The organism is Numidum massiliense (assembly GCF_001375555.1).
GTDB lineage: Bacteria > Bacillota > Bacilli > Thermoactinomycetales > Novibacillaceae > Numidum > Numidum massiliense.
Window position 1 is genome coordinate 1,727,722 of the sequence record NZ_CTDZ01000009.1, and the last position, 57,671, is coordinate 1,785,392.

57 protein-coding genes and 1 other RNA gene (2 of these 58 only partly in view) are annotated in these 57,671 nt (G+C 52.5%); 5 read left to right on the plus strand and 53 right to left on the minus strand.

Going from position 1 to position 57,671, the window contains the following annotated elements; all coding sequences use genetic code 11:
- Window positions 1–326 carry the 5' end (the start) of an L-lactate MFS transporter gene (locus BN1247_RS08540; protein ID WP_231633208.1) on the minus strand. The gene continues 967 nt to the left of window position 1, outside the view, so the window shows 326 of its 1,293 coding nt (coding positions 1–326); its start codon is at window positions 324–326; its stop codon lies beyond the left edge, outside the window.
- A gap of 421 nt (window positions 327–747) precedes the next feature.
- Between BN1247_RS08540 and BN1247_RS08545 the strand changes: the two genes are divergently transcribed.
- The gene (locus BN1247_RS08545) at window positions 748–1,569 is read left to right on the plus strand and encodes a formate/nitrite transporter family protein (protein WP_054950006.1); all 822 of its coding nucleotides are present in this window, start codon (window positions 748–750) and stop codon (window positions 1,567–1,569) included.
- Window positions 1,570–1,580: 11 nt separating this feature from the next.
- Here the strand turns inward: BN1247_RS08545 and mobA are convergent, their stop codons facing one another.
- The 33 genes from mobA to BN1247_RS08700 form a co-directional block, all read right to left on the minus strand.
- Window positions 1,581–2,318 carry a molybdenum cofactor guanylyltransferase gene (gene mobA, locus BN1247_RS08550; RefSeq protein ID WP_054950007.1) on the minus strand — a complete coding sequence of 246 codons (738 nt, stop codon included), beginning with the start codon at window positions 2,316–2,318 and terminating at the stop codon, window positions 1,581–1,583.
- 79 nt (window positions 2,319–2,397) lie between these two features.
- Window positions 2,398–2,806, minus strand: an RNA gene (gene rnpB, locus BN1247_RS16960) — RNase P RNA component class A.
- 189 nt (window positions 2,807–2,995) lie between these two features.
- Window positions 2,996–4,105, minus strand: coding sequence for a Nif3-like dinuclear metal center hexameric protein (locus BN1247_RS08555; protein ID WP_054950008.1), 1,110 nt, complete (start codon window positions 4,103–4,105; stop codon window positions 2,996–2,998).
- Complete coding sequence (locus tag BN1247_RS08560) at window positions 4,045–4,959, minus strand: tRNA (adenine(22)-N(1))-methyltransferase (protein WP_082415861.1); 915 nt, start codon at window positions 4,957–4,959, stop codon at window positions 4,045–4,047. The genes BN1247_RS08555 and BN1247_RS08560 overlap by 61 nt, the downstream gene beginning before the upstream one ends.
- A gap of 89 nt (window positions 4,960–5,048) precedes the next feature.
- Complete coding sequence (locus tag BN1247_RS08565; protein WP_054950010.1) at window positions 5,049–6,593, minus strand: M1 family metallopeptidase; 1,545 nt, start codon at window positions 6,591–6,593, stop codon at window positions 5,049–5,051.
- Between the two features lie 306 nt (window positions 6,594–6,899).
- Complete coding sequence (gene rpoD, locus BN1247_RS08570) at window positions 6,900–8,015, minus strand: RNA polymerase sigma factor RpoD (protein ID WP_054950011.1); 1,116 nt, start codon at window positions 8,013–8,015, stop codon at window positions 6,900–6,902.
- Entirely contained in the window at window positions 8,016–9,851 is a 1,836-nt protein-coding gene (dnaG, locus tag BN1247_RS08575) for a DNA primase (RefSeq protein WP_054950012.1), read from the minus strand.
- Window positions 9,852–10,084: 233 nt separating this feature from the next.
- Window positions 10,085–10,912, minus strand: coding sequence for a pyruvate, water dikinase regulatory protein (locus tag BN1247_RS08580; protein WP_054950013.1), 828 nt, complete (start codon window positions 10,910–10,912; stop codon window positions 10,085–10,087).
- Window positions 10,909–11,559 (minus strand): transcriptional regulator CcpN, encoded by a 651-nt coding sequence (locus tag BN1247_RS08585; protein WP_147675210.1) that lies wholly within the window; start codon window positions 11,557–11,559, stop codon window positions 10,909–10,911. Before BN1247_RS08585 ends, BN1247_RS08580 begins: the two co-directional genes overlap by 4 nt.
- 115 nt (window positions 11,560–11,674) lie before the next feature.
- A complete protein-coding gene (gene glyS, locus BN1247_RS08590; RefSeq protein WP_054950014.1) occupies window positions 11,675–13,765 on the minus strand; it encodes a glycine--tRNA ligase subunit beta in 2,091 nt (696 codons plus the stop codon).
- Window positions 13,758–14,642 carry a glycine--tRNA ligase subunit alpha gene (glyQ, locus tag BN1247_RS08595; RefSeq protein ID WP_054950015.1) on the minus strand — a complete coding sequence of 295 codons (885 nt, stop codon included), beginning with the start codon at window positions 14,640–14,642 and terminating at the stop codon, window positions 13,758–13,760. The genes glyS and glyQ overlap by 8 nt, the downstream gene beginning before the upstream one ends.
- A gap of 555 nt (window positions 14,643–15,197) precedes the next feature.
- Entirely contained in the window at window positions 15,198–16,547 is a 1,350-nt protein-coding gene (locus BN1247_RS08600) for an ISLre2 family transposase (RefSeq protein WP_187119684.1), read from the minus strand.
- A gap of 179 nt (window positions 16,548–16,726) precedes the next feature.
- Window positions 16,727–16,978, minus strand: a complete 252-nt coding sequence (locus tag BN1247_RS08605; protein ID WP_054950016.1) for a hypothetical protein — start codon at window positions 16,976–16,978, stop codon at window positions 16,727–16,729.
- A gap of 54 nt (window positions 16,979–17,032) precedes the next feature.
- The gene (locus tag BN1247_RS08610) at window positions 17,033–18,427 is read right to left on the minus strand and encodes an L-cystine transporter (RefSeq protein ID WP_054950017.1); all 1,395 of its coding nucleotides are present in this window, start codon (window positions 18,425–18,427) and stop codon (window positions 17,033–17,035) included.
- A 161-nt stretch (window positions 18,428–18,588) separates the two neighbouring features.
- Complete coding sequence (recO, locus tag BN1247_RS08615; protein ID WP_054950018.1) at window positions 18,589–19,338, minus strand: DNA repair protein RecO; 750 nt, start codon at window positions 19,336–19,338, stop codon at window positions 18,589–18,591.
- 212 nt (window positions 19,339–19,550) lie between these two features.
- Window positions 19,551–19,697 carry a YqzL family protein gene (locus BN1247_RS17440; RefSeq protein WP_147675295.1) on the minus strand — a complete coding sequence of 49 codons (147 nt, stop codon included), beginning with the start codon at window positions 19,695–19,697 and terminating at the stop codon, window positions 19,551–19,553.
- A 105-nt stretch (window positions 19,698–19,802) separates the two neighbouring features.
- Window positions 19,803–20,711, minus strand: coding sequence for a GTPase Era (era, locus tag BN1247_RS08620; RefSeq protein ID WP_054950019.1), 909 nt, complete (start codon window positions 20,709–20,711; stop codon window positions 19,803–19,805).
- Window positions 20,698–21,096 (minus strand): cytidine deaminase, encoded by a 399-nt coding sequence (locus tag BN1247_RS08625; protein ID WP_054950020.1) that lies wholly within the window; start codon window positions 21,094–21,096, stop codon window positions 20,698–20,700. The genes era and BN1247_RS08625 overlap by 14 nt, the downstream gene beginning before the upstream one ends.
- 88 nt (window positions 21,097–21,184) lie before the next feature.
- On the minus strand, window positions 21,185–21,928 hold the full coding sequence (locus BN1247_RS08630; protein ID WP_054950021.1) for a DUF502 domain-containing protein: 744 nt from the start codon (window positions 21,926–21,928) through the stop codon (window positions 21,185–21,187).
- Between the two features lie 11 nt (window positions 21,929–21,939).
- Window positions 21,940–22,647 carry a diacylglycerol kinase gene (locus tag BN1247_RS08635; RefSeq protein WP_054950022.1) on the minus strand — a complete coding sequence of 236 codons (708 nt, stop codon included), beginning with the start codon at window positions 22,645–22,647 and terminating at the stop codon, window positions 21,940–21,942.
- An 18-nt stretch (window positions 22,648–22,665) separates the two neighbouring features.
- The gene (gene ybeY, locus BN1247_RS08640) at window positions 22,666–23,130 is read right to left on the minus strand and encodes an rRNA maturation RNase YbeY (RefSeq protein WP_054950023.1); all 465 of its coding nucleotides are present in this window, start codon (window positions 23,128–23,130) and stop codon (window positions 22,666–22,668) included.
- Complete coding sequence (locus BN1247_RS08645) at window positions 23,130–25,265, minus strand: HD family phosphohydrolase (protein WP_054950024.1); 2,136 nt, start codon at window positions 25,263–25,265, stop codon at window positions 23,130–23,132. The genes ybeY and BN1247_RS08645 overlap by 1 nt, the downstream gene beginning before the upstream one ends.
- Before the next feature lie 13 nt (window positions 25,266–25,278).
- Window positions 25,279–26,238 carry a PhoH family protein gene (locus BN1247_RS08650; RefSeq protein WP_054950025.1) on the minus strand — a complete coding sequence of 320 codons (960 nt, stop codon included), beginning with the start codon at window positions 26,236–26,238 and terminating at the stop codon, window positions 25,279–25,281.
- Window positions 26,235–27,470: a sporulation protein YqfD gene (gene yqfD, locus BN1247_RS08655; RefSeq protein WP_054950026.1), complete on the minus strand. Its 1,236-nt coding sequence runs from the start codon at window positions 27,468–27,470 to the stop codon at window positions 26,235–26,237. The genes BN1247_RS08650 and yqfD overlap by 4 nt, the downstream gene beginning before the upstream one ends.
- A gap of 63 nt (window positions 27,471–27,533) precedes the next feature.
- Window positions 27,534–27,815, minus strand: coding sequence for a sporulation protein YqfC (gene yqfC / locus BN1247_RS08660; protein WP_054951578.1), 282 nt, complete (start codon window positions 27,813–27,815; stop codon window positions 27,534–27,536).
- Window positions 27,816–27,924: 109 nt separating this feature from the next.
- Window positions 27,925–28,113, minus strand: coding sequence for an alpha/beta-type small acid-soluble spore protein (locus tag BN1247_RS08665; protein WP_054950027.1), 189 nt, complete (start codon window positions 28,111–28,113; stop codon window positions 27,925–27,927).
- An 84-nt stretch (window positions 28,114–28,197) separates the two neighbouring features.
- Window positions 28,198–29,025, minus strand: a complete 828-nt coding sequence (locus BN1247_RS08670; protein WP_054950028.1) for a hypothetical protein — start codon at window positions 29,023–29,025, stop codon at window positions 28,198–28,200.
- 19 nt (window positions 29,026–29,044) lie between these two features.
- Complete coding sequence (gene floA / locus BN1247_RS08675) at window positions 29,045–30,034, minus strand: flotillin-like protein FloA (RefSeq protein WP_054950029.1); 990 nt, start codon at window positions 30,032–30,034, stop codon at window positions 29,045–29,047.
- Window positions 30,035–30,058: 24 nt separating this feature from the next.
- The gene (locus tag BN1247_RS08680; protein ID WP_054950030.1) at window positions 30,059–31,390 is read right to left on the minus strand and encodes an NfeD family protein; all 1,332 of its coding nucleotides are present in this window, start codon (window positions 31,388–31,390) and stop codon (window positions 30,059–30,061) included.
- Window positions 31,391–31,560: 170 nt separating this feature from the next.
- Window positions 31,561–32,004, minus strand: a complete 444-nt coding sequence (locus BN1247_RS08685; RefSeq protein ID WP_054950031.1) for a GatB/YqeY domain-containing protein — start codon at window positions 32,002–32,004, stop codon at window positions 31,561–31,563.
- 13 nt (window positions 32,005–32,017) lie between these two features.
- Window positions 32,018–32,191 carry a 30S ribosomal protein S21 gene (rpsU, locus tag BN1247_RS08690; protein ID WP_054950032.1) on the minus strand — a complete coding sequence of 58 codons (174 nt, stop codon included), beginning with the start codon at window positions 32,189–32,191 and terminating at the stop codon, window positions 32,018–32,020.
- Between the two features lie 127 nt (window positions 32,192–32,318).
- Complete coding sequence (locus tag BN1247_RS08695) at window positions 32,319–32,663, minus strand: histidine triad nucleotide-binding protein (RefSeq protein ID WP_054950033.1); 345 nt, start codon at window positions 32,661–32,663, stop codon at window positions 32,319–32,321.
- A 113-nt stretch (window positions 32,664–32,776) separates the two neighbouring features.
- Complete coding sequence (locus tag BN1247_RS08700; RefSeq protein WP_054950034.1) at window positions 32,777–33,847, minus strand: CotH kinase family protein; 1,071 nt, start codon at window positions 33,845–33,847, stop codon at window positions 32,777–32,779.
- A gap of 162 nt (window positions 33,848–34,009) precedes the next feature.
- Here BN1247_RS08700 and BN1247_RS08705 point away from each other — a divergent pair, with 162 nt between their 5' ends.
- Both BN1247_RS08705 and BN1247_RS08710 read left to right on the plus strand, forming a co-directional pair.
- Window positions 34,010–34,495 carry a hypothetical protein gene (locus tag BN1247_RS08705; protein WP_054950035.1) on the plus strand — a complete coding sequence of 162 codons (486 nt, stop codon included), beginning with the start codon at window positions 34,010–34,012 and terminating at the stop codon, window positions 34,493–34,495.
- A 98-nt stretch (window positions 34,496–34,593) separates the two neighbouring features.
- Window positions 34,594–35,517: a Na/Pi cotransporter family protein gene (locus BN1247_RS08710; RefSeq protein ID WP_054950036.1), complete on the plus strand. Its 924-nt coding sequence runs from the start codon at window positions 34,594–34,596 to the stop codon at window positions 35,515–35,517.
- 124 nt (window positions 35,518–35,641) lie between these two features.
- Here BN1247_RS08710 and deoC read toward each other — a convergent pair whose 3' ends face one another.
- From deoC to gpr, 16 genes are all read right to left on the minus strand, one after another.
- Window positions 35,642–36,334 carry a deoxyribose-phosphate aldolase gene (gene deoC, locus BN1247_RS08715; protein WP_054950037.1) on the minus strand — a complete coding sequence of 231 codons (693 nt, stop codon included), beginning with the start codon at window positions 36,332–36,334 and terminating at the stop codon, window positions 35,642–35,644.
- Between the two features lie 129 nt (window positions 36,335–36,463).
- Window positions 36,464–36,907 carry an NUDIX hydrolase gene (locus BN1247_RS08720; protein ID WP_054950038.1) on the minus strand — a complete coding sequence of 148 codons (444 nt, stop codon included), beginning with the start codon at window positions 36,905–36,907 and terminating at the stop codon, window positions 36,464–36,466.
- 69 nt (window positions 36,908–36,976) lie between these two features.
- Window positions 36,977–38,446: a sodium/pantothenate symporter gene (gene panF / locus BN1247_RS08725; protein ID WP_054950039.1), complete on the minus strand. Its 1,470-nt coding sequence runs from the start codon at window positions 38,444–38,446 to the stop codon at window positions 36,977–36,979.
- Window positions 38,443–38,742 carry a YhdT family protein gene (locus BN1247_RS08730; protein WP_054950040.1) on the minus strand — a complete coding sequence of 100 codons (300 nt, stop codon included), beginning with the start codon at window positions 38,740–38,742 and terminating at the stop codon, window positions 38,443–38,445. The genes panF and BN1247_RS08730 overlap by 4 nt, the downstream gene beginning before the upstream one ends.
- A gap of 252 nt (window positions 38,743–38,994) precedes the next feature.
- Window positions 38,995–40,329, minus strand: coding sequence for a tRNA (N(6)-L-threonylcarbamoyladenosine(37)-C(2))-methylthiotransferase MtaB (gene mtaB / locus BN1247_RS08735; protein ID WP_054950041.1), 1,335 nt, complete (start codon window positions 40,327–40,329; stop codon window positions 38,995–38,997).
- 176 nt (window positions 40,330–40,505) lie between these two features.
- Window positions 40,506–41,447 (minus strand): 50S ribosomal protein L11 methyltransferase, encoded by a 942-nt coding sequence (gene prmA / locus BN1247_RS08740; RefSeq protein WP_054950042.1) that lies wholly within the window; start codon window positions 41,445–41,447, stop codon window positions 40,506–40,508.
- 182 nt (window positions 41,448–41,629) lie between these two features.
- Window positions 41,630–42,757 (minus strand): molecular chaperone DnaJ, encoded by a 1,128-nt coding sequence (dnaJ, locus tag BN1247_RS08745; RefSeq protein WP_054950043.1) that lies wholly within the window; start codon window positions 42,755–42,757, stop codon window positions 41,630–41,632.
- A 4-nt stretch (window positions 42,758–42,761) separates the two neighbouring features.
- A complete protein-coding gene (locus BN1247_RS08750; protein WP_157360858.1) occupies window positions 42,762–42,902 on the minus strand; it encodes a hypothetical protein in 141 nt (46 codons plus the stop codon).
- Window positions 42,903–43,052: 150 nt separating this feature from the next.
- On the minus strand, window positions 43,053–44,909 hold the full coding sequence (gene dnaK / locus BN1247_RS08755; protein WP_054950045.1) for a molecular chaperone DnaK: 1,857 nt from the start codon (window positions 44,907–44,909) through the stop codon (window positions 43,053–43,055).
- 95 nt (window positions 44,910–45,004) lie between these two features.
- Window positions 45,005–45,748: a nucleotide exchange factor GrpE gene (gene grpE / locus BN1247_RS08760; protein WP_231633210.1), complete on the minus strand. Its 744-nt coding sequence runs from the start codon at window positions 45,746–45,748 to the stop codon at window positions 45,005–45,007.
- A 238-nt stretch (window positions 45,749–45,986) separates the two neighbouring features.
- Window positions 45,987–47,018, minus strand: a complete 1,032-nt coding sequence (gene hrcA, locus BN1247_RS08765; protein ID WP_054950046.1) for a heat-inducible transcriptional repressor HrcA — start codon at window positions 47,016–47,018, stop codon at window positions 45,987–45,989.
- Between the two features lie 81 nt (window positions 47,019–47,099).
- A complete protein-coding gene (hemW, locus tag BN1247_RS08770) occupies window positions 47,100–48,245 on the minus strand; it encodes a radical SAM family heme chaperone HemW (protein ID WP_054950047.1) in 1,146 nt (381 codons plus the stop codon).
- A 95-nt stretch (window positions 48,246–48,340) separates the two neighbouring features.
- Window positions 48,341–50,149 carry a translation elongation factor 4 gene (lepA, locus tag BN1247_RS08775; RefSeq protein WP_054950048.1) on the minus strand — a complete coding sequence of 603 codons (1,809 nt, stop codon included), beginning with the start codon at window positions 50,147–50,149 and terminating at the stop codon, window positions 48,341–48,343.
- Between the two features lie 321 nt (window positions 50,150–50,470).
- Entirely contained in the window at window positions 50,471–50,929 is a 459-nt protein-coding gene (locus BN1247_RS08780; RefSeq protein ID WP_054950049.1) for a hypothetical protein, read from the minus strand.
- A gap of 244 nt (window positions 50,930–51,173) precedes the next feature.
- Window positions 51,174–52,340, minus strand: coding sequence for a stage II sporulation protein P (gene spoIIP, locus BN1247_RS08785; protein ID WP_054950050.1), 1,167 nt, complete (start codon window positions 52,338–52,340; stop codon window positions 51,174–51,176).
- A 211-nt stretch (window positions 52,341–52,551) separates the two neighbouring features.
- On the minus strand, window positions 52,552–53,688 hold the full coding sequence (gene gpr / locus BN1247_RS08790; protein ID WP_054950051.1) for a GPR endopeptidase: 1,137 nt from the start codon (window positions 53,686–53,688) through the stop codon (window positions 52,552–52,554).
- 396 nt (window positions 53,689–54,084) lie between these two features.
- On the opposite strand from gpr, the gene rpsT reads away from it, so the two are divergent.
- Window positions 54,085–54,348, plus strand: coding sequence for a 30S ribosomal protein S20 (gene rpsT, locus BN1247_RS08795; protein ID WP_054950052.1), 264 nt, complete (start codon window positions 54,085–54,087; stop codon window positions 54,346–54,348).
- Window positions 54,349–54,480: 132 nt separating this feature from the next.
- Here rpsT and trpS read toward each other — a convergent pair whose 3' ends face one another.
- Window positions 54,481–55,470: a tryptophan--tRNA ligase gene (gene trpS, locus BN1247_RS08800; RefSeq protein ID WP_054950053.1), complete on the minus strand. Its 990-nt coding sequence runs from the start codon at window positions 55,468–55,470 to the stop codon at window positions 54,481–54,483.
- Window positions 55,471–55,719: 249 nt separating this feature from the next.
- Between trpS and BN1247_RS17965 the strand changes: the two genes are divergently transcribed.
- On the plus strand, window positions 55,720–55,860 hold the full coding sequence (locus BN1247_RS17965; protein WP_187119754.1) for a hypothetical protein: 141 nt from the start codon (window positions 55,720–55,722) through the stop codon (window positions 55,858–55,860).
- Window positions 55,861–55,976: 116 nt separating this feature from the next.
- Here the strand turns inward: BN1247_RS17965 and holA are convergent, their stop codons facing one another.
- Both holA and BN1247_RS08810 read right to left on the minus strand, forming a co-directional pair.
- The gene (gene holA, locus BN1247_RS08805) at window positions 55,977–57,008 is read right to left on the minus strand and encodes a DNA polymerase III subunit delta (protein ID WP_074011306.1); all 1,032 of its coding nucleotides are present in this window, start codon (window positions 57,006–57,008) and stop codon (window positions 55,977–55,979) included.
- 159 nt (window positions 57,009–57,167) lie between these two features.
- Window positions 57,168–57,671: the 3' end of a DNA internalization-related competence protein ComEC/Rec2 gene (locus BN1247_RS08810; protein ID WP_074011100.1), read on the minus strand. 2,217 nt of this gene lie beyond the right edge of the window; 504 of the gene's 2,721 nt are visible here — the last part of the coding sequence; its start codon lies beyond the right edge, outside the window — the gene reads right to left on this strand; it ends in the stop codon at window positions 57,168–57,170.

A 57,671-nucleotide genomic window follows, 5' to 3' on the forward strand; every position in this document is an offset into this window, starting at 1 on the left:
CCGAAGAAAAATAAAAAAAGAACGTATGAACCGCTAAGGACGGCAAATCCCGAGCCGATCGTCCCGACGCCGAAAAAAGTAGCCGCGATGAGTGCCGACTTGCGTGGCCCGTGCTTTTCGACAAACCGACCTAAGAAAGCAGCCGATGTCCCCAACATAAAAATAGCGATCGTAAAGGCAAGTGAGACGTCCGTCGTCTTCCAGCCAAACTTCTCAGATAGTGGTAATTGATACACACTGTAGGCGTATACAGATCCGATCGATAAATGGATCGCCACGGCTGACAAGGCGATGAGCCAGCGGTTTTTTTGTTTTCCCTTTTGCAACGTTTTCATCCCTTCTGTTAACAGATCTTACCGTTATACATCCATAAAAATACCTTGTCTCACTTGTATGCTCATATGCTCATACGATTAAGTGGACTTACATTATGATAATAACCGTACAATTTTGTGTCAAGTTTTTTAACTACGTCCGATTATTCCTATTAGTCTTTCCGCTGTGTTTCCCTATTGGTTTTAATTAAATTATACTAAATTATTTACATATACACAGGTTTGATATGACGCTTCATACACACTTAAGGCGGTTAATTTAAGGGATATGTTTGCCCTCCCATCAAATCTTACAAAGGAGTTAACATGTGAAATTTATGTTAATGTAAGCGATATTTTTATATATAGATCGACTTCCAGCGTTATAATGTGCTCTGTAACAACACTTAAATCGTTGAAGGGGTTTGGTTGAATGTTGTGTTTAAAACCGCAGCAAATTGCCCGTACGACAGCGGAAACAGGGGTGAAAAAAGCGCAAAATCCGCTGTCGACCGCTTTTATCCTCGGTTTTTTGGCAGGCGCTTTTATCGCCTTCGGATACTTACTATACATACGGGTGACTGCTTCAATACCCGAACAGTGGGGAAGTTTTTCTTCTTTTCTCGGTGCCTCTCTGTTTCCGATCGGACTAATTCTCGTTCTGCTGGCAGGTGGCGAACTGCTCACGGGTAACATGATGGCAGTGCCACTCGCTCAGATGACGGGAAAAGTTTCTTTGAAAGACGTTCTAAAAAATATCGTGTTGATTACGGTGAGCAATTTTTGTGGGGCGATATTTGTCGCCTATTGTTTTGGGCACATCGTCGGTTTAACCGAGACGGGGCCGTTCTTAACGAAAACAATCGCGATTGCCGAACAGAAGCTTAGCGACAGCTTTTTGCAAGCTTTTATATCTGGGATTGGTTGTAACTGGTTAGTGGCGCTGGCGGTTTGGCTCTCGTACGGCGCAAAAGATTTCGGCGGGAAAATCTTAGCCATCTGGTTCCCGACGATGGCTTTCGTCGCCATCGGATTTCAGCACGTCGTAGCGAACATGTTTGTCATTCCTGCAGCTATTTTTGCCGATCATTTTACGTGGATTGACTATTTGTCCAACTTTGTGCCCGTCTGGCTCGGCAATCTCGTTGGAGGGTCTCTCTTCGTCGCCGCTGCGTACCGCTTCGCCTATTTGCCGCGCGTAACGCAAACGAGCGAACAGTACACACGCCCGATCAGTGATCATAAAGCATCTTAATTTTGTCTGTTTCACCTATAACGCGTGCCATGCGACAACTGTTCTGCGAGGAGCTTAGCGGCGTCGTACTGCTCAGGCGTGTTAATGTTCGTCACGAAACGCGGGCCGACGTCGTACTCGTAGAAGAACGTTTCGTCTGCGGCTTTCCAGTTCAGCTGGGACAACAAGTCTTTGACGCGGCGTTTCCCACCATGGAGCAACTGAGCGACGATTTCCGCGGCGCTTCGCCCGTAAACGCCGTGCAGTGGATGCCTTTTTCCATCGATCAACGGTATGACTGCGTCGTAGTTCTCACGCACTTTCACTTCCTGCATCGCTTGTGCGGCTACCGCGGAAATAAAGGGCATATCACAGGCGACGACCCACACATCCCTGTGGCGTGCAAACGAAAAAGCGGCGTGTATTCCACTGAGTGGCCCTTTGCTAGGGATGATGTCGCTAACCGTCCGCACGCCGTCGTCTTCCGCGATTAGCGGGGCAAAAACGTGTGGGTAGACGGTGACGATTAGCACCTCGCGGCATATGGTGCGCATTTCGCGAAGTTGGCGTTCGAGCAAAGTATCTTTGCCGAACGGCAACAACGCTTTCACTTGGCCATTCATGCGCCGATTTTGTCCCCCCGCTAAAATGACGCCTGTCATCCCTGCCTGTTTGACAGCCTGCACCGCATCATTAGTATGTGACGAAGTTTCCGCACCTTCCGTATCTAAATCCCGATCATCTACATCCCGATCGATCAAACCGCCCATCGCCACACCACTCCTCTTTTATGAAAAAAAGACCCCTTAGGGTCTTTTTTCGACCCATCAGGGTCGTTTCTGCCGCAAAACGGGAAGTAAACAATAAGCCGAGTTCTGTACTCCTAGCGGTACGCGCGCACGCGGCACGTGCTCCCGCCGTCGGAGCAGTAATCATCTGTCTAGGCCGTACATTGCTGCACGGCTCGAGCGACCAAACCCGGAATCACTGCGGGCAACAGCTACGACTTAACGTCGTCGATTCCCTATCAGGTCTTGCTCCAAGTGGGGTTTACCTAGCCAGCATGTCTCCATGCTGCTGGTGCGCTCTTACCGCACCGTTGCACCCTTACTCACTAAAAGAGTGAGCGGTTTGTTTCTGTGGCACTATCCTTAGAGTCGCCTCCACCGGCCGTTAACCGGCACCCTGCCCTATGGAGCTCGGACTTTCCTCCCGTGGCGCCTTGCGGTCTGCCACCGGCGATTACTTAGTTTACTTCCCACCCATTCACTTTCCGATCCGTTCCGTTTGTTCGTTCAGATCCGTTCGCAACCGTCACCCGTGGTTTGCTTCACACACATGTCATCTGTTTACGTGCGACTGACGCGCAATCAAACAGCATTAATGAGTATACCACGGGCACGCGGTTCACACAAGGGGATTATAGCTGGAAAACGCGGCATGTTCTTCACACGTAGCGAAATGGGTTCGTGTCGATCTTTGACAGCGATACGACGGTATCTGTCTTTGCTAGCGCCTCTGCTAACCGATCCCGCATCGGGGCGAGGACGAGGTGCTCGACATGGTGCCCGGGGTCAATGAGAGCGATCCCTTCCGCCAACGCGTCGTGGGCAGTATGGTAATCGATATCCCCCGTAATGTATACGTCTGCCCGTTCGCGAACCGCATCGGCTAAATACTTCGTCCCCATGCCACCCAACAGCGCCACGCGCCGCACCGTACGCGTAGGGTTGCCGACGACGCGCAACGCCTCTAAGCCGTACGCTTCTTTAACACGCGCAGAAAAATCTTTTAGTGTTTCCGCTTTTTCTAGCCGACCGATGCGTCCAAGCCCGAACGTTTTCCCCTTTAGCTCTAACGGGTATAAATCGTAAGCGACTTCTTCATACGGATGGGCTGCGAGCATCGCAGCGACGACTGCCCGTTCATTTTCCGCTGTCACGACCGTTTCAAGCCGTATTTCTGCCACGCGCTCGAGGCGGCTAGTAGAACCGATAAACGGCTCAGCGCCTTCTTCCGGTTGAAACGTCCCTGTTCCGGGTACGTTAAACGTACAGTGACTATATTTGCCGATCCATCCAGCGCCCGCTGCTCCGAGCGCTTGTAGCACTTCTTCGTGGTGCGTTTCCGGTACGAAGACGACGAGTTTTTTTAACGGCTGTAAGTAGACAGGTGACAGCACGCGTGTTTGCTGCAGGGATAACCGCGCTGCGAGCACATCGTTCACTCCGTCCGGGGCGACGTCCCAGTTCGTGTGGGCGACATAGACTGCAATATCGTGCTTGATCAGTTTTTCGTACACCCGCCCGTTGCGCGAATCGATACTAAGCGTCTTTAGCGGGCGAAAGATGACGGCATGGTGGGCGATAATGAGATCGATGTGGTTGCGGATCGCCTCCTCGACGACTTCCATCGTCACATCGAGCGCTAACATCACCTTTTTTACTTCTTTTTTTAACGTGCCGACTTGTAAGCCGATGCGGTCGCCTTCGACTGCTAAGTGCGGTGGGACGTATGTATCGAAGATACGTACAATGTTTTCTCCTTGGGCAAACATGTCATCATCTCCTCCCAATCGGTCATTTGTGCTTTAATTTGCACCTGTTTGCGGCGCGCCTCTCCGTGCGCTGTGCCCGCCAACTGCTGTAAAATACGCTTGAACTTTGCCATGTCTACTTCTAATTTCGGCCGTAAGAGCGGGTGACGTTCGGACCACAACAGTGGGCCGATTTCTGTCAGCAGTTCCTCCACATGTGCTTCCCCAAAACACCGTAACCGCTCACTACAATTGCCGTTCTCGCGCTGCATCCCACCACTGCTCGCTATCTGTAGCTTTGTGAACGCCTCGCGGTACGGTTGCCGCGCGTCGCCGTGCTCCGCAACTAAGATGTCGTAATAGTGTCCGTTTTCGTACACGAGCGCTTCGCATATGAGCTGCCACCGATGCGCAAGCAGCCACTTACGCACCGCCTTGACCGCGACATTCGGTTGTAACACAAGTCGCTTTGTACGTGATAACACCGCCTGCCCGTTTTGTAAAATGTCGCATATAAGCGGACCGCCCATCCCGGCGATGACGACGGTCGCAACTTCCCCAGGCACGAGCGCCGTTAACCCGTCTCCGAGGCGCAGCTCGATCTTAGCGGACAGCCCACTCGCTGCGACGCGCTCCCGGGCAACGTCGTACGGGCCGCGGCTCACTTCGACGGCGACCGCGCGCGGCACATACCCAGAGGCAAGTAAATGACGCGGTAACAAAGCGTGGTCGGTCCCGATATCAGCTACGGCTTCCCCCCGTAAGACAAACTCGGCAATTTGCATCAGCCGCTCAGACTTCAACAACGTCAACGTCTCAACTTCCTTTTTCCTCGCTAGCTCGTAGCCTACTTCTTCGTTAGCTTCTCTGTTCATGGCGAGCTAGGTTTCGATTACTGTACTTATATTATAACGGAACTCGCGCTTAAGTTAACTACGGAAATGCGCGGGGCGACTGGGTGAAGTTAGAGCGTCTTCTTTTTCGACTTCGGCTCGTCTTTGAAGTACAGCCATTTATCGAAGAACGGTTGTAAATCTTTGTTGCTCACTTCGGAGGCCGTGCGGATGAAGTCAGCAGTCGTAGCTTCCTTGTCTTTATAGCGCGTAAAATACTCCCGCATCACCGCGATGACCTTCTGTTCGCCAATCTCGTCGACGAGCGCCCACATCATCGCTGTTGGACGCGCATAGACCATTAAGCCGTACAACTGTTCCGGATAATCGTACACTTTTTGCACCACTGTGAGCCCACTCTGCTTATTGATGCGCTCACTACCTGCAGCCGCTTGCGCATACATCTCCCGTTCGTCTTTTCCTTCCACTTTCCGCATGTACAACGACTCGGAAAACGACGTTAACCCTTCGTCTAACCACGGTTCTTTTACTTGGTCGTTGCCAACCATGCCATACCACCACTGGTGAGCCAACTCGTGCGCGACCACGTTCACTGCCGGCTGCTCACCATCCTGCATCATGATGCGGTCGACAGAAGTGACAAGACCCGGGTACTCCATCCCAGCGATCCCGTGACCGTGTTCGCCGAGAACGACATCGATCTCCTCGTAAGGGTAAGTACCGAACGACTCGTTGAAAAAGCGCATCGCTTTTACAGCTGCTTCGTACATCGGCGCAGCGACGTCTTTCATCGCTCCGCGGTACCACAAATTGACGACCGTATCGCCAACTTTACCGGTCCTCACGCGGTAATCTTTCGTGACGACAGCGGCGAAATCGCGCACGTTACGTTGCTTCAGCGTCATCTTTTGTGACAGTTTCCGTCTGCCGTCGCCAGGCGCCGTACTAATGACGCGGTACCCTTTCGGCACGCGAAACGTCACTGTAAAATCGGCCATTTTCGTATAAAATGGGTCGCCGATCGTCGTGTACCGGTCTTTGTGCCAACCTTCTCTGTCGTAAACGGCGAGCATCGGGTACCACTGCGCCAAAAAGGCAGTACCCGCAACGTGGTTTAAGCGGCTTCCGCCTTCAGGAAGCTGTACCGTAAACGCCATCTCGACAGTCGCTTTTTTGTGTGCCGGCAGTGGCTCTGCGAGCACGAGCTTCATTAATGTCTTGTCGATTTCCGGTTTTACCGCCACACCGTTTACGGTGATGTCGCTAACTTTAATGTACCCTTCCTTTTCCGGTGCAGCCGCCTTATTGTATGACCAGTCTTTAAAGGCGTTCGGAAACAGGTGAAAATATATTTCTGGCCACGTCTCCTGTCCGAGGTTTGGGACGGTCACGCGCTGCTTTCCGACAAGTTTATAGTTTTTCTCGTCGTATTGTACCTCGATGTCGTAGGCGGGGCGTTCGCGCGATGACCGCACCTCGCTATAGGCAATCGGTACGTTTTTCTGCACCATCGCCTGCTCGCCGTGTTGTTCACTGCGCACGGCAGAGGTGCCGGCTGTTTGCGGCGTCGGTTCGTCCGTCTGCCAAAACTGGTATAGCGACACCGTTAAACAGATCATCCCGACGACTAATAGGACGAGATAACGCTTTTTCACCAAAAAACACCACCTCTGTTTGTTTTCCGTAGTAGCATATACAATATCGAACGGTTGTAATCTTCGTTTTAACAATTTATAATGTAAGCCAAACCGTCTGTTAGCGCTTCCAATGCCGTTTACACGCAAAAAAGTCCGATCTCGTGCGTAGAGCGCTACTTTTCTTCAATTTTCTCACTCATTCTCGATTTGCATGTGCCTGGCAAAAGCGGTAAAATCGTTCATATAGAACAACAAAATTTGCAAAAAACGACACCTGCGCTGAACAGGTGTCGTAAAAACTAGACATGTACCTTAAAATGCATCTTACTCGAGAAAGTCTTTCAACCGTTTACTGCGACTCGGATGGCGCAATTTGCGCAGTGCTTTCGCTTCAATTTGTCGGATGCGCTCGCGCGTGACGCCGAACACTTTACCGACTTCTTCTAACGTACGCGTCCGTCCATCGTCGAGTCCGAAGCGCAAGCGTAACACATTTTCCTCCCGCTCTGTCAGCGTGTCGAGGACGTCTTCCAACTGCTCTTTCAGTAGCTCGTAAGCTGCCGCATCAGCGGGTGCCTGAACGTCTTGATCCTCGATGAAGTCGCCGAGGTGGGAATCGTCTTCTTCCCCGATTGGCGTTTCGAGCGAGACAGGTTCTTGAGCAATTTTTTGAATCTCGCGCACTTTTTCTGGTGTCAAGTCCATTTCGGCGCCTATTTCTTCCGGAGTCGGATCGCGCCCTAGTTCTTGCAACAGTTGGCGATGGATGCGAATCAATTTATTGATCGTTTCTACCATGTGTACGGGAATGCGGATCGTCCGCGCTTGGTCGGCAATCGCCCGCGTGATCGCTTGCCGAATCCACCAGGTAGCGTACGTACTAAATTTAAACCCTTTGCGGAAGTCGAATTTCTCGACGGCCTTAATGAGGCCCATGTTTCCCTCTTGGATGAGGTCAAGGAAGAGCATGCCGCGCCCAACATAACGTTTGGCGATACTAACGACGAGGCGCAAGTTCGCTTCCGCGAGACGCCGTTTCGCGAGCTCGTCTCCTTGTTCGATCCGTTTCGCGAGTTCTACCTCTTCTTCCGCCGACAATAAGGGAACACGTCCGATTTCTTTCAAATACATACGTACAGGATCGTTAATTTTAACACCGGGTGGGACGCTCAGGTCGTCGCTGAGCAGATCGTCCTCATCCTCTTCGTCGTCTTCTTGTTGGTTGCCGTCCACCTCATCTTCATTAATAACGTCGACGCCGTGTTCACTTAAAAAATCAAAAAACTCGTCCACTTGCTCAGATTCTTGCTCGAAGGGGGAGAGTTTATCCATAATTTCTTTATAAGTCAAAACGCCGCGCTTTTTACCTAGTTCGAGCAGCTGCTCTTTCGTTTGCTCGAGCGTCAATTCGTCGGCGCTCCCATTCTGGTTATTCGGCATTTACGTTCCCTCCTTCCTTAGTTTTACCCGTTGTTTTAAACGGATGACTTCTTGCGCGATCTTGACAGCTTCCGCAGCGTTACCCGCTTGTTCGGCTAGTCGCACTTGTCGCCGTTTTTCTTCCAATTCACGCCGTAACGGGTACGTGCGCACTTGTCTGATGTAGTCTTGAATCTCGAGCTCGCTCACCTCGTGTGCGAGGTCGGTCATCGCTAAGGCGGAGGCGGCTTTCTGTAACGATTCGTCAGGTAGATAACGAATAAACTGTCCGGTGTCTGGCGAATTTCCTTCAGCGTAAAAGGCATATATATAAGCAGCTAACGCTGCATACCCGTCAACATTGAACTCACTGCCAATTTCCTCGCGGATCCTCTCGGCCAAGAGCGGATCACGCATCATCAGGGCGATCAATTGCCGTTCCGCATTATAATAAGCTGGTTGCAAACGCGTCGATACGACCATACGTTTGGATGTTTTACTATTATTCCACTTGTCGTTTGCTTTATCCCCAAGCTTTTCATTTTTTTTGCGCCGGTAATACAAGTGCCGCTGTTCAGTTTTCAACGCCTCGAGAGACAAGTCGTATTTCTTTGCGAGCTGTCGCAAATAGTGATCCCTTTCTACAGCTGCTGGTAAATCAGTGACGATCTCCAGCGCGGCCTGTACTACCTTCAGCTTCTGATCTTCATCCTTTAAATCTATACCCTTCTCCAGTGCTTGCAGTTTAAACGCCGTAAAAGGTATCGCGTCCGCAAGTACGTTTTGCCGAAACGCTTCACCGCCGTACTTGCGAATATAGTCGTCGGGGTCGAGGCCGACAGGCATTTGCGCAATTTTGACGATACACCCTTGCGCTTTCAAAATGTCGAGTCCGCGCAGGACAGCTTCTTCGCCGGCACTGTCTGAGTCGAAACAAATAATAACTGTTTCGGCGTTGCGCCGTAAAAGACGCGCCTGCTCTTCGGTCAGCGCAGTTCCGAGTGAGGCGACGCTGTTTTCAATGTTTGCCTCCCAGGCGGTAATGACGTCGACATACCCCTCAAACAAGATCGCTTCCCGCTTTTTGCGGATGGCAGAACGCGCACGGTGAATATTGTATAGTATGCAGCGTTTGTTAAAGAGCGGCGTTTCTGGGCTGTTTAAATATTTCGGCTGACCGTCACCAAAAACCCGTGCACCGAATCCGATGACACGCCCCTGCGTATCTTCGATCGGAAACGTCACGCGATCGCGAAAGCGATCGTAGTACCCGTTTTTTTTTTGCGAAGCTGTGACGAGGCCTGCTTTTTCTAACAACGTTTCGTCAAAACCGCGTCGCTTTAAAAAGCGCAGCACGGTGTCCCACGAATCGGGGGCGAGACCTAAGCGGAACTCTGCTTGGACTTCGGACGAGAAACCGCGCGCCGCAAAATATTGGCGCCCGCGTTCGCCGTAAGCACTCTTCGCCAACACGAAACGGTAAAACTTAGCTGCCAAGTCGAGCGCTTCGTATAGGCGCTGCCGCTCACTCGCCGCTTCTCCGTCACCCTCGCTCTGTACGTCTGGGATGACGATTCCGGCACGGTCTGCCAATTCGCGAACGGCTTCAGTGAACGTCAATTTTTCCAAATCCATGAGGAACGTAAAAATATCGCCACCAGCCCCACAACCAAAGCAGTGAAAGATTTGTTTTTCCGCATCTACCGAAAATGACGGTGTCTTTTCTGCATGGAAGGGACACAGGCCAAAGTAGTAACGCCCCTTTTTTTTCAGGTGGACGTGCGTACCGGCGAGATCTAAGATGTCGACGTGTTCCCGAACTTGGTTAATGACCTCGTCGGGAATCAACCCCCTCATTTATTTCCCCTCCAGTTGTTTTGACGTTTACTTGGTTCGGCAAAAAACCGCTAGCTTTTTTTGGGGGACAAATAATTAGTTTCTACAAAAAGCGGCTACTTCCTGCTAGAAAAAACATGTTCTAATTGCGCGACTTTTGTCGAACGCGGTAAAAGCATGTAAGGGTAAGGGGTAGCCTCTTTTTGGCAAAATTGTCCCTGTAACATTATACGACGGCGAAAGTAAAATAGACGCTACTCTTTTGTCAGTCCTTGTCGAATCATATCTAGTATGACGTTTGCCGTTTCCTCGACGGCTTTCGTCGACACGTTAATGACGTGGCAACCGAGACGTTGCATCACGTCGCGAGAATACGCGAGTTCACTTTCGATGCGCGCCATGTTCGCGTAATTCGCCTTCGCTGTCAGACCGAGCGCCTTTAACCGCTCTTCGCGAATGCGGTTTAAGTGGTCTGCGTCGATCGTCAGACCGATAATTTTATTGCCGGGGATGCGGAACAGCTCATCCGGCGGCGGTACTTCCGGTACGAGCGGCACGTTCGCTACCTTTATACGCTTATGGGCAAGATACATCGACAGCGGCGTTTTTGAGGTGCGCGACACGCCGATTAAGACGACGTCAGCGCGAAGCAATCCACGCGGGTCGCGGCCGTCGTCGTACTTAACTGCAAATTCGATCGCCTCGACCTTGCGGAAGTAATCTTCGTCTAACTTTCGGACTAAACCCGGCTCCATTTTCGGCGTACGCTTATAAAGTCCCTCCAGCGCATTCAGCATCGGTCCCATAATGTCTACGTGTGAAATGCCCTTCTCGCTGGCGCGGTCGGTCAAGTACGCCTGCAGTTCGGGGACGACGAGTGTAAAGGCAATTAGCGCCCCTTCTTCAAACGCCGCATCCAATATGTCGTCGATCGCTTCTTTCGAATCGACATACGGTACGCGACGCACATCGGCGTCGCCGCCGTTAAACTGACTCGCCGCTGCCCGCACGACAAATTCTGCCGTTTCGCCGATCGAATCAGAAATAACGTATATGATTGGTGATTCATGCTTATCGTTCATACCGTTTCGCGCACCTCCCCCATCTCCACAAAAGCTTTCGTAATAGTCGTCTTGGTGATGCGCCCGATCACTTCTAACGCGGATTGGGACTCACCTTTTTGCCTGACGACAGGTAAGCTGTCCACTTGATACTGCATAATTTTCGCTGCCGCATCGTACAACGTTTCTTCCGCGTGACAGGTGACAATGTTCGGCATGCGCGTCATGACGACGTTAACCGGTACTTCCTGTAAATCTTGCCTACCCATCGCCGCCTTTAGCAAGTCTTTGCGCGAGACGACACCCGTTAGGAGTCCGTCCTTGGACACGATATACAGCGTGCCGACATCTTCTAAAAACATGTGGCAAATCGCTTCGTAGACGGAAGCCCCTTCCGTCATGACGATCGGCACGGCCTTGTATTCGCCCACTTTCATTTGCCGAATATGTTTGGCAAACAACTGTTTACTCGATTTGCCCGTGTAATAGTAGCCGACGCGCGGACGCGCTTCTAAAAAACCAGCCATCGTCAAAATAGCGAGGTCAGGCCGGAGGGTCGCACGCGTCAGACCGAGTTGCTCGGCAATGTGCTCACCCGTGATCGGGCCGTTTTCTTTCACAATATCGACGATTTGTCGCTGTCGATTCGACAGTTCGATAGTCGCCACCACCTTCCGGTACGAACAATAAAAGATCGTGCAAGGAGGCAGAGCAGATTTGCAACTGCCTGCCTAAAGTTCTAGGCGGAAATCTCCCTCACACGTTCATGACGCGAGAACACAGCTATGACGCAAGGACGATTGCGTTAAACTGGGCGAAGCGACCGACTAGTTCGGCGACAGCGGCAAGTAGGGCGAGTCGGTTACTTCGCACTGCCTCGTCGTCGACCATCACCATGACATCGTCAAAAAAGTGGTGAATGTCCGTTTCTAGCGCGGCGATGGCACCGTACATCGCGTCAGCGTCCTGCGCCGCGAGCGCGTGCTCGTACCCGTTCTTCGCCGTGTAAAACGCCGCAGCCAACCGTCGCTCCGCTTCGTGTTCAAACAGAGTCTCGGAATAAGCTGTCCCCGCTTTTCCCACTTTCGCCGCCAAATGATCGACGCGGGTAAAAGCTTCCACCGTCCGCTTAAACGACTCCCCTTGCGCCGCTGTTTCCAGCCGTTTTGCCTTTGCGACAATCAATCCGGGCCGCATCTCAGCAGTTCCTCCGAGCACGGCATCGATCACATCGTAGCGGATCCCTTCACTTTGCAGCGCATGCTTCAACCGCTGGCGGAAAAAGCTCGCGAGCTCTTCCGCTACGTCGCTGCGTGCTCGCCCGAGCCTGTCCGCTTCTACTAACGCGTCTAACGCGAGCGCAAACAGCTCTTCTAAGGACACGTCCACGTCTAGCGAACGCAAGATTTGCACGATGCCCGTCGCTTGCCTGCGTAGGGCGTACGGGTCTTGGGAGCCGGTCGGGACGATCCCGATGCCAAAACAAGCGGCGACCGTATCGATTTTGTCCGCTAACGCGACGGTCTGACCGGCAGCCGTCGCCGGCAAAACGTCGCCTGTAAACCGCGGCAAATAGTGTTCAAAAATACCTTTAGCCACCGCCGGATCCTCTCCGGCGAGCGCGGCGTACCGCTCGCCCATGCGGCCTTGCAGTTCGGGAAACTCGTTCACCATATGCGTTTCTAAATCGAACTTGCACAGTTCAGCGGTCTGCAGCGCCGCTGCTTTATCTTGCGGCGAGAGGTGCAACCGATCCGCTAACCCGGCGGCTATTCGGCGCACGCGGCGCACTTTGTCTGCGATCGTGCCGAGCGCTTCGTGAAAAACGACGTGCGTCAGCTTTTCGTTATAAAAGCTAGGCGACCGTTTTTTATCTTCCTCGTAGAAAAAGCGAGCATCGGCGAGGCGAGCCGAAAGTACTTTCTCATTCCCTTTCACGACGTTGGCGAGCGCCCCTCGTCCACCGTTCCGCACCGTAATAAAATGCGGCAACAAGTCGCCCTGCGGCGATTTCACTGGGAAATAGCGTTGATGTTCGCGCATCGACGTAATGAGCACATCTTCCGGCAGTTCGAGATAAGCGGCGTCAAACGCCCCCGCCACAGCCGTCGGGTACTCGACGAGAAACGTCACTTCTTCGAGCAGCTGTTCGTCGATCGGAATATCCCACGCGTTTTCCGCAGCCAATTGTTGTAACTGTTCGCGGATCATCGCTTTCCGTTCTGCAGCACTGACGATCACCGTCTCGTCTCTCAACACTTGTACGTAGTCACTCGCTGTCGGTAAACTCGCTTCCGACCCGAGAAAGCGGTGGCCGTACGTGATGTTGCCTGCTTTGACGCCAGCTATTTCCAAGGAAATAACGTCGGAACCGAACATCGCCACTAACCAGCGAATCGGACGGACGAAACGAAACGAGTTGTCCCCCCAGCGCATATTTTTAGGGAAGGTGAGCGAAGTGACGATTTCTTGAAAACCGGCAGCGAGTAACTCCTCCGTCGCGCGGCCCGCTTGTTTTTTGCGCGCGAAGACGTATTCTTCGCCCTTGTATTCTTGGAAAAACAACTGCTCCGGCACAACTCCTTGCCCACGGGCAAAACCTAACGCCGCTTTCGTCCACCCGTCGTCGTTCACGGCAATGCGCTTCGCCGGTCCGCGTGCCTCTTCTTCTAAATCGGCTTGTCGCTCGGCGGTGCCTTTTACGATTACCGCGAGGCGCCGCGGAGTCCCGTACCAAGTGACAGAGTCGTAAGCGATGCGCGCCTCCTCCAGCCACTTTTCCAGTTTTTGTTGCAGTTGTTCCGCAGCTTGCCGTACAAAGCGGGCAGGTACTTCCTCCAATCCGATTTCGAGTAACACATCGCGTTTACTCACCGCGCTCACCCCCTTTTAACATTGGAAACCCTAGCTGTTCCCGCGCGTCATAGTACGTTTTGGCACACTTGCGCGCCAAGTCGCGCACGCGCGAAATGTAGCCGGTGCGCTCCGTCACACTAATTGCGCCGCGCGCGTCGAGCAAGTTAAAGGCGTGGGAGCACTTCAGTACATAGTCGTAAGCGGCGAACACTAAATCAGCTTCTAGCGCACGTGCTGCCTCGCGTTCGTAGATGGCAAACAACTGGAACAGCGTATCCGTGTCCGACACTTCAAACGTATATTTCGAATGCTCGTATTCCGGCTGTTTAAAGACGTCGCCGTACGTCACGCCTTCGACCCACTCGAGGTCAAACACATTGTCTTTGTCTTGAATGTACGAGGCGAGACGTTCTAATCCGTACGTAATTTCCGCTGACACGGGACGGGCGTCGAGGCCGCCGACTTGTTGGAAATACGTAAACTGCGTAATTTCCATCCCGTCGAGCCACACTTCCCAGCCGAGTCCCCAAGCCCCGAGCGTCGGCGCTTCCCAGTTGTCTTCGACAAAGCGAATGTCGTGCTTAAGCGGGTCGATGCCGAGCTCTTTTAAGCTATCTAAGTAAAGCTCTTGCACGTTGTCGGGCGAAGGTTTTAAGATGACTTGAAATTGGTGGTGCTGGTACAGGCGGTTCGGGTTTTCTCCGTAGCGCCCGTCGCCCGGCCGCCGCGACGGTTCGACATACGCGACGTTCCACGGTTCCGGTCCGATCGAACGTAAAAACGTGTGCGGGCTCATCGTCCCCGCACCTTTTTCCACATCGTACGGTTGCATGACGATGCAGCTTTGTTTCGCCCAGAAAGTTTGTAATTGTAAAATCATCTGTTGAAAGTTCATGGGCACACCTCCCTAGCGTTCTTGGTGTCACAAACGCATGCGTGTCGCTGGCACAGCCGTCCACCGTCAGAAAGATTTCGTGCCGCTGGCCGAGTGCCACTAACGTCGTGTCAGTCGTGTCATAAAGGAAGCAATGATGAAGGAAGCACAAAAACGTCCCTACGCTACAATAGGGATCGTTGTAGCGTAGGGACGGGAGTTTCCCGCGGTTCCACCCTACTTGGTTTGCCATGCTAGCACACCGGCTCAGCATATGTAAACCCGCCTTGATTTCCGTTCATCGCTCCAGGCCGCCCTTCACCGTGCTAGAGACCGGGCTTGCACCGTCCCCGGTTCGCTACTTCTCCTCACTAACGATTACTCCTGCCCGTCATCGCGAATTCAATTTAAATACTTGTAACGTAGTATATATAAACTGACAGGCCTTGTCAAGGAGGGCTTTACTCGCGTATGTGTCAAGCTTTACTCGACGACCTTACAGGATCAAGGATTTAAAGACCTAAATATGTCATTCCCTAACGTTCACTTGTTGTCCGCCCTTGAGGAGTTAACTCTTCAAGGACGGCGATTAACCACCTTATCCAAATACCCAATAGCACTTGAAGCTGATGCGGCACCTACTTGGATCCTGCCAACTTGAACCCCAATGTGATCCGACTTACCTATTCGCCTCGCATGGCGTTTTAGTTTTTGTGTCACTTGGCGGTTGGGCCAGACAGTTAATAATGCCTGTCTCAACGTCCCATTGGTAACGCCTTGTTGTACTTTGGCGATGGCTTGAGCCCCTTCTTCACTCCAGTACATGCCACGACGTTTCATGCGGTATGCCAGACGTCTCTGGTTCGATTCCATGCATCCCATCCTACGAGCATTTTTTGGCACGTCTGGACTAACCTCACGCCAGTCGCAGAGGATCTCCCAGTGCCCTTCAAGATACTTCTGCATGTTCTCGATACGCTTTTCCTCTCGCTCCGTCTCTGCATTTCCCTGTGCCGTATCAATCACCGCTTTAAACCTATCCTTATTTTTTTCGGATATTGCCTTTTCAATTTGAGGAATGAGCCTTGGCTGGCGGCTCAACCCGCGACGAATACTCCTCTTTACGTGAAAAGGATCCAATTGGCGGACAACCGATGTCGCTTCAGAAAAGGTATTTTGAACGCGTTCCTCAGAGATCCATGAAGCCGCATCCGCATTAGTCGCCACATGTGTATGTGAGAGATCCCAACGATGTCGAATCGCTGCATAACCTATTTCCCAAAAGTCATCCACCGATTCAACGGTAGAAAAGACGTGACGATCTGTTAACGAGACACGCTGTCCGTTTTGCTCCCACCCGGTATAGGCAAGCATATTTTTGATCTCTATTCCTTTGCCTCTCCCTTTGACGTATAAGCCATCTGCTTCGCAATATAAGTGCTTAACGGACGGAGAGTTAGGAATTACCGTATCCTCAAAAATTCGATCCCTTTTTTCAGCATCCATGACAGCTTGAGCTTCACCTGCTTCTTTTACTAAGCGCTGAAACGTCGTATGGCTGATCGTTATACCGGCAAGTTTTTGCGTGACCTCTGAGGCGAGGCGGTAGGTCATTCCCGGCGCTGCAGCTAACTCTGCTCCGAGCATCATAAGGTCTGGGCTGTATCTTTTACGGCGTTTTAAACCGATTGCCTCATCGACAGGGTAATGTGCGTTTCCGTTTCGGTCGTACATCAAGTGGCGTTTATAGGACACTGTCCCAAAAAAACTGGTGAACTCCCGGCTGTCCAATCGCTCACTTTTCCAACCGTATTTTTCCTTGTAATGCGTCGTCATCATCTGATCGAGCTGCTCCAAAAATTCTCCGAACAGATCAGCCATCACTTCCATCAGGCGAATACGTAAGCTTTCCCAAAACGACAACATATCTGTAGACTGTTCCAAGATAGTAGCGATTTCTGGTATAATGGTTTTCAAGGAAGACCTCTCCTTTCGTGGTGGTTAGGAGTACTATTTAGGTCTTCCTTTTCTATATTCTCCCTCCAAATTCCTGCTAAAACCCTTCGAGAGAAATGTTACACATACTTACTCGCTCGAGGAAGGCGTTACTTGTATTTTTTTAAGACATCTTTCTTTATGGTGTTGTATTTGTCGATGGCCTCTCCTTCATCAGCGACAAAATCGTACGGCTTAAGATCGGCCAGCGCTTTAAAACTGGTGACTTCTCCTTTATACGCTTCTTTTTCACTGTATTTTCCATAGCCTAATGAAACGATGGCAAACCCATCCGGTTCATCCGTACGGTTCAAAAACAGGATGTATTCATCGCGATAGACGGCTAGGGTGCAGTGCAACACGACAAACGTCGTACCGCCCTCCTCTTCCCCAGCCGTACAATGATTGCAATAGGGTTAAGACAATCCCGCGGTCGGCTGTTGCTGCAAAGACGTATAGCATTCGCCGTCTAATTGCTTGGTCGCTTTACTCGTGAGCAGGCCGGCAGTCATGCTGCCGCTGACGTTGAGTGCCGTCCGCCCCATGTCGATCAACGGCTCGATCGAGATGAGCAATCCGGCGAGGGCGACAGGCATATTCAACGTCGACAGGACGATTAGCGCTGCAAACGTCGCCCCTCCGCCCACGCCCGCTACGCCAAAGGAACTTAGCGCGACGACGACGACTAACGTCGCCAAGAACGAAAGGCTTAACGGGTTGATATCGACGGTTGGCGCGATCATGACCGCGAGCATCGCCGGATAAATCCCTGCGCAGCCATTTTGCCCGATCGTGAGCCCAAATGACCCGGCAAAGTTGGCGATCCCTTCGGGCACGCCTAACTGTTCATGTTGTGCCTTAATGTTTAGCGGTAACGTCGCCGCACTCGAGCGGGACGTAAAGGCGAAGGTGAGTACCGGAATCACTTTTTTCACGTACGTGAGTGGGTTTAACCCCGACAGTGAGAGGAGGAGTATGTGCACAGCAAACATCAGTAGCAGCGCGACGTAAGAGGCGACGACGAACTTTCCTAATTGCCAAATCGCATTTAAATCGCTCGTCGCTGCTACTCGTGTCATTAAGGCGAGCACGCCGTACGGCGTGAGGCGAATGACGAGAGTGACGACGCGCATGACGAGCGCATGCACCGCTTCCGTCATTTTGGCAATCATTTCAGCCTGTTCAGGCTGCTTTCTCTTCACACCTAAGAAAGCAATGCCTAAAAAGGCGGCAAAAATGACGACGGCGATCGTCGAAGTCGGCCGTGCGCCTGTGAAATCGAGAAACGGGTTTCCCGGAAGTAGCGACACGATACGCTCTGGTGTCGATAGGTTTTCGAGATCGCCGAGATTTTTTTCTAGTTGTTCGGCGCGAGCGATCTCCGCTTCCCCTTGCTGAATGTCGACAGCTTGTAAGTCGAAAGCGAGGGAAGTGCCGATGCCGATCATGGCGGCAATCGCTGTCGTGCCGATGAGAATACCGACGATTAACCCGCCGATTTTGCCGATGTTACCCGAAAGTTGCGATTTAGTAAAAGCCGTCAGGATGGAAATAAACACGAGCGGCATGACGAGCATTTGCAGCAACGTCACATAACCGTTCCCGACAATGTTGAACCAGTCGACCGACGTTGTCATAACTTTAGATGCCGAACCGTACACATACTGTAGCGCGAGTCCGAAGGCGATACCTAACCCTAACCCACTAAACACGCGCGTTGAAAACGACCGATGTTTCCTTTGCATCACATATAAGACAGAAATAAGCCCGAGTAAGATTAAAATATTGACGATAATTAATACAGCTGTCATTGAATGTTCACCTCCACGATTAGTTTCAATCCTAATACCATTAATCCGATATGTCAAGTGTGAATTAGCTTAATAAAGAAAAAGAGGCCCCCGGATAAAGGCTTCTTCATGGTACGTCTCTTCATGGTACGTCTCTTCATGGTACGTCTTGATCGCCGGATTCACTCGTTCTCAAACTGCAACATCTGTTCCAGAAACTGCCGCGATTTTAAATAAAGGTCCGTATGATAGTCTATATAGGCGCGCATGGCGCGCTCTAGTTGTCGTTTCGTCTCTTCTTTCACGCGAATATCGCCGAGGCGGTCGATATCAAAATATAAAAAAAGCCGCAACAGCCGCTGCGAAGCCGGGGATAACGTAAGTCCTTGCGGGTCGTGCTGACGGCAATCGAGACAGAGAAAGCCGCCTTTGGCCGCGCTGAACGTATACGGGCGATCGGTCGCGCCGCAGTGGACACACGCTTCTAATTGTGGGCGGTAACCAGATAAGGCGAGCAGTTTCAACTCAAAAATGCGGCACAAAATGTCCGCATCCTTCCCTTCCTGCAACGATAACAAAATTTTTTCTAACAGATGGAATAAGTAACCGTTCGGTTCCGCGTCTTCCGTCATCTTTTCGAGTAATTCGACGATATAGGCGGCGTACGACATCGTCAGAATGTCTTCGTGCAGCGAATGAAACGTATGAATCGTTTCCCCTTGATTGAGATTCCCCATGCCGCGGCCAGCAAAATAAAGGTACTGACCGTGAGTCAGTACTTGTGTCACCCCACGCAGACGGCTTTGTGCTTTCTTTGCTCCGCGCGCCATGAGGGCAATTTTGCCGTGTTCGCGCGTGTACAAAACGACAATTTTGTTTGCTTCGCCGTAGTCTCGCGTGCGAATGACGATCCCTTCCGTTTTGACGAGCATAACAATCCTCTTTCTAACGTTCAAGCAATATTGCGCGAGCCGGATAACACAGCTTCGCGCTCCATGACAACACACGAACGGGAATGTAGCTTCTCGTTCCAAATCGAGGCGGCGGATTGGCATCTAGCCCCGCAGTCCACGGGAAAGCTGCGGATCGGGATCCAGCCCCGCAGTCCATGAGAAAACTGCGAATCGGGATCCGCAACCGCTTCTCAAGGTTTAAGCAGTGGCCCAGGATCCGGATCCGTTTTTTCCTCAGCCTGATCTTGTACGTTTTCTGTTTCGAGTGAGTCTTTGTACAGCAAGTACGTATCGATATTACCGGTAGCGCGAAACACATTCCAAATAAAATCGTGCACACTCACTCTTCCTTTCTCCCTTAAGTCCTCTTTAGTTATTAAAATTAACCGCAGCGACGCGACCTATTCGTTGGAAAAATTGTCAATCGACGGTCGTACGTCCTTTCAGTCGCGGTCGCTAAAGCCTAACTGCTGTAACACGCGAGCCTCGTTACGCCAATTTTGCTTTACTTTTACCCATAAGTCAAGATAAACAGGCGACCCTAACAGCCGTTCGACGTCTTGCCGCGCCTCGCGGCCGACATCTTTCAGCATTTGCCCCTGTTTGCCGATGATAATACCCTTTTGTGACGGACGCTCCGTAAAGACGGTGGCACGCACGTACACCGTCCCGCGCCGATCGTCGCGCCGTTCCATATCTTCGATGACGACCGCAATCGAATGCGGAATTTCTTCGTGCGTCTTGAACAATATTTTTTCGCGAATGAGTTCAGCGACGATGAACTGTTCCGGGTGATCGGTCACCATTTCTTCTGGGTAATATTTCGGACCTTCGGGCAAGCGCGCATAAATTTGCTCGACAACCGTTCGTAAGTTCGTTTCCTGTAGCGCCGAGATCGGAATGACTTCGGCAAAAGAAAGCGCGTGGCGGTACCGATCGATAAACGGTAGCAGCGCATCCGGCCGAGTGCGGTCAATTTTGTTGACGAGTAAAAAAACAGGCGTATCGACTTGTTTTAGCGCGTCGATAATGTAAGCGTCCCCCGCGCCGAAGGGTTGCTCGGCATCGACGACCCAGCAAATTAAATCGACCTCTTTTAACGTCGTCAGCGCCGTTTTCACCATATAATCGCCTAACCGCGATTTCGGTTTGTGGATCCCGGGCGTATCGAGGAAGATGATTTGTCCGGTGTCATCCGTGTACACCCCTTGAATTCGGTTGCGCGTCGTCTGTGGTTTGTTGGACATAATCGCGACTTTTTGGCCGATGATCGCGTTCATTAGCGTCGATTTTCCGACGTTCGGTCGTCCGATTAAGGCAACAAAGCCGGAGCGCGTCTTATCGTGTGCCATCTAGTGCCTCCTGCGTAAAAGAGAAAGGTAACAGTTCAGAAATCGTCGTTTCGCGCACGTCTCCCTTTAAGTTTGCCAAATAAACGGGGACATTAGGCGCACAAAATTCTGCCAACACTTGCCGGCAGGCGCCGCACGGGGATACAGGGTCATTCGTATCGGCAATGACGGCAACAGCGGCAATTTGTCGTTCGCCTCTCGATACCGCTTTAAAAATAGCGGTCCGCTCGGCACAGTTCGTCAATCCGTACGACGCGTTTTCGATGTTACACCCGCTAACGATTTCCCCGTTTGGCAAAAGCAGCGCTGCGCCGACGGGAAAGCGCGAATACGGGACGTATGCCCGCCCCCTTGCTTCTTTTGCTGCTGCGATTAATTGTTCCATCCGTTTAACATCCTTTCCCGTGACTTTCAGCTCTCGCTGTATTTTCGTTGACTTTTTTACTTATTTGCTATGTCCATGATGTGCTCTTTCACGATTTCCGTTTCCACATGCTTTTTTTCTCAGGTTCGCCTTGCGTGCGAGCCGGTAAACCGTCGTTAAGTATCACCTGTCCGTTTTTGTTCCAAGAAGGCACGACGACCCCGCCGGACACGATGTACTTGAGCCCGTCTTCTACCTTCATGTCGAGATAAATGACATCTTCGACCGGAACGAGGACGAGCCAGCCAGAAGTCGGGTTCGGTGTCGTCGGTAAGAATATGTTTACCATTTTTTGGCCTGTCTTGTCAACTATTTCGTCGCTCGTCTCTCCCGTCAAAAAACCGACGGTATACACCCCTTTGCGCGGGTACTCGACGAGCGCAACGCGTTGAAAAGACGCCTTCTCGCGGACGAAGGCGTTAACGACTTGGTTGACTGTCGAATACACTTGTCGGGCGATCGGAATACTGGAAAACACTTTTTCGGTAATTTGTAACATCCGTTTACCGAAGAAGCTCTTCGTCGCCATCCCGAGCAAGATGAGCAAGATGACCGTCAACAGCAAGCCGATCCCGGGAATGTATTCGATCGTGAACCCTTTCAGATGCAACGGAAACTCGACCCCGGGGATCAACCCGATCAAAAAATTAACGAACAACCCTAAAATCGGGTCGACGATATGAAAGAGTAACTTCAGCACGTAAATCGTAGCCACCGCTGGCAAAGAAACGACTAGGCCGACAAATAAATAATCGCGCATTTTTTTCAGCATATGTTGGGTAGAATCTTTCATCGACGCACTTCCTATACTAGATTTAACATAATGCCTATGACCGTGAAGACTCCGCCGACGGCGGCGCCCCACAAGACCGAAGGTATGTCTTGCGGTTTTAATAAGCGGCCCCCGATTAACAGGATGGAGAGGACGGTCACTAACACGGCGACGATGACGTGAAATGTCAGCCACCACACGGTGAGCACGATCGATACAGCGAGCGCACTCTGTAAACTCGGATTAATGCCTAGCCCTTTCACGTTGGCGCGTGCCTTAAGTAACATCGTGGCGAACAACACCATACCGAGCACGAGCGACACACTGACATCGCGGTCGTACACACGCGGCAACGCATGTTGCAAAAAGTCGAGAATGTATGGAATGAAGACGATGAGACCGATCGCCAAGGCGAGGCCTGCTGTAAGAAAGACAGCGCCTGCCGCAACGTCTTTGGCCACTTTCGCCAGCGGGTGGTATTTAGTCGTCACTAAATCGACGACTGCTTCTAACGCGGTATTAAATAGCTCCGCCACGATCACGAGCGTAATCGCAATGAACAGTAAAAGCGCCTCAAATCGATTGACCCCGAATAGCAAACTTAACACCATCACCGCGAGTGCGGCGCTGAAGTGAATGCGCAAGTTGCGCTCTGTGGCGAGCGCGTGGACGATGCCTTCAATCGCACATTTGAAACTTTCTAGTAAGTTGCGCGTAGGCCCATTTCCTCCTCCTTGCACGTTACCTCCCCCCTATAGTTACCGGGTGAGACCGATCGCGGCAAGTACGTCCTCTTGTCGCCTAAACATCTGTTTCTCCTCGGCTTCTGTTTGGTGATCGTACCCAAGTAAATGGAGAAATCCGTGCGTCGTGAGAAACGCTAGCTCCCGCTCGAGCGAGTGCCCGTAGCTTTCGGCTTGTTCCTTTGCCCGTGGTAGTGAAATAACGATATCTCCTAACAACGGCGCGACGCCGCTCTCTTCCGGCAGCGGGAAATCGTCGCCCTGTGGAAAAGAGAGGACGTCCGTCGGCCGATCAACTTGCCGATACGCCTCGTTTAACGCGTGGATGCGCGCGTCGTCGACGAGCGTCACTGACACTTCGCCCGCTTGGACACGCTCCATCGTCGCCGTCTGCGCGATCGCCGTACGAATGAGCGCGGTGAAGCGGTCGGGAACCGATACGCTTTCTTGTTCGTTGTTAATATGGACTGTGATTGACATTACGCGTGTTTCGCTCCCTTTACCGGCATCTCTTCCGGGTATTCAATGCGTTGGTGAAAAATACCATTAAGCGTTTCTAGTATCGATTTTCCGATCAGATCCAACTCTTTCAACGTAATATCACACTCATCGAACTGACCGTCCTCTAAACGGTCGCGAATAATTTTGCGCACGAGTGCTTCGATGCGAGACGGCGTCGGCCGGCCGATCGAACGAACGGCAGCTTCGACGCTGTCGGCGATGTTGACGATCGCCGCCACTTTAGACTGCGGTTTCGGACCAGGGTAACGGAAGTCTTCTTCCAACACTTGCGCCCCGTCTTCTTGCTTCATCGCCTTGTAGTAAAAAAACTTTAAAAGCGTCGTGCCGTGATGCTGCTCCGCGATATCTAGGATCGGTTTCGGAATGTTCGCTTCGCGTAGTATTTCCACCCCGTCGCGCACGTGACTAATGATAATCGTCTTGCTCAAGTGCGCCGAAATTTTGTCGTGTGGGTTATCGCCGTGCACTTGATTTTCGATAAAAAACTGGGCGCGCTTCGTTTTGCCTAAGTCGTGGTAGTACGCCCCGACACGCGCGAGTAAACCATCCGCACCGATCGCTTCGGCGGCAGCTTCCGCCAAATTGCCGACGATGACACTGTGGTGGTACGTCCCTGGCGTCTCGATGAGCAACTTGCGCAACAACGGTTGGTTCGGATTCGCCAGTTCGAGTAGTTTCATCGACGATAAAATACCGAACGCCGCTTCAAAAAACGGCAACAAACCGAGCGTAAGCACGGCAGCGAGGATCCCGCCCCCGACACCGAAGCCGATCGATTTAAAAATATCTTCCCAACTGTATCCGCTCGTCGAGAGCATAAAGATCGCACTGATCGGCAATACGTTGAGAGCAGAGACGAGTAAACCTGCCCGTAACACCGAACTTCGCTGGCGCGCATTGTGCAGAGCAAACGCCCCCGTGGAACAAGCGATGAGCGTGTACAGGCCGAAACGAAAGTCGAACAGCACCCGTCCTTCCGGGTTGAACATCATCGCGGCAAACACACTAAACACAATCCCAGCGAATAAGGCGAGACGCACGTCAATAAGTACGGCGATGAGCATCGATCCGAGTGCGACAGGGGCGATGTAGCCAAAGTAACTCGTCTCTACAGTTTGCCCTAAACTGACGAATTTCATAGTCCCCAAATTGAGAGCAATAATGAGTACGAGCATGGACAACCGCGTGTTGTCGAGCGTGAAACTATGTTTAGCGGTATGAATGGAGAAGTATAAAAAAGCGAGCATCAGCATTATAAATAAAGCGAGGCCCACATACGGCCAAATATTTTTCGCGTCGTTCAGCAGCCCTAATTCGGTCAGTTGCCGATACTGCTGCTGCGTAATGAGCTCCCCTTTAAAGACGATCGGGTCACCGCGGTTAATGCGCACCGGTTCGACGCTATCTGCTGCGGCCTGACGCATCGCTTCCGTTTTCGCCTTGTCGTACACGATGTTGACGACGATCGCCTGGCGCGCGACTTCCCGCGCCACAAAACGGGCGTTGCTGCCTAAATTAGACGTGACGAGTTGCTGGTCAATCCGTTTTTTCGCTTCATCGCCTTCTTGCTCGTTGACGCCGCTACTCATAACGTCTTGTACAACCCGTCGCGTCATCGCCTGCGTCGTCACGAGTTCGTCTCCAGAAATGCGCACCATTTTTAATAGTACTTCGTCGGACAGATCAAACGCTGCACGGTCGGCAATGTTCTCGATCCGCTCCCGTTCTGTCAGCGCCTTATCATCGACGTTGCGCCGCGCATCGATAAAGAGACGATTGATTTTTTCGACTTGATTCGTCGTCACTTGCTCATCGATTTTGTGTTGCAAGGGGACGGTGGCAGCCGCTTCGCTGCGCGCTTCTTCGGTCGCCTTCTCGTCAATGCGGTCGACCGGGGCGACAATCGTTTCCGGGCTCTCCGACCCTTCGGACAACTCGTACCTCTCTGGTAGGACGTTCCCGATTAGCAAAGCGTACATACAAATGCCTAGCAAAACGTACAAGGAAAACTTGACCCGTAAGCTTGTATTCCAGTAGCCTGGAAGGCGCCACGGACGAGTTCTTTTCGCTAAGCGTTTACCTTTTGCGTCCATCCGTTTACGCTCCTTATACCCCCTGCTCGGCTGAGGCGTACGCTTCGATAATTTTTTGCACTAACGAGTGGCGCACCACATCTTCTTGCCCCAAATGAATAAAGGACACGCCGTCCACGGATTGCAAAATTCGCTCCGCTTCGACGAGACCGGACGATTTGCCCCGGGGCAAATCGACTTGCGTCACATCGCCGGTGATCGCCATTTTCGAACCGAAACCTAAGCGCGTCAAAAACATTTTCATCTGTTCAGGTGTCGTATTTTGCGCTTCGTCTAAAATGATAAAACTGTCCTCTAGCGTACGGCCACGCATATAAGCGAGTGGGGCTATTTCGATCACTTTCCGTTCAAACAGCTTGTTCACTTGCTCAACACCTAGCACAAAGTACAACCCGTCGTACAGCGGACGTAAATACGGGTCAACTTTTTCTTGTAAATCTCCAGGGAGGAACCCGAGATTCTCCCCTGCTTCGACAGCGGGGCGCGTCAGCACGAGTCGCTTTACTTTGTTTTGCTTTAACGCCATGACCGCAAACACGACAGCAAGCAACGTTTTCCCCGTTCCCGCGGGACCGATGCCGAAGACGATGTCATGTTTTTTCAGAGCCGAGATGTAGCGACGTTGTCCTAACGATTTAGCCCGAATGACTTTTCCTCTATATGTTACCCCGATCTCGTCGTCAAACAAATCCAGTAATTCGTGTACTTTTCCACTGTGTGCGAGTTCGAGGGCGTAGCGCACATCGCGTTCCGTAAGCGTTATCCCTTGCCTGACGAGAGTCAATAAGACGTTGAACAAATCCTCTAACGCTTCCTGTTCACCCTTCTCTCCGTAAATGAGCAAATGCCCTTCGCGCATAACAATACGTGTATCCGTACGCTCTTCGATAATTTTTAAAAACTGGTCGTGTGGACCGAACAGCGCCTGCCCGTCTGACGCGTCGTCCAAATGCATTTTCAATACTGCGGTCATGTATCGTCCTCACTTTTCTGTATAAAAATTGGTTCAGGTTGCGCGATGTTCTCCCATACGGTAAATAAAATCTTTAACTCCACTTTACCACCGTTCACTTCTTTCTGCAAAATCTTTACTGCTTTTATTTCGCCGTCCGGGCCCAATTTTGCTAACACGTCGTCGCGCGCCCGCGCAAGCGCCAATTGCTCCGCTTCACGCGCTGTCAACTGCTCGCGTCGTTGCTCCGTTTCCATACGTTCCTCTTCAACGAGGCCGAACGGCAGTTTCCACCCTCGTATATACAACGTTTTAGACCGCTGAATCGTTTCATATCTGTCAAACGGAATGTCGTCGAAAAACGGAATGTACAGTGGCCAGCTGCCAATGTAAGGATAATGGGTCGTATCGCGGTTACCGGTGTACACTTTGTGCGTCTGCACGAGGGGGACAGACGCTGTCGTCTCATACCATGTCTCCCCGATGACGGCGCCTCGCGCCCCGACAATATCCGCTATGCCCCCGTCTTCGTCATCACCGCCGCTGCCGTAAATACCGGATACGAGCCGCTCCCCTTTGCGTACCGTTTGATTGTATTCGACGAGGATGCGTCCCGTCTCGACTTCGGACAAATCGACGATCGTCGCGGATCGCTTTGCCACTAAGTCATAGGGGCCGCGCGGTGCTTTCGCCTCGTCTTCCGCCGCTTTTTTCTTTTCCACGACGGTAATGATCGCCTTCGTCCCCTGCACGTGAAAGCCAACCCACGAAGCGTCACTCAGTCCGAGCGTCAGCTGCCGTTGAATCGCTTCATTCGTCGCGAGGCGAAACTGAAACTGGCCGCGGTAGACACCTACTTCGTTCGCCAGCCGGGCAATTTCTTTTTCCGGGATCGCCTCGTTACCGTGTATTTCGACGCTCCAAATCATGTTACTCGCTATGAAAAGGCTGACGAGACACGCGATCAACCCAATGACGAAAAACGACCGATTTTGTACGCGACTCAAAATGAACGGAAGGCCATGCTTTTCTAAAATAGTCACCTTCGCTCCAGCAGCGCGCACGACGTGCCGAAAGCGTTTAAAGTCGTGCGCGAACAGGCAAAAAACGGCATGTCCCTTTTTTTTCCATTCTATGTCCCATATAGCGATGCCCGCCGTCTGCGTCTCGTTGATGAGTGCGCTAATGTTACCCTGCCGCAGTTCGATCATCACGTATCCCCGCAGAAGCTGTACAAAGTTATTTTGCTGCACGGTCGTTCGCTCCTCTTGTCCTTTTGTCCGGTAGTTCTATTTATGAGTGTCTGCCAGTACCTTTTACGTACGTGAGAACGACACGTCTGTAATCTTACCCTCGACAAAGACGTCTTCTTTAGATATCGTGCGGATGCGCAATTTTTCCCCGACGATTTTCAGTTCTCCTTCGATTAGTCGTAGGCGCAATTCGCTCTCGGAGAAATGGACGACGCCTCGATGGTTTTCGATCGTCATTTGCAACGGACCGATTAGCGTCACGCGGGGGAGGTTCAACACCACATCTTTCGGTAAGTCGAACAATTCCGCTGTTAATTTACGCATGTTTTGTCCGATGAATCGCATCATCCCATTCCCCCCGTCGTTTACACATATGCTTGTATGGCAAAAAATATGAAAGGAGCGACAAAGAGTCGCTCCTAAACGTTACCAAAAATATAAAATTTTTATACCGTTACTTGTGCAGCTGTTGTTGTGCTTGCCGGACGAGTCGCTTCGTAATTTCACCACCGACTGATCCGTTGGCGCGGGACGTACTGTCTGCGCCGAGGTTCACGCCAAATTCGGAAGCGATTTCCATTTTAAACTGGTCGATCACTTGCGATGCGCCCTGTACGAGCAATCGATTTGACGAACGCGGCATAGTTCTCACCTCCTGTCTGTACACTTAGTATGGGTTCGGGAGGTGAGAACATAAGACTCAATTGTTGACTAGAAAGGGAAAATGTTACGGTCGACCTTGTGGAGAAGGCGGTTGGTGCGGCCGCTTTGCGCGCGGGCTCCCGAGTATTTCCGCCCACACCACACCTTGCCTTGCGGCGCGACGGTCAAATCGAAAGGCGGCGTGTTCAGTAGTACGCGCCCCCGTGCGACGCCTATGGCGAGGCTCGCTCGGCTGTTCATGCTGTTTACGCACGTGTTCCAACTGCTCGCGTACCTGTTCATACTGCTCACGCATCTCTTCGTACGCTTGTTTAAGCTCCATTTCCCGCTCTTCGTTCGCCGTACGCCCTACCTGTCGTTCGCGCGTAATCTCGCGCGTGGCAGACTCGACCTCTTCCATCAGCTCTTGGAACAAATTCCGTTTTTTCGGCTGTTGCTCCCGGCTCGCGCGTGACAGTTCAGGTGACGCCGGCACGCGCTGCGCGGGTTGGCTAGGATGACTCGGGTTACCGTGGTTACTGGGATGTACTGGGTTACTGGGGGAGTCTGGGTAACCGTAGTTACTCGGAGAACCGGAGTGAGTAGGATCACTCGGTTGATGCATCCGCCCGTCCCTCTGTTCGTCCTGCCACCGCTCGCGCGCGACGTGTCGCGCTTTTTCTTCCGCGTCTTCATCGTCGTCCTCTTCAAACCATCGCTCCACGTCGGCATCGTCGTCTTGGGCATCGTTTTCTTCCCGCTCGCGCAAAGGACGATTTTCTGCCGCAGGGTGTTGGTGTTGCCGACTGCCTTTCTGTTGCACGGACGATCGACCGAACACATTAAATATAAAAATGAGCGCAAAGAGAATGAAGGGCCAAAACCTTGAGACTGTGTCAAATAATTCGTCCACGTGAACCACCCGCCCTTACTTAAGAAGTACTGCCGGGGCCACCGTCGTCATCGCGGCCGATCGCCTCCCGCATGCTCGTATCTGCGATCACATTTTTCATGTTGTAATAATCCATCACACCTAATTTGCCTTTACGCAAGGCGTCAGCCATCGCCAGCGGAATTTCCGCTTCTTGTTCGACGACCTTCGAGCGCATTTCTTCGACGCGCGCTTTCATTTCTTGCTCTTTCGCGACGGCCATCGCCCGCCGCTCTTCCGCTTTCGCTTGCGCAATGCGCTTATCGGCTTCTGCCTGGTCTGTTTGCAGCTTCGCCCCGATGTTTTTACCGATGTCGACGTCGGCGATATCGATAGACAGTATTTCAAAAGCTGTACCGGAGTCTAACCCTTTTTGCAGCACGGTATTCGAAATGAGGTCCGGATTTTCTAACACGACTTTATGACTTTCCGCCGAACCGTTCGTGGTGACGATCCCTTCACCGACGCGGGCAATGATCGTCTCTTCACCTGCCCCCCCGACTAAACGGTCAATGTTGGCGCGAACCGTCACGCGGGCACGCACGATCACTTCGATCCCGTCTTTAGCGACGGCAGACACTTTCGGCGTTTCGATGACGCGTGGGTTAACGCTCATCTGCACCGCCTGTAACACGTCGCGCCCAGCCAAGTCGATCGCCGCCGCCCGCATAAACGGGAGGTCGATATCGGCCCGCTGTGCCGCGACGAGGGCGTCGACGACGCGGTCGACGTTACCGCCAGCTAAATAGTGCGTCTCCAATTGGTTAATTGTAATGTCTAGCCCTGCTTTAGACGCCTTAATTAACGGGTTAATGATACGCGCCGGAGAAATACGTCTGAGGCGCATCCCGATGAGCGTAAAGATCCCCACTTTTACGCCTGAAGCGAGTGCAGAAATCCACAACCTGACAGGGACGAAGGTAAAGAGGATCGCCAACACGATAAAAGCGACGACTCCGAGAAAAACAACACTTATTACACTAGCATCCATCAAAAAGCCTCCTTGTCACTTCCTTTATTGTGAATCGTCGGCCGACCGGCGGACGACGACCTTGGTACCATCGACGGCAACGACGACAACGGGTTCGCCTTGCGGAATAAAACTGCCGTCACTGACGACATCGATCCGCTGTGTCTCAAACTTTGCAGCGCCAGCGGGACGGAGGGGCGTCACCGTCTGCCCTTGTTTCCCCAATAAATCTTTATGCGGCGAGGCCGCAACGTAGCCAGCTTCGTTGTCTTGTTTTTCCGTCAACACAAATTTGCGCCACGCCCCCTTCCCCCCGAACAGGCGGATGACGACGAACAGAACGACGAGAGCGACGAGCAGCGCACCGGACAAGGCGATCAATACATACACGGAATCGTACGCAGCGCGCGCGATTCCGGTGCCGAGCGAGATGATCCCAAGGATACCGAACAGGCCGAATCCGGGTACGAATAGCTCGACGACAAGGAGCACAATGCCGATGACGAATAGGACAAACGTTTCCGCACCGGCGAATCCAGCGATGAAGTGCCCGAAAAAATAAAGGGCGAACGCCGTCACGCCAATGCCGCCGGCAATGCCGAAGCCAGGGGTAAACAACTCGACAGCAATGCCGACTAAACCGATCGTAAACAAAATCGGGATAACGAACGGACTAGTCAGAAAACGCGCTACCTTTTCCGCCAAAGTCAAGTCCGTCTTCACGATCTTCGCCTGTGGCAAGCCGATCGTATCGAGCACGTCCGCTTCTTCGTCAGCAAGCCGATCCGCTATGTTTAATTTTACTGCTTGTTCCGCCGATAAGCTAATGAGACTCCCTTTTTCTTTCAGCCCTTTAATGACGACGTTACGGTCGACCATTCCGGCGGCAATATCGCCGTCGCGGCCGTTCGCCTCGGCTGCGCTGCGCATTTTTGAACTCCAGGCGGCCACTGTTTTCGGATCGGCGGCCTCGCCGGAAATTAAACGCGGTTCGGCTGCCCCGATCGCACTGTCTTTCGTCATGACAATCGTGGGGGCGTTTAGGGCGATGTAGGCACCGGCAGAAATCGCTTCACCGCGAATGAAGACAGTAACCGGTACGGGGGAGCGAGCAATTAATTGCCCGATGTCTAGCGCTGCACCTACTTCGCCGCCGAGCGTGCGCATTTCGACGACGATCGCTGCGGCAGATGCCTCTTGTGCTTCTTGGAACGTACGTGTTAAGTACGTCGTCAACCCTTGTTCAATCGTATTGTTTAGCGGAATCCAATAAACCGTCTCCGCCTTGCCCTCTTGCTCAGCAGCTTGTACGCCACCCATCGCCAAGCCGGAAAAAAGGAGCAAGCATAAACAGATGAAAATAGTCGTTTTTCGCACGCCACTCCCCCTCGCCCGTACCACGTATTACGTATTACGTTTCATATGACGCAAGGTTTCACTTTCTTTAAACGGGAATATATAAAAAGGACGGCAGTTAATGTGACACAATACAAAGTGGACAAAATTAAAACGGAGAGTGGCCTGCCTCTCCGTCGATGTCAAAAAAGTTAGCTCAGCGCTTCTTGTACGAGGCGATTGACTAGTTTGCCGTCTGCTCGCCCCTTAACTTGCGGCATGAGTGCGGCCATTACTTTCCCCATATCTGCTTTGGAACGCGCCCCTGTGGCTTGAATCGTGTCTTGCACGAGGAGCCGGAGCTGTTCTTCACTCAACTGCTCGGGTAAATACCGCTTTAAAATATCGATTTCCCGCTCGGTCTTAGCGGTGAGGTCGGCCCGTCCTGCCTTCGAAAATTCGCGGAGGGAATCGTTTCGCTGTTTCAATTCCTTAGCGAGTATCTCCGTCACTTCGGCGTCGCTAAGTGGCTGACCGCGGTCAATTTGGGCGTTATTAATGGCAGCGCGTACCATGCGAATGACACTTAACGTGTCCTTGTCTTTCGCCTTCATCGCCGCTTTCATGTCTTCAACTAATCGATCCGCTAATGACAACAGAGCTTACCCCCTAATACTTGCGCTTGCGAGCCGCTTCAGCTTTCTTCTTCCGTTTCACACTCGGCTTATCGTAGTACGATCTTTTCCTCACTTCCGACATAACGCCGGACTTAGAGCATGACCTCTTAAAGCGGCGAAGGGCACTATCTAATGACTCGTTTTTTCGAACGCGTGTTTCAGCCATTTTATTCCCTCCCTCCGTGGGAACCGTATAAAGAGAGACAATACGAACTTCTAGTTCTCTCACTACCCGCTTCCGCAAACTTCAACCTTTATTATAATCTGAAATAAAATTGGGTGTCAACAACCGCTTAGCCTGGCGGCCATCCGAGATGGCGCCCGCCTAATAAGTGATAGTGCAAGTGGTCGACCGTTTGCCCCCCCTCATTGCCACAGTTGTTGACGAGGCGAAAGCCTTTTTCAGCTATGCCTAAATCGCGCGCCAATTGCCCAGCTGTGCGGTGAATCGCCCCGATGAGCGGCAACTGCTCCTCGGCGACGTGCAGCGCAGAGGCGATGTGCACTTTCGGAATGATCAAGACGTGCACCGGTGCGGCTGGCGAAATATCTTCGAAAGCAAGCACTTCCTCATCCTCGTATACTTTCTTACTCGGCAATTCACCGGCCACGATTTTGCAAAAGATGCAATCACTCACAAAAATACCCCCTCTCGTTATGGGGAGTATACCACAATTTGGGACGGGGAGGAAATGAGGCGTATGCGATTTTCCGCGGCAACGACTTAAAGCGGTCGTTCACAGCGCGCAACTTACGTGTAACTGCGGAGCTCGCGCAACAAAAAGCGGCGCCGCTTCCAGACGTAAGCAGCTAACAATTGGCGCTCTTTGTCTAACAAGTGGTCAATGTCATAAGGCTCGCCCTCATAACGGGCAATTTCTGGACGGACGCGTGCCATTAGCTGATCGATTTTGGGCATGAGAACGTGTGGTGCAAGTGTCCTTGTTAGTATGTCAGTCATAAACTGCACGTAATACGCTTTAAACTCAGGCACGGATAACACGCGTTCCGTCAGGCGGTTGTAACCGCACAGCGGCACATAATGCGATGACAGCGGTTCGCCGTAGCAATCTCTACCCCAAGTTCCGTCGTAGTCCCACGGAATGATCCACCACTTTTTTTTGACAGGGTGAAAGTATAGCGCGTAATTGTGAATAAATCCATCGACGTTGCTCGTTAAGACGACACCCGCTAACCAGCGCAAATAATGTTTAACCGCAACGTTTTGCACGAGAAACGCTTTGAGACTGCCTTCATCTACCGTATTGAGTTGCCAAATAAACCGAGCCAACCGTTGCCATGCCTCGCGGCTATGCCTTACTTTTAGCTCATAACCGTCTGTCATCTTTTTTTTCAGTACGGGTTTGTCGTCCCCGTAGCGGAGACTGAAGTTGGCCCGGTTGTCTATCGCATAAAAAATATCCCCGCGCGGTAAGCGGCGACGCTTTAAAAACGATTGGTCGACCGACTCTAGTAACGTGTATACGCCGAGCGCAGCGCCGTTCAGGCTGACCGTGACATGTGTTGCCCGCGGCGACAACACGTTCATTTTGAGAAACGAATCAAACGACAGTTTACTGCGAATCGCCGACGGGTCGACAAAGTCGGCGTTCAAGTGCGATTCACGTCGCTCTCCCCGAATGTAGAACGATTTTTTGGTGTAGCTACGCGTGTGTGCGCCACGGTATTTGAGTCTGATCGCTTCTGTGGCGACACCGGTTTTTAAGTATGCGGGGACGGTCTTTTCTGCCCAAATATTTTCGTTTAACGCCATTAAGTGCTGCGGTGCGACGAACAGCGCGTAACGTGGAAGGGCATGCACGAGACAAACCACCTCCGGAAATGAAACCTCAATACAGAGTATGTCCGGCTTTGTCCCGGAGTGTTGCACAACAGACCATTTTTATCACAGGCTTATAACGTTTTTTAGTGGGACACATATAATACACCATCATGATCACTTGCCCGAGAGGAGTGAACACCTTTGGTCAAAAAAACGACGTCACACGCTAAACTACGCCAGCTCATTCGCAAAATGATTGTCGAGGAGCTCGATAAGGTTCTACGGTCACACGATCCGCGTCACGTCTCGGAAAGCTCCGGGGGCATTAATTTGGATCCCCGTTTCTCCACAGGGCACTACATGAGAGAGTCGGTACCGTTCCCGAAAGACCATGTACCTTTTCCACACTCGGAGCGCCCACGGCGTTCGTCAAGACGTCCGCATCGATCGGCGGGCAAAAAAAGACCCGAACGCCACCGCGAGTTACCGCAACATCCACACATTTCGTCGCCCAAACCGTTTGAATCCAAGCCGTTTACCTCGCTGCCGCATATGTCTCCGTGGGGTGCAGGTGGCTGGGGGCCGGGGCTGCAAGGTAACGAGATACAACCACCTATTGGCAGTCAGCCATATTTTAACAGCTTGCAACCGTATCCCCAGCAACACCCGGAGGAAAACAACAAATAGCACCGCCACACTGTTTACGGGACGCTCTGTTGTCCTAAAATAAGTCATGCTCGTACGCCTCACACCATATCGTTTAAGTATGGTGGAGGTGTAGAAGGATGCGGGAAATTGTCATTCCGCTAGCGACGGGATTAGCGATTTTTTTATTCGGGATGCAAGTATTGCGCCTCGGGCTCGCCCGCCTGACTGGTAATCGATTGCAAAAGTGGCTATACCAGTTTACGCAAACGCCGTTCATCGGTTTTTTGACCGGGTTAGTCGCTACTGTCGTCCTACAGAGTAGCAGTGCGGTCACCGTAATCATCATCGGCTTTATCAATACGAAAGTGATGCGGTTTTCCCAGACGATCGGGCTGTTGCTCGGCACGAATGTCGGTACGTGTGTGACGACAGAACTACTCGCTGTCTCCATCGAAAAACACGCCCTGTTCCTTCTACTCACAGGTGTCGCCTGTCTCGTCCTCCCATGGGCTAATCTCCGCTTTATCGGGCTCGCCGTCGCCGGTCTCGGCTGTATTTTTCTCGGGATGCAAGCGATGGCGAGCGTCGCCGGTTCGTTCGAGCGAATCGGCTTTTTCGACTTTGTGTCCACGTCGAATAGCACGCTCGCGGGCGTACTCATCGGCACGTTGTTCTCGGCCGTCATTCAAAGCAGTAGTGCCACGATCGCCTTAATGATGGGCTTGTATCACGCGCATGCCGTGACGCTGCCGTTTGCCCTCGCCGTCGTGCTAGGTAGCAATGTCGGGACGTGCGTGACCGCTTGGATCGCCGCTGTCGGCGGCGATCGTGAAGGTAAACAAATCGCGCTCGCCCACTTGCTCATTAACGCCGTCGGCCTGCTCGCCTTTTACCCGCTGACGCCGTACATCGCCGATTGGCTCGGCGGTACGACACTCACTCGCTATGCGCAAGTGGCCCACTTTCAAACCGGGTTTAACGCAATCTCCGCGCTGCTGTTGTTACCGTTCAGTCACGCCCTCGCCCGCTTCGTGGGCCGCCTGCTCCCGACTTCATCTTAACGAATTAACGCGAAAAAAAGTAAATGACTCATCCTACCCTCGTTCCTGGTGGCGGTACATGGGAGCCTAAGCTACACACATCGCACGGGATCACGCACTGTATGGACTCACGTGCCACACGAGATCAATAACTACCGTTGTCCGCTCCGCCTCCGGCCTTGTCGCTGCCGCTGACGATCGACACGCCGGCACTCGCTCCGAGACGCGTCGCCCCTGCCGCGAGCATCGCTTCCGCCGTTGCCAAGTCGCGAATGCCACCCGACGCTTTCACACCTAACCGCTCCCCGACTGTCTCGCGCATAAGCTTAACGTCGGAGACAGTCGCCCCACCGTGGCCAAACCCGGTCGACGTCTTCACAAAGTGCGCCCCCGCTTCTTTCGCGAGCTTGCAAGCGAGCCGTTTTTCCTCATCGGTTAATAACCCCGTTTCGATGATGACTTTCACGATCGCTTTCCAGTGCGAAGCGCGTACGACAGCGGCGATGTCCTCTTTCACCTGTTCCGTCAATCCCGACTTTAACCAACCGATATTGATCACCATATCGATTTCGGTCGCCCCGTTTTCTAGCGCGTCATTCGTCTCACTCACTTTGCTCGCTGTCGTCGCCGCGCCTAACGGAAAGCCAATGACCGTGCACACTTTCACTTCAGACCCTTTAAGCCTTGCCGCACAGCGGGCGACCCAACACGGGTTGACGCACACGGAAGCAAAGCCGTGCGCCAGCGCTTCATCGCACAGCGCATCGATTTGGGCTGCAGTGGCCTCTGGTTTTAACAATGTATGGTCGATCGTTCTAGCAAGCGATGCTTTCGTCATGTCGCAATTCTCCTCACTTCACAATGATGGTATGAGTCACTTATAAGGTACGAGACACCTAGTCGGTAAGAGTCGCATCTCAAATAGTATGAGTCACTCAAAAAGTATGAGACTCCCACATCGCATGAGTTACTCAGTTTGTCTGAGCAACTCGAGGGCACGAGCTAACACAGCGTCGTTGTTACCGTACCCCGCTTGGCGCTGCCGCTCCCGCGCAGCTGCAGGGGAAAACCACGCCACCTGTTTAATTTCTTCGAGTTGCGGCCGAATCTCTCCCGCCTTGCTCGCAACTAAATAGTAGTGCACTTCTTTGTCGACCGTACCGCACAAGGGTTTGTCATAGGCGTAGCGGACAATTGTTAGCGGCTGCACAATTTCTCCCGTCACGCCCGTTTCTTCTTGAATTTCCCTTAGGGCTGTTTCAGGCGGCGTTTCACCAGCTTCTCGCTTTCCTTTCGGAAAGGTCCAGTGTCCGTACTGATCCTCGATCAACAGGAGTTCTAACCGATCGTCCCGATCGTCCACGCGTCTGTAAACGACCCCTCCTGCGGCTACTTCTTTGTTCGCTGCCATCGTTTCCCTCCACTCATTCCACAATGATACCATATTTTTCGCGATAATCGACGTCACTAGGGTGACAATCTATGACACACCCCAAAACTTTCCAACCACTTCTCGCTGCACGTCGGGGCGCTTCCGCCCGGTCATTAAACTGACGGCGACGTAAGCAACTAAGGAGAGCAACACCGGTAAGACGACCGTGTGCATTTCGAGTGGATTCGGCCACAGCTGGTCAAACAAAATGTAAGAGGTGACACCGGTCGCCATCGACGCGAGAGCCCCGTACGCATTCCCTTTCCTCCAGTATAGCCCTAACACGACCGGCCAAATAAACGCTGCTTCTAGCCCGCCAAACGCAAACAAGTTGAGCCAAATTAACAGATCCGGAGGCTGAATCGCCAGTGAGACGACTAATAGCCCGATGACGGCCGTCACGGACATACTCATCCGCTTCACTGTCACTGCACTCGCCTCAGGCCGAATATAGTTCAAATAAACGTCTTTCACAACAGAGGAGCTCACTAAGAGCAACAATGAATCGACCGTAGACATGACCGCTGCTAGCGGCGCAGCCAACACGATCCCCGCGAGCCACGCTGGCAACACGTGAAGCGTGATGAGCGGCATCACGTCGTCCGGCTCGGCGATGTTTGGTATAACCGCACGGGCAAAAACGCCTGTTAAGTGCATGCCGAGCATAATAAAACCGACGACGACCGTGCCGATGACCATGGCGCGGTGCATGGCCCGCGCATTGCGGTAAGACATCGCCCGCACCGCCACTTGCGGTAACCCGACGACACCGACGCCGACGAGAATCCAAAACGAAGACACGTATAGTGGCGTCAGCTGGCCATCCGCGCCAAAGGGGGTCAACAAGTTCGGGTTTTGCGCTTGTAAGTCGGCCATAATATTCGTTACACCGCCTCCGGCGACGACGGTGCCGACTAAAATAATGAGCGTGCCAAAAAACATGACCGTTCCTTGCATCGCATCCGTTAACGCCACGGCGCGAAACCCGCCGACAATGACGTACACGAGCACAGAAACGGCAAAGACGAACAGCGCCGACTGATAAGAAAGCCCCGTGAACGACGCCACGAGCCGCGCCCCGCCGACCCACTGCGCCGCCATCGCCGAGAACAGAAAGATGACGATGGAAAGGGCGGAAAGAATGACGACCCACTTATGGCGGTAACGCGCCTTCAAAAAGTCGATTAACGTGACGGCGTTAATTTTGCGCGAGACGATCGCAAACTTCTTCCCCAACACGGCGAGCGTAAAATAGCCGGTCACGAGCTGCGCCATCGCGAGCAGAACCCAACCGAGCCCCGTCTGATAGGCCACTCCCGGCCCGCCGATAAAACTGCTCGCACTGCCGTATGTCGCGACCATCGTCATCGCCAACACGAAGCCGCCTAATTCGCGGCTACCGATAAAATAGTCTTGTAAAAAGTCCGGCACCCGCACCCGCAAACGCGACGCATAAAAGCCGACGCCAAAGACGGCGATGAGGAAGATGAGGAGCGGGATGATCACTGGCCACTTCATTCGTCCCCACCCCCGTCGTCAAACGGAATCTCCTGAAACAAAAAGTGCACGACGATATAGACGAGCACCGCAAACACGACAAAGCCGATAATACAACTGTAAAAGAACCAGTCCGGAAACCCGAGGGTAAACGTGTACGCCGCGACAGGTTTGCTCCCCAACCCGTAAGCAAACCCATACCACCACGCGAAGTTCAATAGCGCGAGGATCACCCCGATAAGTGCTTCTCTATTTGCTATTTTGTAGCGTGGGTCTTCGGGAATAGAATCGTACGGCTGCTTGTGGAAATCCGCCATAATAGCAATCCCCCTCTCCTTGGAAAATATGTAACGACACTTACACTATTTTACCACGTTCGCTCTGTGCGAGGCTAAGTTTGCTAAGTGCGGACGGGCCTTTTCATCGCTCATCGCAACAGTTAATAACAGGCGAAAGATGACCGGATGACCGAGGAAAATTCCGTCACATAGCGAAAAGACTACTTCCTGCGAAAAAAACACGCATTGGAAGTAGCCTCTCCCTTCAAAAGATGCATTTGAACGCCGACGCTAACCGCCGACAACTCGGTCGAAGTCGCGCACGAATGTCCCAAACGAGTACTCCTTGCCCGGCTTGTCCAGACGCACCTTGCACAGTTTGCCGACGAGCGATTCGTTCGCCGGAAAGACGAGTTTCAAATAGTTGTCGCTATGCCCTTCGTACAAGCCGCTTTCCGGATCCTCTTTATACGGCTGTTCCGGGATCACTTCGAGTACGTCGTTTTGGAACTTGGCCGCATACGCCTCGCTCAGTCGCTCGGACAAGGCGATTAAGCGCTGCACACGTGCGTTCTTCACTTCCTCGTCGATTTGGTCCGTCATGCGCGCGGCCGGCGTACCGGTGCGCATCGAGTACGGGAAGACGTGCAGTTCGGCAAAGTTAATTTCTTCGATGAAGCGGTACGTGTTTTCAAACATCTCGTCCGTCTCGCCGGGAAAGCCGACGATAATGTCGGACGTAACCGCGAGATCAGGCAACGCTTGGCGAATCTTAGCGATCTTGTCGCGGTACTCAGCAACCGTATATTTACGGCGCATCCGCTTCAGCACCGCATCGTCCCCCGCCTGCAGCGGGATGTGCAAGTGGCGGCACATTTTGTCGGATTCGCCAAGTACCTCTAACACGCGCTCGTCGATTTGGCTCGCCTCGATCGAGCTGATGCGGATCCGTTTCAGCCCGTCGATTGTATCTAAATCCCACAACAGGTCGGCGAGCTTGTAGTCCTCAAAATCCTCACCGTAACCGCCAGTATGAATGCCGGTAAGGACGATCTCTTTGTAGCCGGCGTCTACTAACTGGCGCGCCTGCTTTAACACGTTCTCGGGCTTGCGGCTTCGCATTAAGCCGCGCGACCAAGGGATAATGCAAAAAGTACAAAAATTATTGCATCCTTCTTGTATTTTTAACGAGGCACGCGTGCGCTCCGAGTAGGCGGGCACGTCGAGCTCTTCGAATTCGCGGTTTTTCATAATATTTTTCACCGCGTTGACCGGTTGGCGGCGGGCGCGGTGTTCTTCGATGTGCGTGAGCAGTTGATCGCGCCCTTGCGTCCCGACGACGACGTCGACCCCCGGGATTGCCAAAATATCACCGGGCGACGTTTGCGCGTAACAGCCCGTCACGGCAACGACCGCATCGGGATTGCGGCGTACCGCGCGGCGAATCGTTTGCCGACTCTTTTTGTCCCCCGTGTTCGTCACCGTACACGTGTTAATGACGTACACATCCGCCTTCGCTTCGAAGTCGACTTTTTCATAGCCGGCGCGTTTAAACAGTTGCCACATCGCATCTGTTTCATAGTGGTTGACTTTGCATCCTAACGTGTGAAAGGCAACCCTTTGCATCGAACCACTCCTTTCCTCGGTTGTTATCTATTGCACGTGTTGTATGCACTACGTATGTTATACTTTTTGTACGTTCCGTACGTTTCGTGCGCGTCTTGGTAAGTTCCAAGCGATGCTCCCATTCATTCGCAACCGATACCCCTCTTGATAAGATTCCGGGGTACATCTTCCTAATTTTATCGTTTTTGCGCGGTAATCGCTACCCAATCGTCTTGGTAGATTGTTTCCACAATGCGAAACTGGTGTGCCTCGAGGGCCTCGGTGACGAGTCGCTCCTTTGCCTCGATAATGCCAGACATAATGTAATAGCCGCCTGGTTTAAGGACACGTGCGGCATCGCCGACGAACTGCAGGATGACTTCCGCTAAAATATTAGCCAGCGCAATGTCAAAGGGTCCTTCGACACCGTGCAATAAATCGTTTTGGCGCACTGCAACCTGTGCCTCGGCACCGTTCGTACGGACGTTTTCCCGCGTCACCTCTACAGCGACATCGTCGACGTCGAGCGCGAGTACGCTGGCCGTACCGAGCTTCGCCGCCGCAATGCTGAGGATCCCGCTGCCGCAACCGACGTCGACGACCCGTTCCCCACCTTGTACGATTTTTTCTAACGAGCGAAGGACGAGTGCTGTTGAAGGGTGAGTGCCCGTACCGAACGCCATTCCCGGGTCGAGTTCGATGACAATGTCGCCAGAGTGCGGCGGTTCGTACGCTTCCCAAGTCGGCTTCACGATCAGTTTCTCCGCGAGGCGCGTCGGCTTATAATATTTTTTCCAGGCGGACTCCCAGTCGCGCGGATCGACTTCGTTAACGGTAACCGTACCCGGACCGATGTCCAAATCGTAAGCGACTAACCCGGCGACGCGCGCGGTGACATTCTCCACCGTTTCCGCCAAGTTGCTGCCGAGCGGCAAATACGCTTTTAAAATGACACCTTCAGACGGGTAATCTTCGACGTTCAACTCATATATTTCGCCGTACGACGCCTCCCACTCCCGCTCTGGGAGCGCCGAATCTTCGATGACGACACCTTTCGCCCCCGCCTCGTACAAAATGTTCGCCGCCGCCTCTTGCGCTTCGTGCCCGATATGAACACAAATTTCAGCCCATTTCGTCATCGTCCCACTCCTTATTGCGATTAAGCCACTCAAAATACGTTCCCATAAGATCGCGCGTGATCACATGTCACTCGCTGCTCCACTATTTAGAAGCTGTACGTCAAACGTATGCCGCTTGTGCGCTTTAACCGCTGTGTTTGCTCCACTCCAATCGGAAACACGCACACACGCACTAACGCATATCAATCACCGGTAAATGCCCGCTTCATTCGCTCAAAAAAACCGACGTCTTCCCCGTGCGCCTTCTCGCCGCCCACATCCGCAAACTCGCGTAATAAGTCTTTCTGTTTCTCGGACAGACGTGTCGGTGTGACGACGACGACCTTCACGTGCTGGTCACCTTGCCCGTAACCGCGAATGCGCGGCACACCTTTATTGCGCAAGCGGAAGTATGTGTCCGTCTGCGTACCGGCAGGTACTTTCAGCTTTACGCGCCCGTGCAGAGTCGGCACTTCGATTTCATCGCCGAGTGCCGCCTGGACAAACGTGAGTGGCACTTCGCAGTAAATGTCGTCCCCTTGCCGTTCAAAAAACTCGTGCGGTTCGACGTGAATCACAATGTATAGATCGCCCGGCGGCCCACCGTTTACGCCGGCTTCTCCTTCACCGGAGATGCGCAGGCGCGCCCCGTCGTCGACGCCAGCCGGAACTTTCACGTTGATTTTCTTACGCTTGTTCACTTGACCAGAACCGTGACATGTCGAACACTTTTCTTTAATAATTTTCCCTTGCCCGTTACAGTTTTGACAGACGCGACGGTTGACAATGCGACCGAACGGCGTGTTTTGCACCATTTCTTGCTGTCCCGTCCCGCGACAGACCGAACACGTCTCCGGGTTTGTCCCCGGCTTCGCACCACTGCCGTGACACGTCGCACACGTCTCCGTACGCGGAATTTCAATATCTATTTCTTTACCGAAAACCGCATCTTTAAACGCGACCGTCATATTGTATTGTAAATCGGCACCTTGTCGTGGGGCGTTCGGGTTTTGTCGCCGCCCACCACCGCCGAAAAACATATCGAAAATGTCGCCGAACCCGCCGAAGTCACCCGCTCCGCCAAAGCCACCGCCGTCACCAAATGCTGCGTTCGGATCAGCGTGTCCGAATTGGTCGTAGTTCGCTTTCGCTTGCGGGTCGCTCAACACGTCGTACGCTTCTTTAACTTCCTTAAATTTCTCTTCTGCATCTGGCGCTTTATTCACGTCAGGGTGATACTTGCGCGCCAGTTTGCGGTACGCTTTTTTAATCTCCTCGGGAGATGCCTCTTGACCGACACCTAATACTTCGTAGTAGTCTCGTTTACTCACAACCTCACCCCTTACTAAAAAAATGCCGCTTCAGACAGACGAAAGTACCGACCACATTGACCACACTGACCACACCGACATTCGCCCCATTGTACACCGTCTTTCTCGCCCCACCGGACACTGCTCCCTGCTGCCTGCTCCACACACGTTGCTCGTCTCCCGACGCTTGCAGGGGGCCGCCAACCATGCACATCGCTTGGCACTCGCCCTTAGGACCCTAAACGGCGGAAGACGGTCAAAGCCTAAACTAGCCCCGGCTTTAACCGTCCCGAGAAAAATGCCTTATATTGTTAACTTATTTTTTCTCGTCGCCCTTCTCGTCCTTCACTTCTTCGAAATCAGCGTCGACGACGTTGTCGTCCGCCTTTCCGCCAGTTGCTCCTTGCTCCTCGTTCCCTTGGCTCGCTTGCGCTTGCTGTGCGGCTTGCTCATACAATTTCACGGACAACTGCTGTACGACTTCTTGCAGTTCGTCTTTTGCCTTCTTAATCGCTTCGGAGTCGTCGCCTTCGAGCGCTTTTTTCAATTGCTCTTTCGCGTCTTCCGCTTTTTTCTTCTCCGCTTCGTCCACTTTGTCGCCGAGGTCTTTCAGCGTTTTTTCCGTCGCAAAAATGAGTTGGTCCGCTTCGTTGCGCAATTCTACTTTTTCGCGTCGCTGTTGGTCTTCTTCCGCGTGCGCTTCCGCATCTTTGATCATTTGGTCAATTTCTTCGTCGCTCAAGCCGCTCGACGACGTAATCGTAATTTTTTGGCTCTTACCTGTACCCAAGTCTTTCGCCGACACGTTGACGATGCCGTTCGCGTCAATGTCAAACGACACTTCGATTTGCGGAACGCCGCGCGGTGCCGGTGGGATATCGGTCAGTTGGAAGCGTCCGAGCGTCTTGTTGCCCGCCGCCATTTGCCGCTCCCCTTGCAGCACGTGAATATCAACCGACGTCTGATTGTCTGCTGCCGTCGAGAAAGTTTGCGACTTACTCGTCGGAATCGTCGTATTGCGTTCGATCAGCTTCGTAAATACGCCGCCCAGCGTTTCGATCCCGAGGGATAGCGGCGTGACGTCTAACAGTACGACGTCTTTCACCTCGCCGGCTAAAACGCCCGCTTGCACAGCAGCCCCGAGGGCGACGACTTCGTCCGGGTTGACGCCTTTGTGCGGTTCTTGTCCCGTTAACTTCTTAATCGCTTCTTGTACCGCCGGAATGCGCGTCGAGCCGCCGACCAAAATGACGCGGTCGATGTCGTTCGGCTGAAGGCCCGCATCGCTAAGCGCCCGCCGAGTAGGTCCCATCGTCCGCTCCACGAGGTCACTGGTCAACTCCTCGAATTTCGCGCGAGTCAAGGTGACCTGTAAGTGCTTCGGTCCGGTGGCGTCAGCCGTAATAAAGGGCAGCGAAATGTCGGTCGTCAGGACGCCGGACAGGTCTTTCTTCGCTTTTTCCGCCGCGTCTTTCAACCGCTGCGTCGCCATGTTGTCCTTACCCAAATCGATGCCGTGTTCTTTTTTGAACTCTTCCACCAAGTAATCGATGATGGCGTCGTCGAAATCGTCGCCACCTAGTTTGTTGTCACCGCTCGTCGCCTTAACTTCGAAAAAGCCGTCGCCCAATTCGAGAATCGACACGTCAAACGTCCCGCCACCTAAGTCAAAGACGAGAATCGTCTGATCTTCGCCTTTTTCTAACCCGTAAGCGAGTGCTGCAGCCGTCGGTTCGTTGACGATGCGCTCCACTTCGAGGCCAGCAATGCGTCCGGCGTCTTTCGTCGCTTGCCGCTGGCTGTCGTTAAAATAGGCCGGTACGGTAATAACGGCCTTCGTCACCGTTTCACCTAAGTACGCTTCCGCGTCAGATTTTAGTTTTTGCAAAATCATCGCCGAAAGCTCTTGCGGCGTATAGTCTTTTCCTTCGATTGTCTTCTTGAAGTTCGAGCCCATGTGGCGCTTAATCGACATGACAGTGTTGTCTGGGTTCGTAATCGCCTGCCGCTTCGCCAATTCACCGACTAACCGTTCACCGTCTTTGGAGAAGCCGATGACAGACGGTGTCGTACGGTTCCCTTCCGGGTTCGGAATGACGACTGCTTCGCCGCCTTCCATAACTGCTACACACGAGTTTGTCGTTCCTAAGTCAATTCCGATCGCTTTACTCATCGTGTTCAATTACCTCCTCGTCGTTCCACCCAATAAAAATGTCTTCTTTAAACGTTCGGTTACTTCCCTTTAGTTGCGTCCTTTAATTGCGTCGTTTAGTTACTTACTTTAACCATCGCTGGCCGGATGACCCGATCCTTCAATTGGTAGCCTTTTTGAAACTCTTCTACGACGATCCCGGGCTCGTGCTCATCGCTTGCCACTTGCATGACCGCCTCGTGAAACTCGGGGTTAAACGGTTCGCCGACCGCGGCGATCGGCGCTAAGCCTTCCGCTGCTAAAATGTCTAATATTTGCCGGTTTACCATTTTCACTCCTTCGAGGAGCCCACTCGCGTCGGTCGCGTTCGCGTCTTTCCCGGCGGCAATCGCTCGCTCCAAATTGTCGAGCGCGGGCAGAAGCCCTTTGACCACGGGAAGTGCGGCGTATTTAAGCAATTCTTCTTTTTCTTTGCGCGTACGGCGGCGGAAGTTTTCCAAATCTGCCTGTGCCCGCAACTGCTGGTTTTTCGCCTCAGTTAGTTGTGCGGTTAGCTGTGTCACTTGCTCTTTAAGCTCTCTCACTTCGGCATCAGCATCAGCATCACCACCGGCATGCGTCGCACATGCGTCGGAAGCGTCTTTGCGTGTTGCTTCCGCTGCAGTTTCCTCAACATTTTCATCGGCGCCAGTAGCGCCCGCGCTAGTCGCACCATTAGAGGGCGCACGGTTACCGCCTCGAGCGTCGTCTTCTATATGATCGTCAGGGGTAGTGGCAGTCGTCTCTTCTGCATTTATTTCTACCCCTTTTGTCGCGTTAGAATCCGCATGTAATGGTGTATCTCGCATTTGTTCGTCCACGTACTTTCACCCCCTGCTTAAAGTACACATTATAGCGACAGTCCGTCGCCAACACTTTTTGAACATTTGTTTAACAATTATATATGTAAATGAGCATAGTTAGTGGGGATTCACCCCACTAACTGCTCATTAACACACTTTTTTTGCCTCTGCGCTCGAAGGGTGCGCAAGAAAAAAATCCTCATAAACTGCTCGTCGCCCAGTCCATCGTGACACAGCGCATTCGTGACACACTATGTTACGACTGATCGGTTAAGTGGCGCACAATGTTGTTAAAATCGCGTGACAAAAAGTCCATCAGCCCGATGAGGCGCCCGTAGTCCATCCGCGTCGGGCCGAGGACACCGATACTGCCGACGCGTTCGCCCGATAATACGTAAGATGCGGTAATGATGCTACAATGACTCACTGCCTCAAGTTCGTTTTCCTGCCCAATCGTCACTTGGACACCTAGCTCTTCGGCGTCGAACAAACGGACAACCGTATGTTGATCTTCTAACAAGTCGTATAAAAGCTTAATTTTATCGATATCGCGAAATTCAGGCTGCGACATTAAGTTCGTCGCGCCCCCCATGTAGACGCGCTCGCCGTCGTCAGCTGTAATCATTTGCTCCACCATTTGTAACAGTAGTTCATAGCGCTCCGTGTAACGGGATAGCTCTTTCGCAATTTCCGAGTACATCTTCGCGCGAATGAGGTGCAGCGGAACCCCGGCAAGTTTCTCGTTAAGAATGTTGACTAACATTTCCAACTCACTCGCCGACGCGTGTTCGGGAATGATGACGCGCTGTTTATCGACGTGCCCGGTATCGGTGACTAAAATCGCCACCGCTAAGCGATCAGATAGTGGGATCAACTGCATATGCTTCAATTTATTTTGAAACACTTCCGGCCCGAGCACAATCGCCGTGTAATTCGTCAAGTGCGAGACGATGACGGCCGTCTGTTGGAACACGTGTTCAATTTCATTAATACGTTCCGCAAAATACGTCCGGATCGTTTCCGAGTCTTTCTTACTCACTTTACGGGGTTTCACTAAATAATCGACATAATAACGGTAACCTGTATTAGTCGGGATTCTCCCGGCGGAAGCGTGCGGTTGCTCCAAATAGCCCATTTCTTCCAAGTCCGCCATCTCATTGCGGACTGTTGCCGCACTGTAGCCGACGTTCGCGTGCTTGGAAATAGTGCGCGAACCGACGGGTTCCGCGTATTGAATAAAGTTTTCCACTACGGCAGCAAGAATTTGCTGTTGGCGTGCGGTTAGCATGTTCTCACCCCGCTTGTTAGCACTCTCGCTAATCGAGTGCTAAAGCTTTAACATAAACGTACCAAAACAGGCGTGCGGTTGTCAATAAGAAAGAAAGCGGGCGAACACCTCATTGCCCCACAACAGCCCATTTTCGGTCAAGCGGACACCTTTAGGCGTACGTATGAGCCAGCCTTTCTGGACTAACGCAGCAATTTCTGCACCGTAAACATCCGTCAATTCTGTCTCGAATCGCTGCCGAAAGCGGGCAAATGAGACGCCTTCCGCCAACCTGAGCCCGAGCATCATCGTATTCTCGATGTCTTCTTGCCGCGTTACTTCGTATTGCTCGACGCGCGGCAGAAGCCCTCCCGCGAGCGTTTGAATGTACTGTTTGACTCCGCGCGCATTTGCATACCTCTGCCCGTTCGTATACGCGTGTGCCCCGACGCCGAACCCGTAGTACGGCTCATTGAACCAATACGTCAAATTGTGCTTGCTCTCATACCCTTTTTGGCTAAAATTACTAATTTCATACTGGAAATATCCCGCCTCTCGCATGCGCTGACGGACGAGCTGATACATGTCGTATTCCTCGTCATCGGAAGGGAGCGGCAGCTTCCCTTGTTGTTGTAACGTAAAAAAGCGGGTGTTTTGTTCCACTTTTAACGCATAGGCGGAAAAGTGTTGTACTCCTAGGTCCAGTGCGACATCGAGTGTGCTCTGCATATGCTTAACCGTTTGCTGCGGTAAGCCGAACATTAAATCGAGGGACACGTTAGTGAACCCAGCCCGTTTCGCTTCTCCGAGGCTGTGGAAGACAGCCTCGGCGTCGTGGTCGCGACCGATCGCAGTAAGCAGTTGTTCGTTAAACGACTGCGCGCCAAAACTGAGGCGGTTGACGCCGCCTGCGCGCATCACCGCCAGTTTTTCCGCATCGACTGTCCCCGGGTTCGCTTCCATCGTAAATTCCAACTGTGCCGCCCGCTGGGGAAAGTGCCGCTCGACAATATTTAAAAAACGCGTCAGCTGTGCCGCCGTGAGCACTGTCGGAGTCCCGCCGCCGACGAAGATCGTCTCGATCGGAGCTGCAGCCGGCTCCACGGCCAGCGTAGCGCTCATTTCTTGTTCCAACGCGTCTAAATAAGCGTCAATCGGTTGGTTTTTCGCCGTATATGTCGCAAAATCACAATAAAAACATTTATGCGCACAAAACGGAATATGGATATAAACAGCTTTCGCCTGCATCGCCCTCGCTCGTTTCTACATAGGGGATTCCTGTTTGATTTAAACGTTACCGACCATGGCAGTTTCACATATGGCAAACGTATGGCAAATAGTGCTCACTTGTTATCGTCCATCTTTAACACGGCCATAAACGCTTCTTGCGGCACTTCGACACTGCCGACGGACTTCATTCGCTTCTTACCTTCTTTTTGTTTCTCCAGCAGTTTCCGTTTGCGCGAAATATCGCCGCCGTAACATTTGGCGAGCACGTTTTTACGCAAGGCGCGAATCGTTTCCCGGGCAATAATCTTCTGCCCGATCGCCGCTTGCACCGGTATTTCGAACTGTTGCCGCGGAATTAGTTCCCGCAGCTTGTCGACGAGAGCGCGTCCACGGTAGTATGCCTTGTCGCTGTGGACGATCGACGACAGCGCGTCGACAACTTCCCCGTTCAACAAAATGTCCATCTTCACGAGCTTCGATGGCCGATTGCCGATCAGTTCATAATCGAAGGAGGCGTACCCTTTCGTACTCGACTTCAACTGGTCGAAAAAATCGAACACGATTTCCGAGAGCGGTAACTCGTAAACGATGTTCACGCGGGTTTCGTCCAAGTACTGCATGTCGACAAAGTTGCCGCGCTTTCCTTGTGCCAGCTCCATGACCGCACCGACGAAATCGCTTGGCACCATAATACTCGCCTTCACATATGGCTCCTCGACTTGTTCGATCTCCTGCGTCGGCGGCATGTGTGACGGGTTGTCAATCTGGATGACTTCTCCCGTCGTTTTCGTCACTTCGTACACGACACTCGGCGCCGTCGTAATGAGCGGAATATTGTATTCGCGTTCAAGGCGTTCTTGAATAATTTCCATGTGCAAGAGACCTAAAAAGCCGCAGCGAAACCCGAACCCGAGTGCAGACGACGTCTCCGGCTCATAGCGGAGGGAGGCGTCGTTTAGCTCCAATTTTTCTAATGCTTCGCGCAAATCGTTGTAGTCGTTGCTGTCGACGGGATACAGCCCGCAAAATACCATCGGGTTCATCCGTTGGTATCCGGGCAGCGGTTCGGCGGCGGGTCGCGCCGCATCGGTCATCGTGTCGCCGACGCGCGTATCGCCGACCGTTTTAATGCCCCCGATGACGAACCCGACGTCGCCGCTCGACAGTTCCTCCACCGCGACCGGGTGCGGGGTAAACATCCCGACTTCGTCGACAGTAAACTGTTTACCCGTCGCCATCATTTCGATGGTCATTCCCTTTTTTATCACACCGTCGACGACGCGAATATACGTAATGACGCCGCGGTAAGAATCGTACACCGAATCGAAAATGAGTGCCTTCAACGGCTCGTCCGCTGAACCTGCTGGCGGTGGAATTTTTTGTACAATCTGTTCTAAAATGTCTTCTGTCCCGATGCCAGTTTTGGCCGACGCGAGCACGGCGTCGCTGGCGTCGAGACCGATGACGTCCTCGATTTCTTGCCGCACGCGTTCTGGCTCCGCACTCGGCAAGTCGATTTTATTGATGACTGGAACAATTTCTAAATCCGAATCGATCGCCAAATAGACGTTGGCGAGCGTCTGCGCTTCAATGCCCTGCGCCGCGTCGACGACGAGCAGCGCCCCTTCACAAGCGGCTAAGCTGCGCGACACTTCGTAACTGAAGTCGACGTGCCCCGGGGTGTCTATTAGATTGAGTTCGTACAGTTCCCCGTCTTGTGCCCGGTACTTTAGTCGTACCGTCTGCAGCTTAATCGTGATGCCCCTCTCCCGCTCCAAATCCATCGTATCGAGCACCTGCTCCGACATTTCCCGCTCAGTCAGTGCCCCCGTATGTTGCAACAACCGATCGGCAAGTGTCGATTTACCGTGATCGATATGTGCAATAATCGAAAAGTTTCGTATGTTGCTCTGTTTCTTCATGTCGTCCCTCCAACTACCGATCCAACCATATGAAACGTATTATATCAATAGTGGGGAACTGCTTCAATCGGGCGGCTACCTTTTTGTACCGCCTCTGTGGCCAACAACACAATATCCACAATATAAAAAAAGCACATGCTTCACCCTACGGGCGACGTGCGTATGCCAGTACTTTAACGACTGACGGCGCTTGCAGCATACCATCCTTCATCGTCATTTGCTTCATGCTTCGGCCATTGTGCGATTATAGCATTTGCTTCATTCCATCAATAGTAACTCATAAGTAAGTTATCGACTAGTAGGTAATTGGCGTGCATTTAGTTATAACAAGCTGTCGACCAATTCGACGAAACGATCCGCTGTTCGCCGCACACCCCATTCTAGCGCCGCGCCGATGTCATTTCCTAGTTGCGATAGCATATTGCCACTCGGTTCGCTATTTTTTGTGTTAGATGTGCGTTCGCGCGGCGCTTCCGTCCCATCCCCAGATAAGTCCTGTCCCTTGCCTTGCCTTTGGCTCCTAGAACGACCGCTTGATTCGTTTTGCTGGACGTTGTGACTTTTTAACGGCGCAGTGGTTGCTTCAACGAGGTGAGGCGATTCCACCACCTCGACGATGCGCGGCGTCCCATCCTTTTTCGCGGCTAGCCCTGTTTCCCCGCCGTCCGCAATTCGCGCCGTTGTGGCCGATTGCATGTTTTGCTCTGTCCACTCGCTGCCGAGGTACGCGCCACACCCAAGTGCCGCGGTCAATAGTATTAACTGCACAAGTATACGCATCGCACTTACTCGCCCCCCCTCCCTAGATTGAAGCGTGCACACGGATGACTTTCATAGGGTGCACACGGGCTAGCCTCGCAGCGTGCACACAGGCTGCCTCGCCACGTGCACTCAGGTTACGTCACCACGTACACTCAGATTACGTCACCACGTGCACGCCGCCTACCTTCTCAAAAACATTGCCCCTAGTGACTGCTTGTTCATCTCTAGGGCTGTTCCCGTGACCGCCCAATAATCGGAACCACTACTTTTTCGCATCGACCGCAGCCGCGTCCCAATATATTTCTGCGAACGCCTCTGCTAAGGCGCGGGCAGAGCGGTTCAATTCTTCGAACGTGTTATCGACACCGCCCACCTCGATCAACACACCTCGCGGCGACAAGTTCTGGTTGTACACCCCGTCGACTCCTTCACCGCCCGACATGTATACGCCGCGGGAAAGGCCGGGGTACAGTTTCTGCAGCTGCTCGTGATATTTTTTTGCCAGCTTATAGTTTTCCTCGAACTTCGGATGATCGGTGCCGACGACGAACATCGTCCGCGCATATTTTTTACCTGCGATCGTCGCTAATGTCTTATCGCGGCGCTGCGAATCGCGGTGAATGTCGATAAAATACTGTAAATGTTTATCGTTTTTCATCGCTGTTTGGACTGTTTTTCCCGATTCGGTGTAATAAAGCGGTGCATCGACGTAGTCGTAACTTTTCGTCGAAACTTTTGTCCCGATCCCGAGCTTTTCCAGTTCTTTGGCAAATTGTTGTCCAACTTTCGTAATGTTTTTCTCTGGGTGAAAAGAAAGGTCGGGGTTCTTCGTTTTTAAATACGGCAAAAACGACTCGTACCAATGCGTGTGATAGATAAATACCCTTTTTTTACCGCCCGTCGTCTGTTTCGGTGCGGTTTTCTTTTTATCGTCGTCGTGTTCTTTGTCGGGCTTGTCCTGATCTGTGACGTCTTCTTTTAAAGCAGGCGGTTTCATCCCCGGCGCCGGTGGCGGCGACTCAATCGGTGCATCCGTATAGTCGATCCCGTCCCCTTTGATCATAAATTCCCCGTCAAACACAGCAAAACCGGGCAGCTCGCGCCCGAGGAAACTGCGCGGATCTTCCGGGTTGACACTCGTCAACATTTGCAAAAACACGCTCGACACGGATAGTTTTTCCGCGTCGGGAACGCTTGTCGACAACAGCGGAACTTCTTGGCCCATCACACTGATTAATGTATTTGCAGAAAAACTCGATGTCCACTTGCCGAGTTTCGACGTCGGGTTAATGCGCTTATCCGCTTGAAACATCGTAATGATCCCGAGAAACACAAATACGAACGCCGTCCCGATACAAAGCATGACAAACGTGCGGCGCATCGCCGGGCCAGTAGCATTTATAGTGATTGATCGAAACGTTGGGCGCATGGCGGTTCTCTCCCTTAATAAGCTTGTCTACATATGCCATATGTATGAACTTGTCCAAGGGAGTAGAACCGTTGCCCACGATTTGCCAAGTCGGCGTTCGGTCGTGTTCTGTCACGTTCCGATCGCGCCATGTGGGGGCGCCTCATGTGGGGGCGCCTCATGCGGGTGGCTGCCCCAGCCCACGTCTCGCGATCGCAAACCGGAGTGTCAACTAATGCGTGTACGCGGCCACGTTTTCCGCCTTCACCGCCTGGTGTAGGGCACAATTGAGTCCGGTCGCGAGCACGTTACTGATGTCCTCGATAAATGCGTCGACTTCTTTCGGCGTCACGATGAGATTTTGTCCGAGCGGGCGAAGTACTTCGCTAATGAGTTGCCGTTTCTCGTCTGGGCTGAGCGTGCCGACCATGCCCATCATTTTACTGCGCGTCTCCGGCGGCACTTCCTGCGCCTCGAGTTGCGCAACCGTCGGCCGATTGTACGGATCGAGTGGGTTGGCCGGCTTCGTCTGCGTCATTTCCCGGTTAACGTTAGCAAGGACATAATCAATCGTGTCGTGCGCGATCGTTGCCGCGTCGACGACCGTCGGAACGCCGATCGCGAGGACAGGCACACCGAGCGTTTCTCGCGTGAGCGCCTTGCGTTTATTGCCGATCCCCGAGCCCGGGTTAATCCCGGTGTCAGCCACTTGAATCGTCGTGTTCACCCGTCTAAGCGCCCGTGAAGCGAGCGAGTCGAGCGCAACGACGACGTCCGGCTTCGTGCGTTCCACGAGTCCGAACACGATCTCACTCGTTTCGATCCCTGTCGTCCCGAGCACCCCCGGCGCGAGCGCACTGACCGGACGGTAACCGTCCTCGACTCGCTCTGGCATGAGCTCGAACAAGTGCCGCGTCACGAGGATGTTATTGATGACGGACGGACCGAGTGCGTCGGCGGTGACGCGGCGGTTGCCGAGCCCGATCACGAGCACTTTCGCATTGACGTCAATCCCCGCTTGCGCCAAAAACTGCTCAAACTCATCGGCGAATTTTAATGCGACACGGTGTTGTAACTCAGAGTCTTTATTGCGTAATCCAGGCACTTCGAGCGTTAAATATTTCCCCGGCAGTTTACCGAGTGCTTGCCCGCCGCGCTCATTGTCAATCGTAATCCAACTGACGTGAATGCCGTCTTCTTCGTACGCTTCACTCGTCACTCCCGGTATTTCACCGTCACGCCGTGCCGCACCGTCGCTCTCATCGGTACTGTCCCTCCCGTAACCGTACGTTGTGCGTGCCATTTCGTGTGCTTCCAGTGCAAGGTCAGTTCTAACATCGAAGGAACTAAGGTCGATTCGTTGATCCATCTCGTTTCTCCTTTTCATTTTTACGCGTTAGTACGACTGTCTTATTTCCGTTATCGCTAACATCATCTGGTTACGACTGCCATATTTCCGTTATTGCTAACATCATCCCGTTGCTACTGCCATATTTCTATTTTTACTGTCTTACGCCTATTAACAAACTCATGACCACCGGTATTACTGCATGTTTTCTGATATTGCTGCCTTGCGCCTGTCCTGACTGTCCTAGTTCCCATCTTGGTATCGCACGTTGATTACCGTTGTCTTACTCCCATTTTTGCCATAACGAGGCGAATTTTATGCAAGATCACCGCCCATACGCTTGCAAATGAAGAATACGCGTGATAGACTTATCATGTTGTTTTACTGACACGCACTTATTAGTCGGAGGTGAATGGTATGCCTAACATTAAATCAGCGATCAAACGAGTAAAAACGAACGAAAAAATTCGTGCGCTTCAAACGTCGCAAAAATCTGCGCTGCGCTCCTCGATTAAATCGTTTCAACAAACGTTAGAAAACGGCAGTGCCGAAGAAGCAAAAGCTGCACTCGTAAAAACACAAAAGCAGTTAAATCAAGCTGCTGCTAAAGGTTTAATCCATAAAAATGCTGCTGCGCGCAAGTTGTCGCGTCTGGCGAAACAACTGAACAACGCCCAGTAGTTAAAAAAAACGACCCACCGCGCGGGTCGCTTTTTTATTTGCCGTACATATATACGGTCAATTGGCCGACTAGTATCTTCAGGACGCGTCTAGTACGCGTCGTCCATCAATCCATTAACGCTTGCTTCTCTGTTATCGCCTAAAGGACACAATGCCCATCTTTTCCTTCGCGTCGCAGAGCGTCTGTTCGGCAATCGCCTGCGCGCGTTCGGCGCCATCTGTGAGCACGTTTTCTACTTCGCCGGACTGGCGAATGTCGGTGTACCGCTCTTGAATCGGCATCACTGCCTCGACGACGACCTCGGCAAGGTCTTTTTTCAACTGCCCGTACCCTTGACCGCTATACGCCCGCTCTAAGTCGTCAATCGATTTTTCGGCAAGCAAACTGTAAATCGTGAGCAAGTTACTCACACCGGGTTTGTTTTCTGCATCGAAGCGCACGACGTTTTCCGAGTCGGTGACAGCGCGCATAATTTTTTTGCGAATCGTTTTCGGATCGTCGAGTAGCGCGATACTGTTCCCTTCTGTCTTCGCACTCTTACTCATTTTTTTCGTCGGATTGTCCAGCCCCATAATGCGTGCCCCCACTTTCTCGATCCACGGCTCTGGCACCTTGAACGTATCCCCGAACCGCTGGTTAAAGCGGAGCGCCAAGTCGCGCGTCAATTCCATATGTTGCTTCTGATCTTCGCCAACCGGCACCGCATCGGCCTGGTAAAGCAGCACGTCAGCTGCCATTAAGACCGGGTAAGTAAACAAGCCAACGGAGACCGAGTCTTTCCCTTCGCTCTTTTCCTTGAATTGGGTCATGCGGTTTGTCTCGCCCATATACGTCGTGCACTGCAACATCCAAGCGAGTTCACTGTGCGCTGGCACATCTGACTGCACGAACAGTGTCGCTTTCTGCGGATCTAAGCCGATCGCGAGATAAAGCGCCGCCAGCTCCAACGTCTTTTCGCGCAGTTTCGCCGGGTCGTGCGGCATCGTCATCGCGTGCAAGTTGACAATACAGTACAACGCCTCGTTCTCTTCTTGCAGTTTCACAAACCGCTGTAACGCCCCAATGTAGTTCCCTAAGTGGATGCCACCGGTTGGCTGCACCCCAGAAAAAATACGTTTCATTTTCCACACCTCGTCAGTTAGTTTGGCTCACATTTGATAAAAAATAAAAAAACTCCCCATCCCGAAAGGGACGAGAAGTTTGTCTCGCGGTACCACCCTCGTTCGTTTTTCCGGACGTTGCGCCGCATACTCCCTCGCGAAAAATACTAGACACCCCGCGGCTACCTCAAATCCGCCCAAGGGGCATACCCGCCCGAAAAAACGCACTTCAGGACATAACGGTTTCACCGGTCCACGACTGCTTAAACAGTGAGCTGGCGGTTAACATTGACGATTACAGCGATCACGCCGCCCTCACCAACGATTCACGCAACTTGCCACCTGCCGCTCATTGGCGCGGCGCAGTCGTCGACAGCTCCCGAATTCCAATTCCCGTCAGTGTCGCGCTAGCTTTCCACCGGCTGCTAGCTCTCTGAAGCCGACTCGTCTGAGCGGTACTAAGATCCGTTCACCACTTTTTAGCATATGGAGATTTTGCTCTAGTGTACTTTGTTCACATGTGGATGTCAACTGGCGCGCGTAAAGTTGTTGAAACTGAGTAAGTACCATTCGACAGCGAGGGTCTTTTCTTTTTGCCCCGACTTAATCGCGTAATCTGTCCGACTCGCCTCTAGCAACAACTGTTCGAGTGCACGATCAGAAAAGCGCCCCGCTTGTGCCGCAGCGATCTTTACTGGGTACGGATGCACGCCTAACACTTTAGCGATTTGCGGCTGTGCGTAGCCTTGGGCACTCAGTGTCTTCACCTGCATCATCATCCGCAACTGCCGCGCAATGAGAGATAATATTTTTAACGGTTCCTCCCGTTTTTTTAACAGGTCATAAAAAATGCTGAGGGCGCCGTCCACCGCTTTTTTACCTAAGCAATCGATCAGTTTGAACACATCTTCTTCCAACGTACGCGGCACCATCGTCTCTACGAGCTCGGGAGTTACAGTCCCCCCTGCGCCAGCGTGCGTCGCCAGCTTCACGCACTCTTGGTGTAGCGTCCCCAACTCAGTGCCGATGCGCTGCACGAGCTGTTCTGCCGCGCGGGGGTCAATTTTTGCCTTGTGCTGGGCGATCTCTGCTTGTACCCACTTGACGAGCTCTCGCGGCCGCAAAGGCGCAAACGGGACGACTGTCCCCTTCTTTTTCAGCTGTTTCACAAGCTTTTTACGCTCGTCGAGCTTGGCGTGAGCCACAGTGAGTACGACGACCGCACTACCCAGAGGTTGTTCCGCATACGTAGCGAGGGCATCGATTGCGTGCTTGACGTCGCTTTTGCCGCGCACGCCGGTGAGAAACCACGCATTGCGCCCGACGACAAGGCGCTTATCTCCCATAAACGGCAGCGTTTCTGCCTCTTGTACGAGCCGTTCGACCGGTTCCTGCTCCAAATCGTACGCCGCGTAATTAAAGTCGTCCATCCCATCGCTTAATACGTATGCTTGAAGCTGTTTGATCAGCTCTTCCTGTAAGTACGTCTCTGTGCCGTAAAAAACGTACAGCGGCGAAAACTTTCGCTGCCTAATTTGTTTCACGATCTTGTCATACATCGCTTGCACCACATCCGATCCACACAATCTTTCTTCGCTTGTCCTTTTTATCGCGCAAACTGCAATGAATAAAAACGTTCAACGTTGCGAATTGGGGTCGATCCTCTTTAATATTCATACACACGGTGACTAGTTACTATTCAGTTTACCATGTACGCGTCATCTTCGCCCGGAAAAATCAGACGTCGAGAGGGTAGGGACGATCTCTAGCTCCCCCGAGCGCGCCACGCGGCACACGATCGCCCCTTGCCAATCTGTGCGAAACATCCCCACCCCCGCCTGCTGAAGCCGCGCGACAACGTCTGGATGCGGATGGTTGTACCGATTGTTAATCCCCGCTGACAGGATGGCGATGCGCGGTCTAAGCTTTTGTACTAAAGTCTCCCCCGTCGACGTTTTACTGCCGTGGTGGCCCGCCTTTAGCACGTCGACGGGCGGGACGTCCCAAGCGTCCAGCATTGCCTCCTCCGCTTCGACATCGGCATCCCCCGTCAACAAAAAGGATCGCCCCGCGAACGCCAACCGCACGATCACTGACTGTGCGTTGCGCTCGTCCGTTCGCAACACCTGCGGGTTAGCCTGCACAAATTGCCAGTATAGACCGCGCTCCAGTTCCCAACCCACGCCACTCGCGGCGCGGTACACCGGCACATTTTTCGCTTC

What these genes read in the sequence shown, in the direction of transcription:
- BN1247_RS08545 (WP_054950006.1), top strand. Translation starts at nt 748, where the DNA reads ATGTTGTGTTTAAAACCGCAGCAAATTGCCCGTACGACAGCGGAAACA.
- mobA (WP_054950007.1), bottom strand. Translation starts at nt 2,318, where the DNA reads ATGGGCGGTTTGATCGATCGGGATGTAGATGATCGGGATTTAGATACG.
- BN1247_RS08555 (WP_054950008.1), bottom strand. Translation starts at nt 4,105, where the DNA reads ATGTTTGCCCAAGGAGAAAACATTGTACGTATCTTCGATACATACGTC.
- BN1247_RS08560 (WP_082415861.1), bottom strand. Translation starts at nt 4,959, where the DNA reads ATGAACAGAGAAGCTAACGAAGAAGTAGGCTACGAGCTAGCGAGGAAA.
- rpoD (WP_054950011.1), bottom strand. Translation starts at nt 8,015, where the DNA reads ATGCCGAATAACCAGAATGGGAGCGCCGACGAATTGACGCTCGAGCAA.
- dnaG (WP_054950012.1), bottom strand. Translation starts at nt 9,851, where the DNA reads ATGAGGGGGTTGATTCCCGACGAGGTCATTAACCAAGTTCGGGAACAC.
- BN1247_RS08580 (WP_054950013.1), bottom strand. Translation starts at nt 10,912, where the DNA reads ATGAACGATAAGCATGAATCACCAATCATATACGTTATTTCTGATTCG.
- glyQ (WP_054950015.1), bottom strand. Translation starts at nt 14,642, where the DNA reads ATGAACTTTCAACAGATGATTTTACAATTACAAACTTTCTGGGCGAAA.
- BN1247_RS08600 (WP_187119684.1), bottom strand. Translation starts at nt 16,547, where the DNA reads ATGTTGTCGTTTTGGGAAAGCTTACGTATTCGCCTGATGGAAGTGATG.
- BN1247_RS08610 (WP_054950017.1), bottom strand. Translation starts at nt 18,427, where the DNA reads ATGACAGCTGTATTAATTATCGTCAATATTTTAATCTTACTCGGGCTT.
- recO (WP_054950018.1), bottom strand. Translation starts at nt 19,338, where the DNA reads ATGCTCGTCAAAACGGAAGGGATCGTCATTCGCACGCGAGACTACGGC.
- era (WP_054950019.1), bottom strand. Translation starts at nt 20,711, where the DNA reads ATGGCACACGATAAGACGCGCTCCGGCTTTGTTGCCTTAATCGGACGA.
- BN1247_RS08625 (WP_054950020.1), bottom strand. Translation starts at nt 21,096, where the DNA reads ATGGAACAATTAATCGCAGCAGCAAAAGAAGCAAGGGGGCGGGCATAC.
- BN1247_RS08630 (WP_054950021.1), bottom strand. Translation starts at nt 21,928, where the DNA reads ATGAAAGATTCTACCCAACATATGCTGAAAAAAATGCGCGATTATTTA.
- ybeY (WP_054950023.1), bottom strand. Translation starts at nt 23,130, where the DNA reads ATGTCAATCACAGTCCATATTAACAACGAACAAGAAAGCGTATCGGTT.
- BN1247_RS08645 (WP_054950024.1), bottom strand. Translation starts at nt 25,265, where the DNA reads ATGGACGCAAAAGGTAAACGCTTAGCGAAAAGAACTCGTCCGTGGCGC.
- BN1247_RS08650 (WP_054950025.1), bottom strand. Translation starts at nt 26,238, where the DNA reads ATGACCGCAGTATTGAAAATGCATTTGGACGACGCGTCAGACGGGCAG.
- yqfC (WP_054951578.1), bottom strand. Translation starts at nt 27,815, where the DNA reads ATGCGATTCATCGGACAAAACATGCGTAAATTAACAGCGGAATTGTTC.
- BN1247_RS08665 (WP_054950027.1), bottom strand. Translation starts at nt 28,113, where the DNA reads ATGCCGCGTTCGTCAAATCGATTGCTCGTACAGGGCGCATCGCAAGTG.
- floA (WP_054950029.1), bottom strand. Translation starts at nt 30,034, where the DNA reads ATGGATGCTAGTGTAATAAGTGTTGTTTTTCTCGGAGTCGTCGCTTTT.
- rpsU (WP_054950032.1), bottom strand. Translation starts at nt 32,191, where the DNA reads ATGGCTGAAACACGCGTTCGAAAAAACGAGTCATTAGATAGTGCCCTT.
- BN1247_RS08710 (WP_054950036.1), top strand. Translation starts at nt 34,594, where the DNA reads ATGCGGGAAATTGTCATTCCGCTAGCGACGGGATTAGCGATTTTTTTA.
- deoC (WP_054950037.1), bottom strand. Translation starts at nt 36,334, where the DNA reads ATGACGAAAGCATCGCTTGCTAGAACGATCGACCATACATTGTTAAAA.
- BN1247_RS08720 (WP_054950038.1), bottom strand. Translation starts at nt 36,907, where the DNA reads ATGGCAGCGAACAAAGAAGTAGCCGCAGGAGGGGTCGTTTACAGACGC.
- panF (WP_054950039.1), bottom strand. Translation starts at nt 38,446, where the DNA reads ATGAAGTGGCCAGTGATCATCCCGCTCCTCATCTTCCTCATCGCCGTC.
- BN1247_RS08730 (WP_054950040.1), bottom strand. Translation starts at nt 38,742, where the DNA reads ATGGCGGATTTCCACAAGCAGCCGTACGATTCTATTCCCGAAGACCCA.
- mtaB (WP_054950041.1), bottom strand. Translation starts at nt 40,329, where the DNA reads ATGCAAAGGGTTGCCTTTCACACGTTAGGATGCAAAGTCAACCACTAT.
- prmA (WP_054950042.1), bottom strand. Translation starts at nt 41,447, where the DNA reads ATGACGAAATGGGCTGAAATTTGTGTTCATATCGGGCACGAAGCGCAA.
- dnaK (WP_054950045.1), bottom strand. Translation starts at nt 44,909, where the DNA reads ATGAGTAAAGCGATCGGAATTGACTTAGGAACGACAAACTCGTGTGTA.
- hrcA (WP_054950046.1), bottom strand. Translation starts at nt 47,018, where the DNA reads ATGCTAACCGCACGCCAACAGCAAATTCTTGCTGCCGTAGTGGAAAAC.
- hemW (WP_054950047.1), bottom strand. Translation starts at nt 48,245, where the DNA reads ATGCAGGCGAAAGCTGTTTATATCCATATTCCGTTTTGTGCGCATAAA.
- lepA (WP_054950048.1), bottom strand. Translation starts at nt 50,149, where the DNA reads ATGAAGAAACAGAGCAACATACGAAACTTTTCGATTATTGCACATATC.
- BN1247_RS08780 (WP_054950049.1), bottom strand. Translation starts at nt 50,929, where the DNA reads ATGCGTATACTTGTGCAGTTAATACTATTGACCGCGGCACTTGGGTGT.
- spoIIP (WP_054950050.1), bottom strand. Translation starts at nt 52,340, where the DNA reads ATGCGCCCAACGTTTCGATCAATCACTATAAATGCTACTGGCCCGGCG.
- gpr (WP_054950051.1), bottom strand. Translation starts at nt 53,688, where the DNA reads ATGGATCAACGAATCGACCTTAGTTCCTTCGATGTTAGAACTGACCTT.
- rpsT (WP_054950052.1), top strand. Translation starts at nt 54,085, where the DNA reads ATGCCTAACATTAAATCAGCGATCAAACGAGTAAAAACGAACGAAAAA.
- trpS (WP_054950053.1), bottom strand. Translation starts at nt 55,470, where the DNA reads ATGAAACGTATTTTTTCTGGGGTGCAGCCAACCGGTGGCATCCACTTA.
- holA (WP_074011306.1), bottom strand. Translation starts at nt 57,008, where the DNA reads ATGTATGACAAGATCGTGAAACAAATTAGGCAGCGAAAGTTTTCGCCG.